The organism is Sphaerotilus montanus, assembly GCF_013410775.1.
GTDB lineage: Bacteria > Pseudomonadota > Gammaproteobacteria > Burkholderiales > Burkholderiaceae_C > Sphaerotilus > Sphaerotilus montanus.
This window is the reverse complement of sequence record NZ_JACCFH010000001.1, coordinates 3432879-3490549: the sequence shown is the minus strand read 5'-3', so window position 1 is coordinate 3490549 and position 57671 is coordinate 3432879. Positions and strand designations below refer to the sequence as shown.

The following is a 57671-nucleotide window of genomic DNA, read 5'->3' as shown; positions in this document are numbered from 1 at the left end:
CATCGGCGCGCACCACGACGACGCCGACGCCAGATCGCCGGGCGGCCACGCCATGTCGGTGATCACGGCGTCCAGCGCCTGCACCTCCGCCGGCACCAGTGCCCGCACGCTGCGCCGCACCTTGCGCGGAAAGGCCTCGTCGTTCCATTGCAGATGCAGGCGCGGCACCCGCTCGGACTCGACCCGCGCCAGCCCCATCACCGCCGCACCCAGCCCCGGCAGCGCCTGCACCAGCACGCGCCGGAACACCTCGTCGACATCGCGGTGGCCCACGATGTCCCGGTCGATCGAGGCCAGCAGCTCCAGCGAGCGGAACTGGCCGTCGATGGCCGCGGCCATCTGGTTGAAGTCCTGGGCCAGATCGCCGAATTCGTCGCCCCTGGCCACGTCCACCCGCACACCCGGCGCACGCTGCTCGATCCGGCGGGCACCCTCGCGCAGGCGCCGCAGCGGATCCAGCGTGCGCGTGATCAGCAGGCCGCTGACCAGCACCACCCCGAACAGCGCACAAAGTGCACCGCCCACCAGGGGTCCGGTCAGCGACAGGGTCGAAGCCGCTGCAGCCGTGCGCACCTGGACCATGTCGAACTGCCAGTGGCCTGCGCCGAAATCGGCATCGAGCGGCAAGGTCCAGCCGGTGTGGACCCGGTCGGCAATCGACGCATCGACGAGTGCCGGCGGATCGCTGCCCACGGCCTTGCGCGGCGTCGGGCAGTGCAGGCGCAGTCCTTGCGCGTTCTGCACGCACCAGTAGATCGATGCATCCGCTGCCGCCAGCGGCTGCCACAGCGCGTCGGGCGCGAGTTCGGCCAGCCAGCGGCTGCCATCGGACCGGGGCGCCTGGGCGAGCAGGAGCTGGAGCTGGCCGTTGCGCTCCTGCGCGAGCAGCTGGCTGCGGGTCGCCGGCGGCGGCAGCGCCATGGCGGCATCGGCGAGCGGGCCGGGCCAGCCGCCAGAGGACCAGCGCAGCTGCCCGCGGGCATCGACCAGTGCCGCCTGGCGAAAGCGCAGCCCCAGCCCGGGCAGCCGGGCGCGCAGGCTGGCGTCGGCCGGATCGACGCCGGGCTCCCCGGAGGGCGCAGCACCCGGCCAGGTCGCCATGAGGACGGCGGCATCTCCGAGATGGGCGCCCACCTGCCAGGCCACCCCGCGCACGAGCAGCATCCGTTCGCGCGCTTCATGGCGCTGCGCCAGCGATTCCAGCACCTGCCCGCCCAGCAGCGCCAGCACCACCAGCGGCAGCATCACGGCCAGCAGCACGGACACGCCGATGCGCCAGGCCAGCGGGCTGCGCAGCCACCGACGGGCCTTCGGAGCAGGCATGGGAGGCGAATCCACGGGGTGGGCAGACACTAGGAGGCGGCGCATTGGAACCAGTTGTTTTCAAATATCGGCGGCCGGACATCAGCCTTGAGTAATTGCCAAGTCACGGAGCCTGAGACAGACTGCAGCCGGGGGGCATGCGGCCCTGCCCGCCAGCGTTGCATGAGGCATTGCCCGGAGTCGTACTTGACCTTGACGTTTCCCGCTTCCCCTGCCGAGTCGACACCGGCACGGCCACACCACCCGGCCGACCCCTCCGAGCTGAAGGTTCTGACTGTCGATGACGACCCGGTCTTCCGCCGGTCGATGGCCTTCGCGCTGGAAGGCTACCGCTTCCAGGACCGCGACATCACCCTGCTCCAGGCTGGTAGCGCCGCCCAGGCCCGGGCGCTGCTGGTCGCCCACCCCGACATCGCCCTGCTGCTGCTCGACGTGGTGATGGAGGACAACGACGACGGCCTCCTGCTGGTGCGCCACGTGCGCGAGGTCATGGGCCGGCGCGACATCCGCATCGTGCTGCTGACCGGCCAGCCCGGCATGGCCCCGATGCGCGACGTGATGCGCAACCTCGACGTCAACGAGTACTGGCACAAGACCGAGCTGGGCAGCGACCGGCTGGAGGCCATCCTCAACGCCAACCTGCGCAGCCACCAGTTCATCCGCGAGGCCCTGCACACCCGGCGCCAGCTAGAACAGCTGCTGGCCGCGGTCGACGGTGCCAGCCACGTGCCCGACCTGACGAGCCTGAGCCAGCGGCTGCTGGTGGACGTGGCCCGGCTGCTGGGCATGCCCAGCGAGGGTCTGGTGGTGATGTGGCCCGCCCACACCACTGCAGCGCTGGTCATCGGCGCGACCGGCCGGTTCGCGGAACTGCAGGGCCGGCCGCTCGACGAACTGAACGACCCGGCCCAGGTCCTGCGCATCGAGCAGACCCTCACCAGCCACACCGAACCGGCGGCCGATCCCGAGGACGCCGCGGCCCATGCGCTGGACCTGCTGATCCCGCTGCACCCGTCATCGGCGCTGTCCACCGGCGCCGGCCGGCAGATCGATCTGGCCACGCTGTTCGCGCTGTGGATGCCACGCCAGCAGCCGCCCGGCACCAACGAGACCGAGATGGTGCAGCTGCTGGTGGCCAATGTCGGCGCCCAGATGCACCGGCTGGAGCTGATCGCCAAGCTCGACCGGCTGGCCTACCACGACCCGCTGACCGAACTGCCCAACCGCAACGGCCTGCTGCGCAGGATGCATGCGGCGGGCGAGCGCCTGTCGACCATGGTGCTGCAGTTCGAGGACGTGGACCAGTTCTCCGACCTGAACCTGATGCTCGGTTTCGAGACCACCAACCGGCTGCTGCAGGCGCTCGCCCAGCGGCTGCGCGACGAGGCTGGCCCGGAAGTGCTGGTCGCACGGGTGGACAACGACACCTTCGCCCTGCTCGGCCCGCGCGACCGGCTCGACACGCCGCTGCACCGCCACCGCAGCGAGGGCATCACGGTGAGCGACGGTCACTTCTCGGCCGTGCTGCACCTGACCGGCGCGCGGGTCGATCTGGCGCTGTTCAACGGCCCGCCCGAGGAGACCCTGTCCACCGCCCGCTACCTGCTCAACGACGCCAAGCGGCGCGGCTCCGGCCAGGAAGTGGCCTACCGCCCCGGCATGGAAGCCGCCGCGCGCGACAACTACCGGCTGGGACAGGCCCTGCACGAGGCCCTGCGTGCGGGCGAGATCCACATCGCGCTGCAGCCGCAGGTCTGGCTGAACGACGGCACCCTGAAGGGGTTCGAAGCCCTCGCACGCTGGACCGACCGGCGCGGACAGGAGGTGTCCCCGGTCACCTTCATCGCCCTGGCCGAGGCCTCCGGCCACATCACCGCCCTGTTCACGCAGGTGCTGCAGCAGTCCTGCCACGCCTGGCGGGTGCTGGAGGCGCTGGGGCTGGGCCACCTGCGCATCGCGGTCAACCTCTCGGCGCTGCAGCTCTCCGCGCCCACGCTGGCGCAGGACATCGCCAAACAGTGTGCCGATGCGGGCGTGCCGCCCGACGCGATCGAGCTGGAGGTGACGGAAAGCGCCGTGATGCTCGACCCGGACGGTGCCACGCTGCAGCTCACCCGCCTGCGCCAGATCGGCTTCGAGGTGGCGCTGGACGACTTCGGCACCGGGTTCTCGTCGCTGGCCCGCCTGCGCAGCTTCGATCTGGACTGGATCAAGATCGACCGGGCCTTCCTCGGCGAGATCGGCCAGCGGCCCGACCACGAAACCCTGCCGGGCATGATCGTCACGCTGTCGCGCCAGCTCGGCCTGAAGTCGCTGGCCGAAGGCGTCGAGACCGAAGCCCAGCGCCTGTGGTTGATGCGCAGCGGCTGTCTGGCCGCGCAGGGCCTGCTGATCGGCGCACCGATGCCGGTCTCGGCCCTGCCCGCCTGGCTGCACGCGCACGGCCACCTTCCGGTCCAGCCAGCCACGGCCGATTGAAACCCGACACGCCGCCCCCACCGCCCCGGGCCGCATGGAAACGCGAGTTCAGGGTGCTCGTCCTGCGGTTGCTGCCCTGGGTGGTGGTCGTGTGCGTGGCCGGGGCGCTGAGCTATCTGCGCCTGCTGGACCTGCGGCTGACCCCCTTGCGCAACGGCGCACGCCTGCTGATCGAGCAGAGCGTGGCACTCACCACCAGCGAGCTGTCCAACCTGTCCCGGGATGCGCTGGTGCTCGGCCAGAATCCGGCACTGACCACCGCCGTCAGCACCGACAACCTGCCCGCCACCGGCACGGCGCTGCTGACGTTCGCCCGCGCCTCTCGCCCGTATGCCCGCATCGCCTGGATCGACGAGACCGGCCGTGAACGCAGCCGCATCGACAACAGCGACGGCATGGCCACCCTGGTCGACCCCGCCCGGCTGCGGCGCATGGCACCAGGCCCCTGGCTCCAGTCGCTCTCCGACCTGCTGCCCACCGAGGCCCGCTTCACGCCGCTCGACGACCGTGACGGCGGGATCCGGTTGCATGCGGCCTCGCCGGTCTACGACGGGCGCGGCCGGCAGCGCGGCATGGTGGTGCTGACGCTGGATCTGCGCCGCCTGCTGACCCAGTTGCAGGCGCTCGACAGCGCAGGGGTCCAGCCCATCCAGCTCATCGGCCCCGATGGCCGCCTGGTCGCGGCGGGGACCCCCACCCCCGGGCTGCCGTTCACCGACCCCGGGCTGTGGCAGCTGATGCAGGAACAGGGACGCGGGCGCCGCGAAGGCGCCGAGGGCATGTGGCACTTCCAGGACTTCCTGCCCACCGAGCCCGGGCCGGGCCGGCTGGCATCGACGCCCTGGCATTTCATCGCCCACGTGCCGGCCGAGACGGTCGGACAGTTGCGCAGCACGAGCGCCTGGCAGAGCGGTGGCGCCAGTGCGGTGGTGCTGGTGCTGGCGGTCTGGGCCATTGGCCGGCGGCGCCAGATCGAGCGCGAACGCGAACGGCTGCTGGCCGACCTGCAGAGCAACCACCGCGCACTGGCGGCCGCCAAGGCCGAGGCCGAGGCCTCGCTGCAGCGGCTCCAGCAGTTGCAGACCGAGCTGGTGCAGGCCGAGAAGCTGGCCTCGCTGGGCCTGCTGGTGGCCGGCGTCGCCCACGAACTGAACACGCCGCTGGGCAGCGCCAAGGTCACTGCATCCACCATGTCGCGCCGGCTGGATGACGCCCTGCGCAGCGCAGCGACCGACACGCTGACACCGCAGCAGATGCGCACCGTGCTGAACAACCAGCGCGCCGGGCTCGACATCGTCGACCACAGCCTGGGCCGCGCCGGCCAGGTCATCCGCCTGTTCAAGCAGCTGGCGGTGGACCGGGGCGCCGTCGAGCGCCGGGTGTTCGCGCTCGACGACCTGCTGAGCGACGTGCAGCGGCTGCTCGCCGCGCGCCAGATGGCACCAGACGTCGCGCTGCACATCGAACCCGCCCCCGGTCTCGTGCTCGACAGCTATCCCGGCCCGCTCGGACAGGTGGTCGAGAACCTGGTCGGCAACGCCCAGCTGCACGCCTTCGAATCGGATCTCGGTTCGCCACCACCGCGCGCCTGTCCTGCGGAAATCCGCGTGCGCAGCCAGATCGATCCACACAGCGGTTGCCTGGAGATCGCGGTGATCGACAACGGGCGCGGCATCGACGCCAACGTGCTGCCACGCATCTTCGACCCGTTTTTCACCACCCGGCGCGGCCGCGGCGGCACCGGCATCGGCCTGCACCTGTGCCACCACTTCTGCACCCAGGTGCTGGGCGGACGGGTGACGGTGACCACCAGCCCGGGTCAGGGCAGCCGGTTCACGGTGCAGATTCCGCTGAAGGCGCCTTGAACGCGTTCACCGGGGGCTGGGCCGGCAGGTGCACGACCCGCTGCGGATACGGGATGCCGATCCCCTCGCGCCGCAGCAGGTCGAGGATGGCCAGATTGACTTCGGAGCGCACATTGCCCTGGCCGTTCTCGGGATCCGAGATCCAGAAATACAGTGACAACTCCAGCGCATCGGCGCCGAAACCCGTCAGCTGCGCCGCCGGACCGGGCTCCTGCAGAACACGTGGCACGGCGGCAATCGCCTCGATCAGCCGCTGCCGCAGCGCCGCGACATCGGTCGCATAGTCCACCCCGACCACCGTGCTGAGGAGCACGTTCCGATCGGCCAGCGACATCGTCTGCACGGCCGTGGTGACGAGGATCTCGTTGGGCACGATGGCCTCGCGCCCGGACGGGGCGCGGATCACCGTGTAGCGCGTGGTGATGTCGGTGATCACGCCCTCGAAATCGGCGACCTTCACCATGTCGCCGATGCGCAGCGCCCGCTCGGCCAGGATCACGAAGCCGCTGACGTAGTTGGCCGCGAGCTTCTGCAGGCCCAGGCCGATGCCCACGCCGAGCGCACCGCCCAGCACCGAGAGCGCCGTCAGATCGATGCCCACGCCCGACAGCGCCATCAGCAGCCCGATGGACAACAGCGCGGCGCGCAGCACATTGGCCGCCACCTTGCGCAGCGACAGCTGGGCCCCGACCGCCCCCGCCAGCAGCCGCGCCTCCAGCGCCGCCGAGATCCACAGCGCCACCACCAGCACGAAGCCCGCCGACAGCGTGCCCTCGATCACGTTGCGCAAGGTGATCGGGTGTGCACCGATCTTCCACTGGATGTCATCCATCTCGTCGAGCACGGCAGGCAGCAGCCCGGTCACCCAGAGCACCATGCCCAGCCAGGCGAACCACGAGATCGTGCGCTCCACCGCGCGCACCAGCGCCGACGCCGGGAACGCCAGCCGCAGCACCCGCACGCTCAGCCGGATCGCCACCAGCGACAGCAGCACCGGAATGGCGAGCCGGAACACGGCCAGCGGCTGCCCGAGATCCAGCAGCACACGGCGCGCCACATACGCCAGCGCCAGCGCCAGCACTGGAAACAGCACTCCATCGACCAGATGGGCACCGAACCAGATCGAGCGGTGGTCCGGCGGATCCTGCAGGCTGCGGCGCAGTCCCCACACCAGCAGCCAGCTCGCCAGCAGCACGCCCGCCAGGACGGCCAGCTCGATCAGTGACGAAGGCCGCGCCAGGGACGCCAGCAAGGTGGACAGATCGACAGCGGGAGGAATCGTCATGGCAGAGGCGAGGTCGGCAGTTCAGAGGGGCCTGATTCTGCCGGCCGGCCGGGTCTGCCCGGGTTTCGGGGTGTATGTGCAGGAACACGGGCACACAAGCCGCGACAATCCGGCCATGACCACGCCTGTCCGCGCCGACCCCTCCGACATCGACCTCCTTCACCTTGACGACGGCCTGGTGGTCGTGCGCAAGCCGGCCGGCCTGCTGTCCGTGCCCGGTCGGGGACCGGAGCGCGCCGATTGCGTGGCGGCACGCGTGCAACGGCGCGTGCCGGACGCGCTGGTCGTGCACCGGCTCGACATGGCCACGTCCGGACTGCTGCTGATGGCCCGCGGTCCGCAGGCACAGCGACTCCTGAGCGTGGCATTCGCCGAGCGGCGTGTGGCCAAGCGCTATGTCGCGGTCGTCGCCGGCATGCCGGACGGCGACTGCGGCGAGATCTCGCTGCCGCTGCGCTGCGACTGGCCGAACCGACCCCGCCAGATGGTCGACCACGCGCTCGGCAAGCCTGCGCTCACCCGCTGGCGGGTCCTGTCACGCCAGCCATCGGACGGCACGGCGCGGCTCGAACTCGAACCCGTCACCGGACGCTCGCACCAGCTGCGGGTCCACCTGCAGTCGATCGGGCATCCGATCGTCGGCGATGAACTGTACGCACCGGCCCACTGGCAACGCGCATCCCCACGGCTGCTGCTGCATGCCTGCCACCTTGCGTTCGTGCACCCTCTCGACGGATCCGCACTGGCCTTCAGCGACCCGGCCGACTTCTGATGCACAAGCGCATGCGTTCAGGCTGCACGGCCCTGGTGTGCCGCACGCTCGGCGGCCTCGCTGTCCTCGCGGATGTGCCGCAGGAAGTAACGCAGGAAAAATACGCCCATGCCAAGCATGAAGGCCAGACCCGCCGCACTCATCAGCCCGTAGTCGGTCGACAGGAAATCTTGTAAGGCGTGCATGGAAGGCTCCTTGTTGAATCAGGCCTCCATCACACTCCCGACCGGGACAGCACCGATTGCGGTGCATCAACCCCCACCCCTTCACCTTCTGGGCCAGATCAAACCGGACAAAAAAATGCCCCCAGGTTGCGGTAACCGGGGGGCAAATGCTCTGATGCGCCGACCACGAAGGCCGTGAAACCATCGATCGACAGGTCCTAGACTACCGCGACACCAGCGGCGGCGCACTAGGGAATGCGTTGATGCAGCCCGGGGAACTCTGGTCCGGGCGTGCAGCCTGAACGGTTTCAGCCATTCGAGGACACCGGGGACGGCGGGCGGTTGCGGGCCGGGATGCCCAGCGCGGTGTGGCCAGGCGGCACATCGTGCAGGACCACGGCATTGGCCCCGACCCGCGCCCCGTCGCCCACCTGCACGCCACCGATGATCTTCGCGCCCGAGCCGACGAAGATGTCGTCGCCCAGCCGGGGAAAGGCACCGCGGTTCTCGCCGATGACGACCCCGCTCTCCAGCCACACGTTGCGCCCGCCGCGCACGCTGGAGTTGATCACCACGCCCACCGGATGGATCAGCACGAACCCGGGCCCGAACTGCGCCTTCACCCCGATCACGCAGCCGTTGAGCCACTTGTTCAGGATGTGCGGCAGCAGCGCCAGCGGTGCCAGCCCGCAGCGGGCCAGCCAGGCCTGCAGCCGGTAGAGCGCATTGGCCAGCGTGCCGTCAGCCAGCAGGACCTTGAGCAGCGAGACGGGCGGGCCGCCATCGCCATAGAGCACCTGCTTGGCACGCAGGTCGGACAGCAGCAGTTTCATCGCCGGTGCGCCTCAGTTGTCCTTGACCTGGGTGCGGAAGTCGACCAGCGCCAGGATGTTGTTGCGCCACTGGCGCTCGCGGGCGATGTAGGCGCGCGCGGCCTGGCCGATCTTCTGCAGCGCGGGCAGGTCACGGCTGCGCTGCAGGACCATGCCGACCGCGCTCTCCAGGTCACCGGCCTTGAACAGCCAGCCCGTCTCGTTTTCCTTGACCACTTCCTTGATCGGGATGAAGTCCGGCGCGATCGGCGCGATGCCGCAGGCCATGAACTCGAACAGCTTGACCGGCGAGGTGTAGTCACCCGCACTCGGCAGCACCGCCATGTCCATCGCCGCCAGCAGGCCCGGCACCTCGTCGTGCGAGACGCGGCCGGTCAGGATCACCTGCTGCTCCAGGCCGTTCTTCGTCACGAACTCCTGCACGGTCGGGAAGGTCGCGCCGTCCCCGACCAGCAACAGCTTCAGGTGCGGGTTGGCCTTCAGGCGGTCGGCGATCTTGTAGACGAACTGGTCGATCGCGTGCCACGGCACGAAGGCGCCCAGGTAGCCGCACACCACTTCGCCGTCCTTCAGCCCCCACTTGACGCGGGTCTGGGCGCGCTGCTCGGGCGTGAAGCTGAACTTGTCGATGTTGGCCGCGTTGTGCGAGACCAGCGACGGCGCGATGTGGCCGTGCGCCTTGGTCACGCGGTCCCGGAAGGCTCCGGAGACGAACACCAGTCCGTTGGCACGCCGGAACACCCAGCGCTCGATCATCGTCGCCAGCTTCAGGAAGAACAGCGGGCGCACGCGGTAGACAGTGGCCGAGTCGTTGACCTCCAGGATCACCGGGATCTTGCGCGCCCGGCCGATCACCACGGCAACGAACATGTACAGGGAGTAGCGCTCGTAGATCAGGTCCACGTCCTTGTGGGCGCTCAGGTACTCGCGGATGCGCCAGCCGGACACCGCGTTGTAGGCCAGCTCGACCAGCTCGAACAGCGGCTCCGGCAGGCTGGTGACCCATTTCATCCACGGACGCGCCTGCTTGGTCGGGCTCAGCGCCTTGGGGCTCGCATACGGGTCGGCACCCGGCAGCGAGATGATGTCGACCGTCACCCCTTCGGCGCGCAACGCGTCGGTGATGCCGCGGATGTGGACGCCTTCGACGGCCTTGCCCTGGGTACGGTGGTGGTACAGCACACGGCGCAAGGGAGGGAGGACAGCAGGCTTGTTCATGGAGGGGGGTTGGTTTTCCGTATTCACGCGGCCGTGATGGTACGCGGGCCACACCCCGGCACGCAGTGCCGAACGACACGGCGTCGATGTTTGTGCAACAGCCCGCGGTACCAAGTAATTCCAGATTAAGGCGACTCCCCTGTCTGCCGGGGTGTTCGTCACGCGGATTGCATGCAGAAGCCGGTACGATCGAGCCTTTGCGCCAGAACATCGGTCATCGACAATGAGCTTCGCGGTATTCCTGCTGTATGTGTTCCTGAGCTTTTTCCGGCCGATCGAATTGTTCGTGCCCGAAATTGCGGAATTCCGGCCGATGCTGGTGCTCTGGACGCTCGGTTTTGTGCTGGCGGCCAGCCGCGCGATGGTGCGCAAGCAGGTGGCCGCCCGGGCCATCGACTTCAAGCTGCTGTTCGCCTTCATGGCCACGCTGGGCTTGTCGCTGCTGTTCAACGGCTGGGCGGGTGGCGCGGTCACCGCGATGAACGATTTCAGCACCTCGTCGATGCTGTTCGTGCTGGTGGCGCTGAACGTGACCACGCTGGAACGCCTGAAGAAGACCTGTGCTGCGGTGGTGCTGTCCATGCTGTTCGCGGCCGGCTTCGGCATCCAGGCCTTCCACACCGGCCAGTACGCCTCGCAACTGGTGCTGCGCCAGACCGCACCGAGCCACGAGGACGATGACCCGAGCCGTGCGCCGCCCTCCGCCGCATCGGAAATTCCTGCCCAGGACACCACGGGCTGGTACCTCTGGCGGGTGCGCGGGCAGGGTTTCCTGAGCGACCCGAACGACTTCTCGCAGGTGCTGGTGATGTGCCTGCCATTGCTGTGGGCCGCCTGGCAGGCCGGCAAGCACCTGCGCAATCTGCTCTTCGTGCTCGCGCCGGGCGCTGTCATGGGCTACGCCATCTTCCTCAGCCAGTCGCGCGGTGCGTTGCTGGGAGCCGCCTCGCTGCTGTTCTTCGTCGTGCGGGACTGGCTGGGCACGACCCGCACCACGGTGCTGATGGCGCTCGGCGGCACCGGTTTCATCGCGCTCAGCGCAGTCGGCGGGCGCGGCTTCTCGTCCAAGGAGCAGTCGGCGGGCGAGCGCATCGAGGCCTGGTCCGTGGGACTCGAACTGCTGAAATGGCGCCCCATATTCGGCGCCGGATACGGCAATTTCACCGACCACCACCATCTGACAGCCCACAATTCCTTCGTTCTCTGTTTTGCAGAATTGGGACTCGTGGGTTATTTCCTGTGGATCGCCATGATCGTGCTGACCTACAAGAGCTTGTCCACCGTCATCGACTGCATGCCAAGCCGCAATCCGAGCCGCCAGATGGTGGCATTGCTGCGCAATTCACTGGTCGGATTTCTGGTCTGCGCATGGTTCCTGTCACGCACCTACCAGCCGGTGCTGTACTTTCTGCTGGCACTGTGCGTTTCTGCCTGGTATTGCGCCTCGCAATCACCTGGCATGACCGACCGGGATTCACCCGCTTATCAGCGCGTGCACAACATCAAGTGGGTAAAAAGTACATTCCTGATGATGGCTTTCACACTTTTTGCAGTTAAAGCCTTTGTAGTTTCCCACTACCTCGGCAACGGCGGATGAGCTTGAGCCCGTGAGGATCTTTACGGGCCCGCAGGCGATGCTAGAGTTCGGCCGGTCCGTTTTTTTCGGGCAGTCCGGTTCCGGTTCTGGCACTGGGCGCCCGGGTTGCAACCCACGGACTGGCCAGAGTGCTGGCTGACTTCCACAATACCAAAAGGCTCCGATGAGTGTCGTGCTTGTCCTTCTCGTGCTGCTTGCGGCCACCGCTGGCGTCGTGGCGCTGTTCATCCGCCAGCGCAATATCCAGACCTGGCTGGCCAGTTACCTGAAGCAGGACTGGCGCGCCCCCGCCCCGGCCGGGGTGACGAAGCACGTGATGTTCTGCTTCGTCGACCATTACGAGCCGATGTGGAAGCAGCCGGACTACGCCACCGAATGCAAGCGCGTGGCCCGCTGGCGCCAGGAGTACCCCGCCCTGTGCGCCCCGTTCAAGGACGCGGACGGCCGCGGACCGATCCACAGCTTCTTCTACCCTGAAGAAGAGTACCGCCCCGAGCACCTCGACCCGCTGGTCGAGATCTGCCGCATGGGGCTGGGCGAGATCGAGATCCACCTGCACCACGACAAGGACACCGAGGCGGGCCTGCGCGAGAAGCTGCGCCGCTTCACACAACTGCTGGTCGATCGCCACGACGCGCTGCCGGTCGACCCGGTCACGAAGCAGCCACGCTGGGCCTTCATCCACGGCAACTGGGCGCTCGACAACTCGCACCCGGATGGCTATGGCTGCGGCGTCAACAACGAGCTGATCGTGCTGCGCGAAGAAGGCTGCTACGTCGACTACACCTTCCCGGCCTCGCCGGACCCGTGCCAGACCTCGACCATCAACAAGATCTACTACGCCAAGGACGACCCGCACGCCTGCAAGTCGCACGACACCGGCGTGCGCGTGAAGGTCGGCGGCCAGGCGTCGGGCGACCTGATGCTGATCCAGGGCCCGCTCGGCTTCAAGTGGACCGACCGCAAGTTCGGCATCATCCCGCGCATCGAGAACTCGGACATCCGCACCAGTTGCCCGCCGACACCGGACCGGGTGGACACCTGGATCGAGACCGGCATCCACGTCGAAGGCAAGCCGGAATGGATCTTCGTCAAGATCCACACCCACGGCACGCAAGAGCGCGACATGGACACGCTGCTGGGCGAGCCGATGCGCCAGTGCTACGAGCACCTGCACGCCAGGTACAACGACGGCAAGGACTGGAAGCTGCACTACGTCAGCGCCCGCGAGATGTATAACATCGTCAAGGCCGCCGAGCAGAACCTGCCGGGCGAGCCGGGACAGTACCGCGATCTGGTGATCCCGCGTCCGGGCTACCGGGACACCACGAACGCAGCGGCGAAGGGCTGAGCCGGTGCTGCACACGCTGCTGGCCGTCGTCGCCATCGGGGGTGTCGTCGCGGTCCTCTACTCCTACGCGCTCTACCCGGTGGTGCTGTTCGTCGTCGGATCGGTGGCCCAGGGGCTGCGCGATGTCGGCTTCGTCTTTCGCAAGCGCGACCGCCGCATCGACGCCGGCCACACCGAGGCCGAACCCGACTGGCCGCCGGTGGCCGTGGTGATCTCGGCGTACAACGAAGAGACGCACATCGTCTCGCGCATCGAGAACCTGCTGGCACTCGACTACCCGGCCGACAAGTTGCGCGCCTACATCGGCTCCGACGGCAGCCGCGACCGCACGGCCGAACTGATGGCGCAGTTCAAGGACGAGCCGCGCGTCGTCGCCCTGCCCTTCGAGGTCAACCGCGGCAAGGCCAGCGTGCTCAACGACCTGGTGTCGCGCACGGTCGAGCCGATCGTCGTGTTCTCGGACGCCAACACCTACTTCGAACGCAGCGCGCTGAAGCGGCTGGTGGCGCGTTTCCAGGACCCGAAGGTCGGTGGCGTCACCGGGGAGCTGCGCCTGCTGGGCAACGCCAGCGGCGACAACCAGGACAGCCTGTACTGGCGCATCGAGCAGTTCCTGAAGTTCTTCGAGGCCCGCATCGGCGCGCTGCTGGGCGCGAACGGTGCGATCTACGCCATCCGCCGCACCTTGTGGCAGCCGCTGCGCCCGGACACGATCTGCGACGACTTCTGCGTCGCGATGAACGTGTCGGCCGCCGGGCACCGCCTCGTCTACGAACCCAAAGCCTGGGCCGAGGAAGACACCCCCGAGCAGATCGGCGAAGAGGTCAAGCGCCGCATCCGGATCGGCATCGGCAACTTCCAGGCGCTCGCCCGCCACCCGCAGTACCTGACACGCACCTCGCTGGCCACCGCCTTCGCCTATGTCTCGCACAAGGTGCTGCGCTGGACCGCGCCGCACCTGCTGCTGCTGGCCCTGGCCGCCTCGGTCGTGCTGGCGGTGCAGCAGCAGTCGGCGGGCTGGGCGGTCTACGCGCTGGCGCAGGCAACGAGCTACGTGCTGGCCTGGGCGGGCTGGCGACTGACGAGCCGCGGCGTGAAGCTGCCGACGCTGGTCAAGCTGGCGGCCTTCCTGTTTGCGCTGAACTGGGCGTTCCTGGTGGCGTCCTGGCGCTTTTCGACCGGGCGGGCCAGCGGCAGCTGGGGCCGCACGAGCCGCTGAATCTGACGAATTGCGACAAATTGAAGAACCACCGGGAGTGCATGCCGTGTTGAGGGTAGGAATCATAGGCTGCGGCAAGATTGCCGACGGCCACGTCGAACAGATCCGCGCCATCGGGCGCGGCGAGGTGGTCGCCGTGTGCGACCGCGAACCGCTGATGGCCGAACAGCTGGCCGTGCGGCTGAAGATCCCCGGCCGTTACGACGACGCGGCGGAGATGTTCGCCAAGGAGCGGCTGGACGTCGTCCACATCGCCACGCCGCCGGACTCGCACCTGTTCCTGGCAAAGATGGCGTTTGCCGCCGGCTGCCACGTGTTCATGGAAAAACCGTTCGCGCTGACCGCGGCGCAGACGCGCGAGATCCTGGCGCTGGCGCAGCAGGCCGGACGCAAGGCGGGGGTCAACTACCTCTACAACTACGAGACGCCGGGGCTGGAGCTGGAGGAACTGGTGAAGAAGGGGACGCTCGGCGAGATCGTCCACCTCGACACCAACTACGGCTACAACCTCGCCGGCGACTACGGCCTGGCGGTGATGACCGACCCGGGCCACTGGGTGCACCGCCTGCCGGGCAAGCTGTTCCACAACGTGCTCGACCACGTGCTGGCCAAGGTCATCCCCTTCCTCGGCGACGAGATCGACACCCGCGTGCTGGCCTTCCGCCGCCGCGGCCCGACCGGCTCGGCCATCGTGGACGCGATGCCGGACGAGCTGCGCTTCATCCTGCGCAGCGGCGGCGTCACCGTCAGCGGCAACGTCAGCGCCCACGGCCGCCCTGTGCCACACACGCTGAAGGTGGTCGGCACGAACGATTCGGTCGAACTCGACTACACCGCGCGCACGCTGATCCAGGCCTCGCGCTGGTCGGCGCCGAGCGCGCTGGGCCGCCAGTTCATGGCGTGGACCCAGGCCAGGCAGCTCGCGGGCAATGGGCGCCGCAACATCACGCGCTTCCGCAAGTACGAATTTCACTACTTCCAGTGCATGCGCGTGCTGCTGGACCGCTTCTACGACGCCGTCGAAGGCAAGGGACCGGACCCGATCCCGCCCGAGCAGATCCTGCGCGTGTGCCGCGTGATCGACCAGATCGTCGAGGGCGTGGACGCCTGCATGGCACAACAGAACGGCAACGGCACCGCCAAGGAGGTCGCAGCATGAAGATCCTCGTCACCGGCGCCGGCGGTTTCCTCGGCAAGCAGATCGCGCGCAGCCTCCTGATGCAGGGTCAGTTCGACCTGCGGCTGCACTTCCGCAACAAGGCTCCGGCCGGCTTCATCGAGTCGCTGGTCAAGGAGTTCCCGCAGGCGCAGATCGAGACCGCCGCGGCCAACCTGCTCGCACGCGGCTCCTTCGACGCGATGCTGCAGGGCGTGGACTGCGTGATCCATGCGGCGGCCGGAATGAAGGGCGCGGCGGCCGACATGTTCGCCAACACCGTCATGGGCAGCCGCAACGTCTTCGAGGCGTGTGGCAAGACCGGCATCCAGCGCATCACGCTGATCAGCTCGTTCGCCGTCTACAAGACCGACGGGATGAAGCCAGGCGACACGCTGGGCGAGGACACCCCGATCGAGCCGGTCGGCGTGGACAAGGGCCCCTACGGCTACGCCAAGACACGCCAGGAACACATGTTCATGGAGTTCGCGGCGCAGTACGGCTTCGAGACCGTGATCCTGCGCCCCGGCGTGATCTACGGACCGGGCGGTGGCGCGCTGTCGCCGCGGGTCGGGCTGAAGGCGATGGGGCTGTTCGCGAGCCTGGGCAACGGCGCGCTGCTGCCGCTGACCTATGTCGAGAACTGCGCCGATGCGGTGGCGCGGGCGGCGGTCCATGCGCCGAGCGGCAGTGCGTTTGCCGTCACCGACGACAACATCCCGACTTGCCGCCAGTACCTTGATGGCTACCTGAAGAACGTGCAGAAGATGCGCGTCATCCCGCTGTCGTTCGGGCTGTTCCTGTGGCTGTCGAAGAAGCTGGTGGCGTACAACAAGGCGTCCAAGGGCCAGATGCCCGCGGTCTTCACGCCTTACGTCGTCCAGTCGATGTACACGCCGATCCGCTACAGCAACGAGGGCCTCAAGCGCATCGGCTGGACCCAGCGCGTGCCGACCCCCGAAGGCCTCAGCCGGACTTACGCCTGGTTGAAGGCGCAGCCACCACGCTGATCCGCTCCGGTTGGCTGGCACCGCTTCCGCAAGCGTTGCCAGCCCCGGATGAAGCGCTGCATCCCCCGCAGCCGCTCCCGCACCCACCCGCAGACGAAGACGCGGACGCCCCCGCGCGGCGCCCGAGCTTCAGCTTGAGCACGCGCGTGGCGGTGTGCCACAGCGCCCAGCCGCAGGCCGCGGCGATCACGGTGGCTTCGAAGGCGGCGTAGAGCGTCGTCGTCATGTCAGTGCCTTGGCGATGTGGAAGGTCAGGAAGGCCGCGCCGTAGGCCAGCGTGGTCAGGTAGGCCGCCGACAGCCACATCGTGCGCGCCGAGTTGGTCTCGCGGCGGATGACGGCCAGCGTCGAGATGCACTGTGGCGCGAACACGAACCAGGCCAGCAGCGACAGCGCCGTCGGCAGTCCCCACTGCGCGCCGATCAGGCCGGCGAGCTGCTGGGTGGCGGCGTCGCTGGTGTCGGACAGCGCGTACACCGTGGCCAGCGCCCCGACGACCACCTCGCGCGCCGCCATGCCCGGCACCAGCGCGATGCAGATCTGCCAGTTGAACCCGATCGGCGCGAACACGAACTCCAGCGCATGACCGATCGTGCCGGCCAGGCTGTAGGAGATTGCAGCGCCAGTGGCGCCTTCCGGGGGTGCGGGAAAGCTGCCCAGCCCCCACAGCAGCACGGTCAGCGACAGGATGATCGTGCCGACGCGGCGCACGAAGATGCGCGCCCGCTCCAGCAGGCCGATCGCCAGGTCGCGCGGATTCGGCAGCCGATACGCCGGCAGCTCCAGCAGCAGTGGCTGTTCGGTGTCGCCTTGACCAGAGACCGAGAACCAGCGCTTGAGCACCATCGACACGGCGACCGCGCTGACGATGCCCGCGACGTACAGCGTGAACAGCACCAGCCCCTGCAGGTTGAACACCCCGCCCACGGTCGTGTCCGGGATGAAGGCACCGATCAGCAGCGCATAGACCGGCAGCCGCGCCGAGCAGGTCATCAGCGGCGCGACCAGGATGGTGACCAGGCGGTCGCGCGGGTGCTGGATGCTGCGCGTGGCCATGATGCCCGGCACCGCACAGGCGAAGCTCGACAGCAGCGGGATGAACGAACGCCCCGACAGCCCCGCGCCGACCATCACCCGGTCGAGCAGGAAGGCCGCCCGCGGCAGGTAGCCCGATTCTTCGAGCGCCAGGATGAAGAGGAACAGGATCAGGATCTGCGGCAGGAACACCAGCACGCCCCCCGCCCCGGCGATCACGCCATCGGTCAGCAGACCGCGCAACGGGCCTTCGGGCATCACGCCGTTGACCAGCCCGGTCAGCCACTCCATGCCGGCCTTGATGCCCTCCATCAGCGGCCCCGCCCACGAGAACACCGCCTGGAACATCAGGAACAGCACCGCCGTCAGCACCAGCGGCCCCCAGACCGGGTGCAGCAGCACGGCGTCCAGCCGCTCGTCGCGCAGGCTCACCGTGTCGCTGAAGGTGACAGTCCGGGCGAGCAGGCGCGCGGTTTCGGCGTGCAGATCGACAGGGGTGGCCACGGTCGGGGCTGGCGGCACGCCCCGGTCCAGCAGCTCGACCAGCGCCTGCGCGCCATCGTGCTGGACGGCGATGGCCTCGACCACGGGCACGCCCAGCTCCCGCGCCAGGGCCTCGCGGTCGATCTGCATGCCGAGGCGGCGGGCCTCGTCCATCATGTTGAGCACCAGCACCATCGGCCGCCCGAGCGCGCGCACCTCCAGCGCGAAACGCAGGTGCAGCCGCAGGTTGGTGGCCGAGACGACGGCGATCAGCACGTCCGGCAGCGGCTCGCTGGCCAGTTCGCCCAGACACACGGCGCGCGTCACGGCCTCGTCCGGGCTCTTGGGCTGCAGGCTGTAGGCGCCGGGCAGGTCGAGGATGCGGAAATGCTGGCCGGACGGTCCGGTGAAGCGGCCCTCCTTGCGCTCGACGGTGACGCCGGTGTAGTTGGCGACCTTCTGCCGGCTGCCGGTCAGGCGGTTGAACAGCGCCGTCTTGCCGCAGTTGGGATTGCCGACCAGCGCCAGGTGGGCGGTGGGATGGCCTGCAGCGGCTGCGGCGCTCATGAATGGTCCGGAGCGGTGGCGGGCGGCTCGATCGACGCGGCACTGAGCATCACCCGCTCGGCCTCGGCCCGCCGCAGCGCGAACCGGGTGAAGCCGAGCTGCACCGCGATCGGCTCCGCCCCCAGCGGCCCGTGGGCGATGACGCGCACCCGCTCGCCCGGCACGAAGCCCAGCTCTTCCAGGCGCTGGGCGATGCGGTCATCGGCCGAACGCGGCACCACGGCCGCGATGCAGGCGCTGACCCGCAGAGGCAGATCGCGCAGGGACAGGAGGATGGGGGCGTGTGTCATGCACAAATTCTAAACAAGAATCGTTTTCAATACGCTTGCAACCACCCCCACACTGGCCCCGACTTGCACGGGAGATTGCCCCGATTTGATCCAGATCATCCAGGTCAGCGCCGCTGCGCCGTTTCGTAGAACGTCCGGAACGACGTGTACAGGGTGTCGAGCGAGCCATGCTGCCGCACCCAGTCGCAGGCGTTCTGGCCCAGCCGCTCGCGCATCGGCGCATCGGCCAGCAGCCGGTCGAGCGCCTGCAGCAGCGGCGGGCCTTCGCCGGGCGGCACGAGCAGGCCGCTCTCGCCGTCGCGCACCAGCTCCGGATTGCCGCCCACCGCCGTCGCGACGATGGCCAGCCGCGTCGCGCAGGCCTCCAGCAGCGCGATCGACAGGCCTTCCGTCAGCGAGGGCATCGCGAAGATGTCGAAGCCGGGGGTCAGGTCGGCGACGTCGCGGCGCTGGCCGGTCAGGATCACGCGGTCGCCGACGCCAGCCGCTTCGGCCTGTGCACGCAGATCGGCTTCGAGCGGCCCGCTGCCGACCAGTGCCAGCCGCAGCGAAGGATGCCGCGCCAGCAACGCCGGCATCAGCGCGATCAGCAGCGCGTGGTTCTTCAGCGCCACCTGCCGCCCGACCGCGCCGATCAGCAGCGCGTCCTGCGGCACGCCCAGGCGTTCGCGCGCGATCCGGCGGCGCTCGGACGTCCAGCGGAAGCGGTCGACCGGGATGCCGTTGAGCACGGTCGTCGCCCGCTCGGCGGCCACCATGCCGCTGCCGACGTAGCGGCCGTGGACCTGCGAGCCGACCATCGCATAGCCCTGCGTGCGGCCGATCGCCCAGGTGAAGAAGCGCTTGAGCCGCGGCTCGCGGTCGAGCCGGAAGCCCATGTCGTGCAGGCTGCAGACCAGCGTCGGGCGGCGCCAGCGGCCCCAGAGCGCGGCGGCGGCGTGGTAGTTCGGCACGAAGTTGTGGGCATGGACCACCTCGATGCCGCGCTCGGCAATCGCGCGGCGCAGGCGGCCGATCAGTGGCAGGTCCAGCCCGTCGCGCTTGCCGCCGACGATCACCTCGATGCCGGCGGCCTCGAGTTCGGGCTTCAGGCCCTCGGTGTGCAGCAGGCTGAACACGCAGACCGTGTCGCCTCGGCGTTTCTGCTCGATCGCCAGGTCGGTGGTCACCCGTTCGAGGCCTCCGAATTCAAGCGAATCAACAATGTGCATCAGTCTCATGGCGAGAATCGGGCTGTCTGGAATGGCGCGCATGCTAGCGCAGCCACCTTCCGTTTGAGAGACTGCCACCGTTCGGCAGCGCCGCCTGCCCAGGAGTCCACACCCATGTCCCCAAGCCGTCCGACCTCTTTCCGCCCGAACGCCCTGCCCCGGGTGCTTGCACTGGGCTTGTCCGCCAGCCTGTCGCTGCTGACACTGCCGGGCCACGCCCAGCGCGTGATCGTTCCCTCGTCGAACAGCGGCGTGCAGACCACCGGTGGCCCGAGCAGCGAATCCGGCCAGTTCCTCGGGGATCTGGCGGCCCCGGCGCCCGACACCGCGGCCAGCCCCGGCAAGCCTGGCGACGCCCCGCCGCCCGCTGCCGACACCGCCTGGCCCCCCGCACCGCGCGAGCCGGTCAGCGCCGATGGCTGCTCGAAGCCGCTGACCGGCTCCGGGACCACCTACCACGTCGGGCCGGGCCAGACCCTCACCGAACTGACCGACGTGCCGTGGCTGTCGCTGCGTGCCGGGGACGTGGTCAACATCTACCACCGCACCGAGCCCTACCGCACCAAGATCGGCCTCCGCGCCCAGGGCACGGCCGACGCGCCCGTGGTGATTCACGGCGTGACCGACGCGAAGTGCAACCGCCCGGTCCTCAGCGGCCAGAACGCCGTCACCGCCCGCGACGCCGCCGCCGCGGGCTTCTTCAGCAAGCAGTACAGCGAATCCCTCGGCCTGATCTTCATCTACAAGTCGCGCGACCAGGCCTGGGGCAGCCGGCCGAAACACATCCGCATCGAGAATCTCAAGATCACCGGCGCCCACAAGGACCACCGCTACACCGCGCAGGACGGCAGCACCGGCACCTTCTCCGGCGGCGCGGCGGGCATCTACGCCATCGTCGTGGAAGACCTGGCGGTCGAGAACTGCGAGATCACCCGCAACGGCAACGGCATCTTCGTCAACAGCAAGTCCGAGGACGAGGCCAGCCGCAACGTCTTCATCCGCCACAACCGCATCTGGGACAACGGCAACGTCGGCAGCTGGTTCGAGCACAACCTCTATGTGCAGACCGCCCGCGCGCTCTACGAGGGCAACTACATCGGCCAGCTCGTCCCCGGCGCCAAGGGCTCGTCGATGAAGGACCGCTCCAGCGCCACCGTCGTGCGCTTCAACCACATCGTCGCGGCGGCCCGTGCCATCGACCTGGTGGAGATCGAAGGCGGGGTGAAACAGATCCTGAAGGACCCGCTCTACCCGCAGGCCTGGGTCTACGGCAACCTGATCGTCAACGACTTCCGCAACCCCGGCCACGCCTCGGTCAAGCTGATCCACTGGGGCGGCGACAACGACGAACGCTACTTCCGCCAGGGCACGCTCCACTTCTACAACAACACCGTGCTGCACAACAGCACCCAGGCGCAGGCCTGGTACATGGCGCTGTTCGACATGCCGACCGCGCAGCAGAAGGTCGATGCCCGGTCCAACCTGTTCATCAACCAGGGCACGACGCAGATGCGCATCGGCCACGAAGCCGGCACCATCGAGTTCAACGGCAGCAACTGGATCAGCCGCGACTGGGCCGAAGCGGCGCCGACCTCCTCGGTCAAGGTCGCCGTCAAGGGCAAGCTGCCGAGCCAGCCCGCCGCGGGACTCGGCCCGGACCTGCGCCCCCGCCCGGGAGCCGCCGGCACGGACCTGGCGGACAGCCCCGCTGACCTGCCGCCCGTGGGCTACCAGTTCGCCGAGCCGGCCGGCATCGTGAAACGGCCGGTCGCCGGGCGTGGACCGGACCTCGGCGCCTTCGAGCTGAAATGAGCGGTTCGCACCGACTTGTTCGGGCTTTAGCAAATTGGCAAATCGAATCCACTGGTCGTCGATCCAGCGACCCGTGAATTCAGGCCAGAAACACCCCCCGCAAACAAGGGGACCAACGCTTGCCAACACCTCACGGGCCGTGATCCGGGCCAGTGCGTCGCTGTCTGACGCACGTCCGGATCGGGTGGATCACACCCGGCTCAGGAGGTTGTCCCATGCGTTTTATCCCCACCAACCGGACTTCGGTCCGCTTGCAGTGCAGTCTCGCCAGTGCAGGCGCCTTGATGCTGGCGGCCACCGCCAGTCCGGCACAGGGCATGCGCGGCACGGCCACGGTCACGCGACCTCCCATCACCCAGCGACCCGCCCCGGTCATCGTGCTGCGGACGGCAACGGCCCCCGCCGCGGCACTCGGCCTGACCGCCTGCGTGCCCTCCGGTCGCGGCACCGACTACCGCGTCGGCACCGGCCAGCCCTACACCAGCCTCGACGCCGTGCCGTGGGAGTCGCTGCGGGCCGGTGACACCGTGCGCGTCTTCCACCGCGACACGCCCTACCGCAGCAAGTTCCTGATCGCCGGCCAGGGCACCGCCGACGCACCGATCCGGGTCTGCGGCGTGCGCGGACCGAACGGCGAGCGTCCGGTGATCGACGGCAGCGGCGCCACCACCCGCGCCGCCCTCGGCCCGCTCTACAGCAACACCCTTGTCTACAGCCACGTCCACCAGGACCGCTCCGTCATCGTCCTCAAGTCGCTGGCCACCGAAGCCTGGACCGCCTACCCGCGCCACATCCAGATCGACGGGCTGAAGATCACCCGCGGCCACCCCGACTACCGCTACCGCACGGCGGCCGGCGTGGAGCGCCCGTACGCGCCGTTCGGCGCCTGCATCTGGATCGACCGCGGCCAGCACATCACCATCGCCGACAACGAGATCACCGACTGCCAGATGGGCGTCTTCAGCAAGTCCACCGACGACGGCGACTTCGCGGTGACGCGCAACCTGCGCATCGCCGGCAACCGCTTCGCCGGCCATGGCATCGTCGGCGACTGGCACGAGCACAGCACCTACCTGCAGAGCGTGGGCACGGTGGTCGAGTTCAACGACTACGGCCCGCTGCGCAGCGGCTCGCCCGGCAACGCGATCAAGGACCGCTCGGTCGGCACGGTCATCCGCTACAACCGGATCGAGGAAGGCGCCCACGCGATCGATCTGGTCGAGGCCGAGGACTTCCCCGGAACCGCCCTGGCACTGCCCGCCTACCGCACGACCCATGTCTACGGCAACCAGATCGTCAAGACCGGCGACACCGGCAGCGTCATCCACTACGGTGGCGACCACTTCGGCAGCGCACCAGGGGCCGGCTGGGGCGAGCCGCTGTTCCGCAAGGGCACGCTGCATTTCTGGAACAACACCCTGCTGCTCAAGGGCACGCAGGCCTGGGTGTTCCAGATCTCGACCACGCAGGAGACGGTCGAAGCCTGGAACAACGCCATCCACTTCGCCCCGACCGTGGTGCAGCGCAATCTGCGCATGAACCAGGAAGTGGCGGCGCCCTGGGTGGGCGGTGGCGTGCTGAACCTGGGCGTGAACTGGATCAGCACGGGCTGGCAGGACAGCGACCCGTGGCACACCGTGGGCGGTTCGGTCAGCGGCACGCAATGGCTGGTCACGGGCACCAGCCTGCCGTTCGACGCGGCGTCGATGCAGCCCGTGAGCGGCTCGGCACTGACCGATCGTGCCGCGGCGCAGCCCGCAGTGGTCTACGCACATCCGCTGGCCTACCAGCTGGACGCCCTGCGCCGTCCGGTCGCGCGCCGCGTCAACGGCACCGCCAGCGATCTGGGCGCGGTCGAACGCTGAGCGGGTCTGCAGCGCCTCGCGCGAGGCGCTGCAGACGATGCAAACACCCTTCGTCTGCAACGGGAGGTGTGGAGATGCGGCGATCCGGAGCGGATGCCCCACCGGATCACCGGCTACGCCTTGTGACCGGCGCTTGCAGCCTGCGCCACACCGGCCCCGGTCTGCGTGAAACAACACACGATCCAGACCGGAAAGCCGATTTTTTCTGTCCCGCGAATAAGTGGAAAAATTACAAAAACAGATCAAAAAGCGAATCTTTGTTGCGTCACTCTGGCCGTTACAGTAAAGAAAATTGCTTACTGGTGCCGCCGAGCCGCCCGCCTATCTTCGCTGCCATCCCTGCAGCAACCCAGAAGAAGGACCCGATGGACCAGATCAGAACAGCGCACGTACGCACCTTGTGGATGGCAACCTGCCTGACGCTGGCCGGTGGACTCACGGCCTGCGGCGGGGGGGAGTCAGGCACCGTGCTCAGTGTGAGCGGAGCACCCACCCCCGCTCCGACCCCCTCCCCTGTGGCATCGCCCAGCCCAGCGCCGGTGGCGTCGCCCACTCCGGTGGCATCGCCCAGCCCCACCCCGGTGGCATCGCCCGCACCCGCCCCCAGCCCTGTTGCAGCGCCCAGCCCAGCGCCCGTGGCCGCCCCGACACCGGCCCCGCCGGTCGAGGGTCTGGCGCTGACGGCCTGTGTCGCCTCAGGCAAGGGCGTCGACTACCAGGTCGGCCCCGGCAAGGCCTACACCTCGCTCGACACGGTGCCGTGGGAAGCGCTGAAGGCCGGTGACACGGTGCGCATCTTCTACACGGCCACCCCGTACAAGGGCAAGTTCATGGTGGCCGCCTCCGGCACGGAAGCGGCGCCGGTGCGGATCTGTGGCGTGCGCGGCCCGAACAACGAACGTCCGATCATCGAAGGCAACGGCGCCACCACCCGCGCCGCGCTGGGTACCGCCTATGGCAACACGACCGAAACGCGCGACATCCACCAGGGCCGCACCATCATCGCCATCAAGGCGAACGCGAGCGGCACCTACACGGATTACCCGAGCTGGATCTCGATCGACGGGCTGAACATCCGCGCCGGCCATCCCAGCTACACCTTCAAGAATGCAGCCGGCGCCACCAAGACCTACGACCCCTTCGGCGCCTGCATCTGGGTGGACCGCGGCCACAACATCCTGATCGCCGACAACGAGATCAGCGACTGCCAGATGGGGATCTTCACCAAGTCCAACGACGAGGGCCTCTTCGCGCAGACCCGCGACATCCGCATCGCCGGCAACTACATGTGGGGCCACGGCATCGTCGGCGATGACCACATGCACACCACCTACACGCAGAGCGTCGGCATGGTGATCGAGTTCAACCGCTACGGTCCGCTGCGTGCCGGCTCGCTGGGCAACTCGGCCAAGGACCGCTCGGCAGGCATGGTCGTGCGCTACAACCGCATCGAAGGCGGCGCCCGTGCCATCGACATGGTCGAAGCCGAGGACTTCCCCGTCACCGCGCTGGCCACCCCGGCCTACCGCACCAGCTTCGTCTACGGCAACCAGATCAAGAAGAACGGCGACGACGGCAGCTTCTTCCACTACGGCGGGGACCACTTCGGCGCGCCGGCGGGGGCCAACTGGGGCGAGTCGCTGTTCCGCAAGGGCACGCTGTACTTCTTCAACAACACGGTCCACGGCACCGGCAGCGGCGCGCGCATCTTCCAGATCTCGACCACCGCGGAGACGGTGGAGGCCTGGAACAACGTGTTCTGGTTCGACAGCACGGTGACGGAGCTGAACATGCGCCAGGCCGAGAACGACTCGCTGTCGCCGAGCTACACCCCGGACGGCATCCTGAACCTCGGCGTCAACTGGATCCGCACCGGCTGGACCGACACCACGCAGTGGAAGACGCTCAAGGGCCAGGTCAAGGGTGCTGCCAACCTGCTCACCGGCAGCGCCATGCCCTTCGACGCCGCGACGTTCTCGCCGCTGGCGGGCAGCGCCATCGTCGATGCCGGTCAGGCCGCTCCAGCCGCAGCCGCTGCGTACGGGGTGAACCACCAGCTCGGATCGAGCCTCACCCCGGTGGCCCGCACGGTCAAGGGCACCAAGATCGACCTGGGCGCCGTGGAGCGCTGAGCAGCCGGTCGGCCATCTGGGGCGCACTTCGTGGCTAGAATCCGCCCCCGATGCGCCTCGGTATCCGGATCCTCCTGCTGGTGTGCCTGCTATGGCAACAGTTGCTCGTCCCGCTGCTGCCTTCCGATCCTGGAAGGCCGTCCGGGGCCATCGAGCACGTCTGGGTGCATGCCGAAGCGGTGGGTCACCACCACCACACCGATGGTGACCTGCACATGGAGGACGGGCTGGACGCACCGACCTCGCATGGGCACCTCGACACCAGCAGCCTGTCGCAATGGGCGGTGCTGATCCCGCACCAGACGCCCCTCTGCCTGCCAGGCGCCGCCGTCCTGGTCCCCGGGACCGGCCTGTTCTGTCCCGGCCCCGTACTGGACAGCCCGCTGCGCCCTCCCCGACCCCTCGTCTGATCTCCGGTTCGGTTTCCCTGCCCCAGCGCCTGCACCACCGCAGGCCCAAGGCATCCGATTCGATCCCCATCTGACGAGGACTCTCCTTGAATTCCCTGCCTGCCTTCTGGCGGCGTCTGGCCGCCCATGCCCTTCCTGGGCTGGCGTTGTGCCTGACGCTGCTGACACCCCTCCTCGCCGACGCCCACGGCATCTCCGCCGAAGACCGCGAGCGCATGCTCAGCGGGGGCTACGTGCAATACATCGGGCTCGGTGCCACGCACATGCTCACCGGCCACGACCACCTGCTGTTCCTGTTCGGCGTGGTGTTCTTCCTCACCACGTTCAAGGACGTGGCGAAGTTCGTCACCGTGTTCACGCTCGGGCACTGCCTCACGCTGGTCTTCGCCACCTTCTACGGCATCACCTGGAACTACTACCTGATCGACGCCGTGATCGCGCTGAGCGTGATGTACAAGGCCTTCGACAACAACGGCGGCTTCCAGAAACACCTCGGCATGGCGTCGCCGAACCTGCTCGCGGCCGTCTTCGGCTTCGGGCTGCTGCACGGGTTCGGGCTGTCCACGCGCCTGCAGCAATTGCCGTTGGGGGATGACAGCACCGCGATGCTGCTGCGCATCCTGAGCTTCAACCTCGGGGTGGAGATCGGCCAGATCGCGGCGCTGACCGTGATGGTGGCGCTGCTGGCGGTCTGGCGGCAGCGGCCGTCGTTCGCACGGTTCAGCTTCGCGGCGAACCAGCTGCTGATGTATCTGGGCGCGCTGCTGCTCTTGATGCAATTGCACGGTTACTCGCACGACAGCGACCCGGACAGCTTCCGTTTCCCCGAGCAGGAACACCGCCATCTGCACGAGGACATGGACGTCGAGAAGACCGTGGACCCGGACCGCAACACCCTTTGAACCCGACCTTCCGCCGACACTTCACTCCATTCACCCAGGAACCTCACCATGAACCCCATCGCCATCGCACGCACTGCCACCCTTTCCGCCGCCGCCTTGTTGGCCATGCCGGCCGCATACGCTGGCGCTGACGCAAGCTGCCATTTCCACGGCAGCAAGCCGGCCACCGAAGCCACCGTCGTCGGCTGCGCCACGCAGTACAAGAACCAGCTCGTCAGCGGCAACAAGGTCGAGAAGTCCTGGCAGGCCATCACCAAGCCCGAGAAGATCGAGCAGATCGACGGCAAGAAGGGCAAGGAATGGCGCCTGACCTTCCGCAACCCGGCCGCCACCGACAAGGCCAAGGAGGCGCTCTACCTGTTCTACACGCCGATCGGCAACTTCATCGCGGCCAACCACACCGGGCAGTGAGGTGCGCGCAGCCCCCGACCGTCTTCGCCACGATCCGGTGTGGCGCGGGGCCGCGCTGGCGCTGCTGGCCTCGGCGCTGTTCGGACTGAGCACGCCGCTGGTGCAGCACTTCGGCCGCGGCCTCGGCCCCTTCGTCACGGCGGGTCTGCTGTACGCGGGAGCGGCGCTGCTCGGGGCGGTGCTGCGCCAGCCGGTCGAGCGCGAGGCCCAACTGCAGCGCGGCGATGCGCCACGCCTGCTGCTGATGGCGGCGTTCGGCGCGGTGCTCGGGCCGGTGGCGCTGGCCTGGGGCCTGCAGCGCACCAGCGGGGCGAGCGCCTCGCTGATGCTGACGCTGGAGGCGCTGTTCACGGCGCTGCTGGCGCGGCTGCTGTACCGGGAATCGCTGGACGGACGGGTGCTGGCCGCGATGGGCTTGATCCTGTGCGGCGGCGTGCTGCTGGTGTTCGACCAGGGGCTGGACGGGCGCGCTGGCCTGGCCGGGTTGCTGGCCGTGCTGGTGGCGACGGTCGCCTGGGGGGCGGACAACACCGTCTCGCGGGCACTGGCCGAGCGCGATCCGGGACAGGTCGTGATGGTCAAGGCGGCGCTCGGGGCGTCGGCGTCGGGGCTGCTCGCGGTGCTGGCGGGGGAGGCGGTGCCCGCGTGGACTGCGGTGGCGGCGCTGCTGGCGGTCGGCGCGTCCGGCTATGGGCTGAGCCTGCGCTTCTACCTGCTGGCGCAGCGCAGTTTCGGCGCCGCCCGCACCGGCTCGGTGTTCGCGCTGGCGCCGTTCCTCGGGGCGCTGACGGCTGTGGCGCTGGGCGATCGGGGCTGGGGGATCGCGATGCTGGTGGGCTGCGCGGCGATGCTGGGCGGCGTGCTGCTGCATCTGGCCGAGTCGCATGCCCATGAACATGCGCACGAGGCGCTGGAGCACGAACACGCCCACCGCCACGACGACGGCCACCACGACCACACCCACGACCCGGTACCGTCAGGCGAACACAGTCACCGGCACATCCACACGCCGATGCGCCACGCCCATGCGCACGCGCCCGACGCGCACCACACCCACGCCCACTGAGTCAGCCCATCAGGCTCCGCAGCAACCCCATCCCGGCGCAGACCGCGAGCACTTTCATGATGTCCTGCTTGTGGTGCCACAGCGCGACAAAGGCCACCACCGCCACGGCCGCCGAGAACACCTCGACCCCGCCGGAAAACGGCGCCGCGGCGGTCGCCCTCGGCCAGACGACATGCCAGCCGAAGAACACCGCGAGGTTCAGGATCACGCCGACCACCGCCGCCGTGATGCCGGTCAGCGGTGCGGTGAACTTCAGGTTGCCCCGGGTGGACTCGACCAGCGGTGCGCCCGCCAGGATGAAGACGAAGCTCGGCAGGAAGGTGAAGAACGTCGCCACCGCCGCCCCCGCCATGCCCGCCGCGGCCAGCGCGTCCGGCCCGAAAATCTCCTTGGTCCAGGCGCCGACAAAGCCGACGAAGGCCACCACCATGATCAGCGGTCCCGGCGTCGTCTCGCCCAGCGCCAGCCCGTCCATCATCTGCGGGCCGGTCAGCCAGCCGTGGGTCTCGACGCCGCCCTGGTAGACATAGGGCAGCACCGCGTAGGCACCGCCGAAGGTCAGCAGCGCCGCCTTGGTGAAGAAGACCCCCATGTCGTGCAGCACCGGCTGGCCGAGCAGCAGCGCCACCATGCCGACCCACAGCCCGAATGCCACGCCCACCAGCGCCAGCAGGTAGCCCCAGCGGAAGCGCGCATGGGGTGGTGCAGGGGTGTCGTCGTCGATCAGCGCGGGGGCGTGGCGGGCCTGCGCAGCGCCATGTCCGCCGCCACCCGTCTGGAAATGCTGCGGCGCAACCCGGCCCCCGACCAGCCCGATCAACCCCGCCGCCAGCACGATGGCGGGAAACGGCACGCCGAACCCGAACAGCGCGACGAAGGACAGCGCCGCCATCGCCTGCAGCACCCGGTTCTTCAAGGCCCGCGCGCCGATCCGCCAGGCCGCGAAGACGACGATGGCGACCACGGCAGGCTTGATGCCGTCGAAGATCCCCTTCACGGCCGGGACATCGCCGAACGCCAGGTAGACCCAGGTCAGCCCCGCCAGGATGAACAGCGAAGGGAGCACGAACAGCACCCCGGCCACGATCCCGCCCCAGGTGCGGTGCAGCAGCCAGCCGAGGTAGATGGCGAGTTGCTGCGCCTCGGGACCGGGCAGCACCATGCAGTAGTTCAGCGCGTGCAGGAAGCGCTGTTCGCTGATCCAGCGGCGTTTGTCCACCAGCTCGGCATGCATCACCGCGATCTGCCCAGCCGGACCGCCGAAGCTGATGAAACCGAGCCGCAGCCAGTAGAGGAAGGCTTCGCGGAAGGTCGGGTGGGCGGGGCGGTCGTGCGCAGGGACGGTACTCATGGCGGGCTGGAGAGGACAGGCGTGGCCGATGCGCCGGATGCACGGCAGTCTCGCTGCAGATGGGTCAGCAAGGCCCGGAACTGGATCGCATCTGGCCAGCTCCCCTGGTCATGCAGCAGGGTGAGCGCGTCCTGGGACTGCGCCTGCCCAGCCGCATCGCGCACGCCGATCACGCGGTACAGCTCTGGCTCCGTTTCCAGCGCCTCGATGCGGATCTCGGTCCCGAAGAGCGGAACACTCGCCACCTGGCTGCGGGCAAACAGCCGCCGCTCCTGGTGTTCAACCTGCAGCCGGCATCCCGTCGCCAGGGTGTAATTCCAACGCAGATGCGGGCTGGTGTCCGCGCCCATCTCGTTGAGACGCTGCAGGCGCTGCACCTGCGTCAGGTCGACGGAACTTGCGGGAAAGTCAGCGTCCTCGGGGTGGCTGGTCGGATACCCGTCAGGACAGCCGGCCAGGAAACACACCAATCCGAGCAGCACGGGGCTTCGCCAGCGGATCCAGTTCATGGCGCGGCTCTCCCGCTGGCGGCATCCAGCCCAGGGGCCTCGGGCACCAGCCGGCTCGCCAGCACCTTGTCGATGGCCTTGCCGTCCATGTCCACCACCTCGAAGCGCCAGCCCTCCCAGGTCACGACATCCGCCTCCGCCGGCAGGCGGCCGATCAGCAGCATGAACATGCCACCGAGCGTGTGGAAGCGGCCCTTGTGCTCCTCCGGCACGGCGCTCAGCTCCAGCCGATCCTTGAGTTCCTGCACGGGAATGTGCCCGTCCAGAAGCCACGAACCATCTTCGCGCTGCAAGGCCCAGGACGTCTCCGGGTCACGCGGACGGAATTCGCCCGTGATGGCCTCGATCAGATCCTGCAGCGTCACGATGCCCTGGATCTCGCCGTACTCGTCGATGACAAACGCCATCTGCATGTCGGACGAGCGGAAGTTGTCGAGCAACTCCATCCCCGTGATGGTTTCCGGGATGTACAGCGGGGTCTGGAACGGCTGTTCGGCCAGGACACCCGGGCCATCCACCAGCAGGGTGGACAGCCACTGGCGCGCGTTGACGACACCCAGCACCTGATCGAGCCCGCCCTTGACCACCGGGAACCGCGCGTGGTTGCTCTCGCGGATGCGCGTCAGGTTCTCCTGCACGTCCAGATCGGTGTCCAGCGTGATGATGTCGCTGCGCGGCACCATCAGCGAGCGGATCTGGCGGTCGTCCAGCCGGAAGACATTGCGCACCATCGTGTGCTCGTGCGATTCGATGACGCCGGCCGTGGTCCCTTCGGCCAGCATGGCATGGATCTCCTCCTCGGTCACGGCGCTCTGGCCGTTGTCGCGGACACCCAGCAGCCGCAGAAGCCCGTGGGTCGAGGCCGACAGCAGCAGCACGAAGGGCTTGGTCAGGATGGCCAGGCCATCGATCGGCCGCGCCACCAGCCGCGCGAACAACTCCGGCTGAGACTGCCCGATGCGCTTGGGCACGAGTTCGCCTACGACGATGGAGCAGTAGGTGATCAGCACCACGACGAGACCTGTCGCGCCGTAGGTGCTGTAAGGATCGGGCACCCCGGTCTGGCTGAGCCAGAGGGCCAGCGGAGCGGCCAGCGCAGCTTCGCCCACGATGCCGTTGAGCACACCGATCGAGGTGATGCCGATCTGGATGGTGGAAAGGAAACGGGTCGGGTCTTCACCCAGCTTGATGGCGGCAGCCGCAGCGGCGTCGCCACTGTCCAGCAGTTTCTGTAACCGAGCCTTGCGGGCGGTCACCAGGGCGATCTCCGACATCGCGAACAAGCCGTTGAGCAGGATCAGCCCAAAAAGTAATGCAATTTCCATGACAAGAGGTGGTTGGCACCAGACTTCCTCGCCGCAGGCAAGGAAACGGCGCGGCACTGGCCCGATCAGCCAGTGCACATCGACGTGGGAGGCATCTGCTGTACGGCTGTGCAGCGTCAGCAGATCGAGGAGAGACAGCGACGGCGCAAGCAAAGCGCTGCTGACCGCAGGGGGTGCGGTTCAGGCGTGTGCTGTCAGCCCCTTGGGAGGACGGCGCAGCGTCCCCAGAAATGGCGGCGGGCGTGGGTTCTCGGCCAGCGCCTGCGGGTGGCGCACCGGAATCGACACCTGGCGCAATGGCGTCAAGCAGAACGGCGGCGCGTGGTCTTGCAAGGCCGCTCCGGATGACAGGTGTTCCGGCGAGAGCGACCCTGGGCGCAGATCATCAAGGACACTTTCCTCGAACGACACGCCATCTTCGGTATTGATGGGGGTATGCAGACTGTCATGCGTGACCATGGCGGCGCTGCTGATCCAACTGCCGCACAGCAGGACAAAAATCCCCAGGATCACGATCAATTTCTGCCGCATGGTGGGGCGGAGTGTAAAGGCAGCGCGTGACTGGCCTCACAACCCCTCCGCCGCCAGCATTTCGCGCACCGCGACGAGCTGCCGCCGGGACACCGCCAGCCACTCGTCCGTCGGTGCGATCCGCACGGCCCAGCCCTCGGCCCCGTCGCTGTCGTCGCGACGCTCCAGCGCCACCACCGCATGCCGCGCCACCAGCGCATTGCGGTGGATGCGCAGGAAGCGGTCGCCCATGCGCTCCTCCAGCTCTGCCAGCGACTCGTCCAGCAGCAAGGCCTGCCGCGCGGTGCGCAGCGTCACGTACTTCTGCTCGGCCTTGAGATAGAGCACCTCGGCCAGCGGCACCCGCAGCAGTTCGCCGCGCTCGTGCACCACGATCACGGGGGTGGCCGGCAGTGCGTCCAGCGGCGCAGGGGCCGTGGCCACCGGTCCGGGCAGCCGCTGGGCCACCCGCAGCAGCGCCGCCTGCAGCCGCAGCCGCCGCACCGGCTTGGTCAGGTAGTCGACCGCCTCGACCTCGAACGCCGCCAGCGCGTGCTCGGCATGTGCCGTGACGAAAATGACCGCCGGCGCCCGCGGCAGGCCGCGCAGGCGCTCGGCGAGCTGCAGCCCGTCCATGCCGGGCATGTGGATGTCGAGCAGCACGACGTCCGCCTGGTGCAGCGTCAGCCAGTGCAAGGCCGCAGGTGCCGTGGCGGCCTCGCCGACCACGCTACAGACCGGATCGACGCAGTCGCCCAGCAGCGTGCGCAGGCGCAGGCGCGACAGCGCCTCGTCATCGACCAGCAGGACACGCAAGGTGCTCATGGTTGCTTCTCCTTGTCCTTCTGCCGCTGTGCCGATCCCCGGGCGGTTTCGGTGCCCTTCACCAGCGGCACCAGCAGCCGCACCCGGAACCGCCCGCCCTCGATCGGACCGGCTTCGAAACGCATGTCCAGATCGTGCAGCAGCTGCAGCCGGTCGCGCACGTTGTGCAGGGCCATGCCGTGTCCCTTGCGGGGCCGGCCTTCGGGCACCGTGTTGGTGATGGTGACCAGGGCGTGGCCGTGGCGGGCCTGCGCCCGGATGCGGATGGCGCCTCCCGTGGGCGAAGGCTCCACCCCGTGCTTGACGGCGTTCTCGACGAGCGGCTGCAGCAGCAGCGAAGGCACCCAGGCGTTCTCCACCAGCGGGTCGATCTTCCAGCGCACGTTCAGCCGGTCGCCGAAGCGCACCTGCTCGATCGCCAGGTAGCGCTGCGCCAGTTCCACCTCCTCGCCCAGCGTGACCCGCTCGCCCGAGCCGACCAGCGCGGCGCGGAACAGCTCCGACAGGTCTTCCAGCACGGCCTCGGCCTGGGCCGGATCGACCCGCACCAGCGCGATCGCGCTGTTGAGCGCGTTGAAGAGGAAATGCGGCCGGATGCGCGACTGCAGCTCCGCCAGCCGCGCCTGGGTGCCGGCCGGCAGGCGCATCCGGGTGCGCTGGCGCAGCCAGTGGAACACCGCGCCGGACAGCGCCGCCCCGCTGCCGACGGTGGCCAGGCCGGTCGGCCAGCCCTCGTCGATCTGGCCGAGCCAGACGAGCAGCGTCCACGCCATCGCCCCGCAGGCCGCGCCCAGGCCGCACAGCACCAGCCACGCCACCGCCGGCTGGGCACGCTGGGGCACCCGCAGCCGCGCCCGCCCCAGCGCACACGCCGCCAGCAGCCACACCAGCGTGGCCGGCAGCACGGCGGCCACCACCACCGACACGTCGACCAGCCACTGGCGGACCGACAGCGCCCGGAAACCCAGCCCCAGCGCCACCACCCCGTGCACGAACAGCACGGTGCGCAGCACGACGCCGCCCTGGCAAAGGTCGTCCGGCAGGTCGTTCGGATCGGATTCGGGGGGCATGAACATGGCGAACGCCGGGCGGGGTCAAGGCAGTGGACAGGCGCGCTCTCTACAATCCGCGCAGATTCTCCGATTGTCCCCTTCCCTGAGCCGCCCGCCGATGAGCACCCATCAACTCGACAAGAAGTCGCAAGCCTGGTCCGCCCTGTTCTCCGAACCGATGAGCGAGCTGGTCAAGCGCTACACCTCCAGCGTCACCTTCGACAAGCGCCTCTGGCGCGCCGACATCGAGGGCAGCCTGGCCCACGCCGAGATGCTGGCCGCCCAGGGCATCATCAGCGCGCAGGACCTGGAAGACATCCAGCGCGGCATGGCGCAGATCCATGCCGAGATCAAGGCCGGCACCTTCGAGTGGAAGCTCGACCTCGAAGACGTCCACCTCAACATCGAGGCCCGCCTGACCACGCTGGTGGGCGACGCCGGCAAGCGCCTGCACACCGGCCGCAGCCGCAATGACCAGGTGGCCACCGACGTGCGCCTGTGGCTGCGCGACGAGATCGACGCGACGGCCGCGCTGCTCGACGACATGCAGCGCGCGCTGGTCCACGTCGCGGCGCAGAACGTCGAGGTCATCCTGCCCGGCTTCACGCACCTGCAGGTTGCCCAGCCCGTGAGCTTCGCGCACCACCTGCTGGCCTACGTCGAGATGTTCTCGCGCGACGCTGAGCGGCTCGCCGACCTGAGGAAGCGCGTCAACCGCCTGCCGCTGGGCGCGGCAGCGCTGGCCGGCACCAGCTACCCGCTCGACCGCGAGCGCGTGGCGCGCACGCTGGGCTTCGAGGGCGTCTGCCAGAACAGCCTGGACGCCGTGAGCGACCGCGACTTCGCCATCGAGTTCACGTCCTTCGCCACGCTGGTGATGGTGCATGTGTCGCGGCTGGCCGAGGAGATCGTGGTCTGGATGAGCCAGAACTTCGGCTTCATCAACCTGTCGGACCGCTACTGCACCGGCTCGTCGATCATGCCGCAGAAGCGCAATCCGGACGTCGCCGAACTCGCGCGCGGCAAGTCCGGCCGCGTCGTCGGCCACCTGATGGGCCTGATCACGCTGATGAAGGGCCAGCCGCTGGCCTACAACAAGGACAACCAGGAAGACAAGGAGCCGCTGTTCGACACCGTCGACACGGTCAAGGACACGCTGCGCATCATGGCCGAGATGATCGGCGGCGAAGTGGCGGCCGATGGGTCGCGCGCCGGCGGCCTGTCGGTGAAGCAGGACGCGATGGAGCGTGCCGCCCGCCGCGGCTACGCCACCGCCACCGACCTGGCCGACTACCTGGTCAAGAAGGGCCTGCCCTTCCGCGACGCGCACGAAGTGGTGGCCCACGCGGTGAAGACCTCGATCGCGCTGGGCCAGGACCTGTCGGAGCTGCCGCTGGCCACGCTGCAGGGCTTCGATGCGCGGATCGCGTCCGACGTCTTCGAGGTACTGAGCCTCACCGGGTCGCTCAACGCCCGCAATGTGCTGGGCGGCACCGCCCCGGTGCAGGTGCGCGCGCAGATCGCGCGGCACCGCGCACGCCTGGGCTGACCCTCACTGCCCCCTGACGACGCGGCCCCTTGTGGCCGCGTTTTGCATCGCTTTTTCGAGTCTGGAGCTGGTACCGACACAGGCAGCATCGCCCCATCCTTTCTGATGGAGTGAATCCGCGTGTTCTCCTGGCTGCGACAACCTCGGCTGGATGGCTGGGTGGTGGTGGTGCCCCAGGGTGCCACCGCCCAGGCACTCTACCTGCGCTGGCCGGCCGATGGCCGGCCGCAGGTACGCTGGGCCTGCCCGCTCGACTGGTCCGCGCCGATGACCAGCCTGCGCGATCTGCGTCGCCAGCGCGCCCTGCAGCGCCACCACCGGCTGCTGGTGCTGCAGCGCCACCAGTACCTGCTGCTGCCCGCCGAAGCGCCGGAAGTGCCCCGCGAACAATGGGCGGACGCGGTGCGCTGGCAACTGCGCGACCTCGTGAGCTTCCCGGTCGCGGACGCGCAGATCGACCTGCTCGAAATCCCCGCAGAAACCAACCAGCGCGGGCGCCCGTCGGTGCTCGCGGCCATTGCCCCGCGACAGGAACTGGCCTCCGTCGCCGAAGACGCGCTGCGCGCCCGGGCACCGTGGAAGGTGATGGACCTGCCGGAAACCGCACTGCGCAATCTGGCCACGCTGCTCGAAGAACCCGGACGCGGCATCGCGCTGCTGCTCATCGACGAGACCCACAGCACGCTGGTGATCACCGCTGGCGGCGAGTTGCTGCAAGCCCGCCACATCGACGTGAGTGCCGCCCAGATCGCGGAGCCGGACGAGGCGCTGCGCCAGCAGGCCTTCGACCGCGCCGGGCTGGAGCTGCAGCGCACGCTCGACAGCTTCGAACGACTCTTCAGCCGGGTGACGCTGTCGCGGCTGGTGGTGTCCACGACCACGTCGGACGCCTTCACCGACTACGTGCGCGAGCTGCTCTACGTGCCGGTGGTGCGGCTGCGCATCGAGGACTGCATCGACTTCGACGGGGCCGATCTGGCCGGCACGCTGACAGCGGCGACCGTGTCCCCCATCGCGATCGGCGCCGCGCTGCGCCGCGCCTGACCCCATGCCACAGCAGCTCAACCTCTACGCCCGCAGCCTGTGCCAGAGCCGGCAGGCCAATGCACTCGGCCACATGCTGATGCTGCAGGGGGCGCTGGCGGCCCTGGCGGTGGTCGTCGGGGTCGGGCTGCAGTGGCACACCCGGCAGATCCACAGGGACACCCTGCAGCTCGCGGCCCAGGCCGAGATCCGCCGCAGCGCACTGCTGCCGTCCGCCACCAGCCGCACCGAACAGGCCGAACGCGACCAGGTGAAGCGCCTGCGCGACCACGAGGCCGCTGTCCAGCGCCTGCAAGGCCTGCTGGACAACGGCAGCGCCGGCCGCCGCGAAGGCTATGCCGCGCATCTGGAGGCCCTGGCCCGCCAGACCCACCCCGCCGTCTGGATCACCGGTCTGACCCTGCAGGGCAGCGACGATGCCATCGAGATCCGGGGCCGCATGACCGACCCGGCCGTGCTGCCCGACTACCTGCGCAGCCTGCAGTCCGAACCCCGCTTCAAGGGACGCGCCTTCGCCACGCTGCAGATCCGCCCCGGTGGCTCCGGCAGTCCGGCCACCGACGGACTGGAGCTGGAGCCGGCAAGCCAGCCGAACTACAGCGAGTTCACGCTGTCCAGCCAGGCCCCGCGCACGGAGCCCGCGAAGCCATGACACCGACCCCGTCTTCTCCCGGCCTGGCCGCACGGTGGCAAACGCTGAGTCGCCGCTATCAGGTGCTGAGCCCGCGCGAGCGCTTGCTGGTGACGATGTGCTGCACCGCCGTGGTGTTCATGGCCGTCGATCAGCTCTGGGTCACACCGTCGTGGAAGGCCTGGAACCAGGCCCGTCAGGCCCGTCAGACCTCGGCCCAGGTGCTGCAGACGCTGGACACGAGCATCACCGCCCTCCACCAGCGCAAGGACCTGGATCTGCGCCAGTTGCAGACCGAGCTGGCGGCGCTGCAAGCCCGCGTGGCCCAGGCCGATGCCCAGGGCCGCACGAGCGACCTTGTCAGCCCGGCCGACATGCTGCCGCTGCTGGAGCAGCTGCTCGCGCGCCACAGCGGGCTGAAGCTGCGCAGCCTGCAGTCGCTCGGCCGCACGGCACTCGACCAGGGCACCCCGACGCTGTACCGCCATGGCGTGGAGCTGAGCGTCGAGGGCCGCTACACCGACCTGCTGGACTACCTGAAGACGCTGGAAGCCTCGCCGCAGCGCCTGCTGTGGGGCAGCCTGCAGCTCCAGGTGCTCCAGCATCCCCAGGTGCGGCTCACGCTGCGCCTGCACACGCTGAGCACGGACGCCCGCTGGGTGGAAATCTGACCATGACTGTCCAGGCACGCCTGTTGATGATCGCCCCGCTGCTGTCGGCCTTGCTGTCGGCCGCACTGTGGGTGCTGCTGTCGGGCAGTGCCGCCCGCGCAGCCCTGCCGGATCCGACACGTCCGCCACCAGGCGTGGGCACCACACCGGCGACGGCCACGCTGTCCATGCAGCGTGCCGGACCGCTGGCAGCCGAGCCCGTGGCCCACGTGCGTTCGCTGCGCCCCGCCGCACCCGTGGTACCGCCCCGTGTGCAGGGGCTGCAACTGCATGCCGATGCGACCCCTGGCCGTGCCACGGCCCTGATCGACGGACAGCTGGTACGGGTTGGCGACCGGCTGGGCGATGCGACCGTGCAGGACATCCGCGCCGACGGTGTGTGGCTGCGTCTGCCCCGCGGCGGCACGCAGTGGCTGGGGCTCTACGCGCCGGTCGAGGCGCCCGCACCCGACCCCCTGACCGCCCCCACGCCCGGGCAGACCACCGCGCGCAAGGAACCCTGATGGCCCAGACCCTCTCTTTCCGCTCCGGCCTGACGCCCCTCGCCCGCGCCATGGTGTGCGGACTGCTGTTCGCACGGGCCGGCCTGGGTCTGGCCGCCAGCCTTCCGCTGGCGCCGCCCCTGCCCGCCACGGTGCCTGCGCCAGCCTCGGCCGAAGGCCGCTTCGATCTTTCGGTGAACCAGGCACCCGCGTCGCAGGTCTTCCTGCAGATCGCGGCCGGCTCCCCCTGGCAGGTGCTGCTGTCGCCCGAGGTGACGGGCACGGTGTCGCTGAGCCTGCGCGACACCACGGTGCTGGACGCGATGGACGCCATGCGCGAACTGTACGGCTACCACTACCGCATCAGTGGCCGGCGCATCTACGTGCAGCCCAACACGGTACAGACGCGGGTCTTCCGCATCAACTACCTGCCCGGCCGCCGCCAGGGCACCAGCGACATCCGCGTCACGTCCAGCTCGATCAGCCAGGTCGGGGGTGGCGGCAACGGCACGGTGGCCGGTGCGGGTGGGAACGGCGCCATGGGCAGCAATACCGGCAACGGCAACGGCTCGACGGTGCCCGGCAGCCGCCAGGACGACACCGCCCATGTCCGCACCACCTCGGACGCCGACTTCTGGCGCGACGTGCAGGGCTCGCTGTCGGCGATGCTGACCAGCGACACCCAGGGCAGCCAGCGCCGCAGCGTGATCGTCAACGCGTCGGCCGGCGTCATCGTCGTGCGGGCGACGCCGCTGGAGCTGCGCCAGATCGCGCAGTACCTCGAAGCGGTGCAGGTCAGCATCGAGCGCCAGGTGATGCTCGAAGCCAAGATCCTCGAAGTCGAGCTGAGCAAGGATGCGCAGACCGGCGTGAACTGGAGCGCCTTCGGCCGCTTCCTCGATGGCGCGCTCAGCATCGCGGCCCTCGCGCCAGGCATCACGCTGTCGGGCACCGGCCAGGTCGACATGGCCGCAGCCACGACCACCGCGGCCGCCTCGGGCAAGGCGTTCTATGGCGTGTCGTTCCAGAACGCCAATTTCTCGACGCTGCTGACCTTCCTCGAAACCCAGGGCCGGGTGCAGGTGCTGTCCAGCCCGCGCATCGCCACCATCAACAACCAGAAGGCCGTGCTCAAGGTCGGCTCGGACGAGCTGTACGTGACCGGCGTGTCCTCGACGATCAGCTCCACAGGCTCCTCCACCACCTCGGTGCCCTCGGTGACGCTGCAGCCCTTCTTCTCGGGCATCGCGCTCGACGTGACGCCGCAGATCGACAAGGACGGCATGGTGATGCTGCATGTCCACCCCTCGATCAGCACCGTCACCGAGAAGCAGAAGTCGATCAACCTCGGCTCGCTGGGCTCCTACAAGCTGCCGCTGGCGGCCAGCACGATCAGCGAGACGGACTCCATCGTGCGGGTCCGGGACGGCCAGATCGTCGCCATCGGCGGCCTGATGCAGCAGGAGCAGCGCGAGGAGAACAGCCAGGTGCCCGGTCTGGGCGATGCGCCCGTCGTCGGGGGCCTGTTCCGCCAGAAAGCCACCGTGATGCGCAAGCGCGAGCTGGTCATCCTGATGAAGACGACGGTGATCCACGAGGACAGCGCCTGGCCGGAAGCGGATGCCCGCATCCCGGACGCCAGCATCGCCCCATTCCCGGACGCCAAACGCGGACAGTGACAGGAGCCCCCCCGCATGGCCCGCCCAGAACGCATCCGACTCGGTGACCTGCTGGTCCAGCAGGGCCTGATCACCGCCGAACAGCTCGCCGAGGCGCTGCTCTCCCAGCGCACCACCGGGCGCAAGCTCGGCCGCGTCTTCATCGACAGCGGCTGGGTCAACGAGGTGCAGATCGCGCAGGCGCTGGCGCGGCAGTTGCGCGCGCCCTACCTCGATCTGGCCAAGCGCTCGGTGCGCCCGGAAGTTGCCCGGCTGCTGCCCGAAGTGCAGGCCCGCCGGCTGCGCGCCATGGTGCTGGACGAGACCACCACGGGTGTGCGCGTCGGCATGGCCGATCCGACCGACCTGAGCGCCTATGACGAGATCAGCCGCATCGTCAAGCGCGACATCGAGCTGATCGTCGTCGCCGAAAGCCAGCTGCTGGGGGCCATCGACCGCTCCTACCGCAACACCGAGGCCATCGCGGGTCTGGCGCAGGAGCTGACCAGCGAGCTGCGCAACGTCGAGGACAGCCTGGGCGACCTGCTCGGCCTGAACACCGCCAGCGCCGAGGACGCGCCAGTCGTGCGGCTGCTGTACTCGGTGTTCGAGGAAGCGCTGCGCGTGCGGGCCTCGGACATCCACATCGAGCCGCAGCAGAGTTCGCTGCGCATCCGCTTCCGCATCGACGGCGTGCTGCACGTGCAGACCGAGGCCGACGCCAAGATCGCCGCCGCGGTGGCGCTGCGGCTGAAGCTGATGTCGGGTCTGGACATTTCCGAGCGGCGCCTGCCGCAGGACGGCCGTTTCGCGGTCACGCTGCGCAGCGGCGCGATCGACGTGCGCATCTCGACGATGCCGACGCAGCACGGTGAGTCGATCGTGATGCGGCTGCTCAACCAGAGCTCGGGCCTGCTGTCGATCGACCACCTGAACCTGCCGCCGCGCGTGGCCGAGGCCCTGCGCCGCGCCATCGCCAAGCCCAACGGCATGGTGCTCGTCACCGGCCCGACCGGCAGCGGCAAGACCACCACACTCTACGCCGCGCTGAATGCCTTGAACAACAGCGAGCGCAAGATCATCACCGTCGAGGACCCGGTCGAATACCGGCTGCCGGGCCTGAACCAGGTGCAGGTCCACGACAAGATCGACCTCGACTTCGCCCGCGTGCTGCGCGCCGCGCTGCGGCAGGATCCGGACGTGATCCTCGTCGGCGAAATGCGCGACCAGGCCACCGCTGAGATCGGCCTGCGCGCCGCGCTGACCGGCCACCTCGTGCTGTCGACACTGCACACCAACGACGCCATGTCCACGCCAGCGCGGCTGATCGACATGGGCGTGCCGCGCTACATGGTGGCGATGTCGCTGCAGATGGTGCTGGCGCAGCGGCTGGTGCGGGTGATCTGTCCGCACTGCGCCGAGGTCCACCGGCCCGACGCCCACGAGCTGGCGTGGCTGGAGACGCAGTGCGGCCGCACGGTCGATGCCGCGCCGCTGCGCCGTGGCGCCGGTTGCAACGAATGCAGCCACACCGGTTTCAGTGGACGCACGGGCGTCTACGAGATCCTGGAAATGACACGCGAGCTGGTCGAGGCGATGAACCACGGCGATCCGCTCACCTTCGCGCAGGCAGCACGGCGGCAGATGGCCGGCCACCACCTCGGCCAGGACGCGGCGCGGCTCGTGCTGACCGGACGCACCACCGTGGCCGAGGCCATGCGCGTGAGCCACCAGATGGCCGAAGGGCCGGCGGGGTGAGGCGATGATGCAGCGCTACGCCTGGACCGGGCACTCTGCACAGGCAGGGGCCACCAGCGGCGTGATCGAGGCGGCCCACGCCTCGGCCGCCGCAGACGCCCTGATCGGCCGCGGCATCATCCCGCTGACCATCCGGGAATCCAGCGGGCCCGGCGCCGGCAGCGATGCGGGCGCCATGCTGCGCAGCCTGCTGCCCGAACACCTGTTCGAGCCCAAGGTGGCCCCCGTCGACCTGCTGATCTTCAGCCGGCAGCTGAACACGCTGCTGCGCGCGGGCGTGCCGATCCTGCGGGCGCTGATGGGGCTGCAGGAGACCGCCACCAGCGACAAGATGAAGACGACGCTGGCGGAGGTGCGCCGCAGCCTGGAGTCCGGCATCGCGCTGTCGATGTCGCTGGCGCAGCACCCGCGGGTGTTCGACAACTTCTACATTGCGCTGGTCCGCGTCGGCGAGATGACGGGCCGGCTCGACGAGATCTTCCTGCGCCTGTTCCACCACCAGGAGTTCGAGCTGTTCATGCGCCAGCAGGTCAAGTCGGCGCTGCGCTACCCGGGCTTCGTGGTCAGCGCCATGGTCGCGGCCATCGGCGTGATCAACGTGATGGTGATCCCGGCCTTCGCCACCGTGTTCCAGCAGGCCGGCGCCACGCTGCCGCTGGCCACGCGCATCCTGCTGGCCACCTCGCGCTTCACGATCGACTACGGCGGACTGCTCGTGCTGGCGGTCCTGGTCGGCGGGATGGTGCTGCGGGCCTGGATCGCGACACCAGGCGGGCGCCTGCGCTGGGATGGCTGGATGCTGCAGGTGCCGGTGGCCGGCAAGATCGTGCGCAAGGCGATGCTGGCGCGGTTCGCGCGCAGCTTCTCGCTGTCGCTGAAGAGTGGCGTGCCGATCTCGCAGGCGCTGTCGGTCGTCGCCCAGACGGTGGACAACCAGCACATCGCCCGCCGCATCGACGGCATGCGCGACAGCGTGGAACGCGGCGAGTCCGTGCTGCGGGCCGCCGCCGTGACGGGCATCTTCACGCCGGTCGTGCTGCAGATGCTGGCCGTGGGCGAGGAAACCGGCGCCATTGATGAACTGCTCGAAGAGGTCAGCGACCTCTACAACAACGAAGTCCAGTACGAGCTGAAGACCCTCAGCGCGCAGCTGGAGCCGATCCTGATCATCTTCCTCGGGGTGCTGGTGCTGATCCTGGCCCTCGGGGTGTTCCTGCCGGTCTGGGATCTGGGCCGCACGGCATTTGCCAAATGAGGACGCATCAAGCATGAAAAGCCCCTCAAGTCAAGGCCCTCCGAGGTCGACATCCCCGGTACAAGCGACCTCACCGCCCGCGCTGCCCGACATCCAACAGACCTGGAGCATTCCATGAAATCACGACAAGCCGGCTTCACGATGATCGAACTGATCGTCGTCATCGTCATCCTGGGCGTTCTCGCAGCCACTGCCCTGCCGAAGTTCATCGACATGAAGAGCGACGCGCAAGCGGCGAGCGTCGCGGGCGTGGCAGGTGCAGCGGCATCGGCCATGAACCTGAACTACGCCGGCTGCGCGCTGACCGGCAATGTCGTCACGGCCAACAAGTGCGTCAAGGTCAGCGCCTGCGCCGATGCGTCGGGCCTGCTGCAGGGTGGCCTGCCGACCGGCTACACGCTGGGCGGCACCGACCCGGGCACCACCAACGGCAGCACCTCGACCTGCACGGTGACCGGCGGCGGCCAGACCTCCAACTTCACCGCGATCGCCGCGGGCAACTGAGCCTGAAGGGCCGAGCGGGCGGCACACCGTGGCCGGACTACTGAATCGCCTGGTGAGGGCAGTGCTGTGGCTTGGCCTGCTGCCGGGCCTGGCACAGGCCGGCACCTATGCGCCGCGCAGCGACCTCTACGCCTGGGAGTCCGCCGCCAATACCGTGACCTGGGAACGCCTGTGCACGACCAACACGGTCACCCAGGTCGACGACGACCAGGCCACCATCAACTTCACCGGTGGCTTCAAGTTCAAGCTCGCGGGGACCAGCTACTCCAGCGTGCGGATCATGTCGAACGGCCTGCTGCAGTTCGGCACCGACAACGGTCTGTTCCGCGTCTATCCCAACACCAACATGCCCGTGGGCAATGTGCCAGCGATCTCCGGGTGCACCTCCTCGGGGGCGACGACCAACACCCTGATGCCCTACTGGACCGACCTGAATCCCGCCAAAGGCGGCACGGTCACCTGGGAACAGAAGGGCTCCGCACCTAACCGCTACTTCGTCGCATCCTGGACCAATGTTCCGCAATTCGGATTAACGACGCCGTACACCTTTCAGATCATCCTGTACGAGAACGGCGAGTTCAAGTACCAGTATGGCAACGCGAACGCCAGCGGATCCAACGCCACAATCGGCGTGCAGATCAACAGCACCAACTACACGCTCTACGCCTACAAGACCGGCTACAACGCCAGCGGCAGCGCCATCCGCTGGTACATCCCCAATGCCCTGCCCAACCGGGTCGCCGACTTCCGGTTCGACGAAATGAGCTGGAATGGCACGGTGGGCGAAGTGCTCGACAGTTCCGGCAACAACAACCACGGCGTGCGCGCCGGCTCCGCCGTCAATACCGCCAGCGGTCGCATCTGCCGGGCGCTGTCCGTGCCGTCGAACACCAACGCGACCATCTCCGGTGTCGAATCGTCCGTGCAGGTCAGCTCGGTGCTCGGATCCAAGGGCACGCTGTCGTTCTGGTACGCAGGCAACGCGACATGGGCCGGCACCACCGGCGTGCTGATGGACGCCACCACCACCGCTACGCGCCCCTTCCATCTTTCGGTACAGGCGGGGGTCTTGCGGCTGGTCGTGTCCGACAGCGCCGGCAACGCCCTCACCGTCAGCAGCCCCGTACAGAGCATCGCCGCGAACACCTGGGGTCACATCGCGGCCACCTGGTCACTCACCGGCATCGCGACACAGAGTGCGCTGAAGCTTTACATCAACGGAGCCCAAGTCGCCACGGCGTCGGGCACGACCAACGGTCTGATCGACTACTCGATTGGCTCGCTGATGATCGGCGACAACCACGGTTCAGTCACATCCACCGGTGGCACCCTGAACTCCGCGAACGGACGCCTCGACGAAGTGCGCCTCTACAACTACGACCTCACGCTGGCGCAGGTCGCGCTCGATTTCACCCAGACGCATGGCTGCACACCGACGCTGGACCACCTGGAAATCCGCCACGCCAGCGGCACCGGCCTGACCTGCACACCCTCGACCCTCACCATCGCCGCATGTGCGGATGCCAGCTGCAGCACGCCCTACACCCTGGGCGTCACCGCCACGCTGTCCTCCAGCGCCAGCGTCGTCTGGGCCGACACCGCGACGGTGACCATCCCGAGCGGCAGCAGCACGGTCGACCGCCGGGTGCAGCGCACCACCGCTGGCACGACCCTGCTCGGCGCCACCGCCAGCGCGCCGACCGCCAGCAACGCGACCACCTGCAACTTCGGCAGCCCCGCCTGCACCTACACCGCCAGCGCCAGCGGCCTGCTGCTCACCGCGTCGAACCAGCTGGCCGAGAGCAGCGGCAACACGCTGACCGTGCGCGCCGTGCGTTCCTCGGACAACAGCAGCCAGTGCGTGCCGGCCATCACCGGGGCGAAGTCGATCACGCTGAAGTGCGCTTACCTGAACCCGTCCAGCGGGACGCTGCCCATGCGCATCGACGGCACCGCGGTCAACGCCACCAGCAACGCGGCGGCCGCCTGCGACGCCACGGGCCGCGCCACCCCGCTGACCTTCGACGCCACCGGCACCGCCAGCGCCACCCTCGCCTACGCGGACGTCGGCCAGGTGCAGGTCACGGGCACCTACACCGGCAGCGCCGCCAGCAACGACACCGGCCTGACGATGACGGGCAGCACCAGCTTCATCGCCTCGCCTGCCTCGTTCGAGTTCACCGCGTACCCGACCGGCACGACCAAGGCCGGCAACGCCTTCTCCGCCACGCTGCGCGCCCGCAACAGCCTCGGCAACACGGCGCCCAACTTCGGCCGCGAGTCCCCCACCGCACAGATCCCGACGCTCAGCCACGTCAAGGCCTCGCCCACCGGCACGGGCAGCAGCAGCGGCACCTTCTCCGGCAGCCTCGGCGCCTTCGCCAGCGGCAGCGCCACCGCCAGCAACCTGGTCTGGAGCGAAGTCGGCCGCATCGACCTGAAGGCGGATCTGGCCAGCTACCTGGGCACCGGCACTGCCGTCACTGGCGGCACCGGCTCGGCCGGCACCACGCTCGGCCGCTTCATCCCGCACCACTTCGACGTGGTCGCCACACCCGCCTGTGGCAGCTTCAGCTACGCAGGCCAGCCGTTCACCGTGAGCCTCATGGCGATGAACGGCCTGGGCACACCGACCCGCACAGTCAACTACGACGGCAGCGGCGCCCTCAGCCCAGCCTTCGCGCAGACGGTGACGCTGTCGGACGCTGCCGCACTCGGCCTGGGCAGCTTCGGCAGTACCCCCACAGTCGCCGCCAGCCGGTTCACCACCGGCGTAGCCTCAGCCACCGGCGTGACCTACAGCTACACCAGCAAGACCAGCGCCCCCGGCAGCCTGACCCTGCGCGCCACCGACGCCGACGGCGTCAGCTCCAGCGGCGCGCTGGAGCCGGCCATGCCGCTGCGCAGCGGGCGGCTGTGGCTGTCGAACGTCTTCGGCTCGGAAAAGACCGCGCTGCAGCTGCCCGTGCAGGCCCAGTACTGGACCGGCAAGACCTGGGCGCTCAACAGCGCCGACAACTGCACCACGGTGCCGGCCGCCTCGGTCGTGCGCGCCGGCTACCTGAGCCACCAGGGCAGCGCCACCACGGCCTGGACCACCACGCCGGGGGCCCTGACCATCCTCGGCGGCAACGGCACGATCAGCCTGTCGGCACCGACGCCGACGGGCAGTACCGGCAGTGTCGACCTCGCGCTGAACCTGGGCAGCACGACCACCGACGCGAGCTGCCTGTCCAGCCACCCGGCCAGCACCGGCGCTGGCCTGCCCTGGCTGCGCGGCCGCAACGGCAGCTGCGCCAGCACCTGGGACCGCGACCCGGCCGCCCGCGCCAGCTTCGGCGTCGCCAGCCCCGAGACCCGCAAGACCGTGCATGTGCGCGAGCTGTACTGAATCCCGGATGTCCCTGCTCCGCCCTGCCCTCCTCCACCCCGGCGCCGGTCTGCGCGCCCGCGGCTTCACGCTGCCGGAGCTGCTCGGCGTGATCGTGCTGACCTCCGTGCTGGCCGTGTTCGCGATGCCGAGCCTGGACGGCGTCTTCGGCTTCCGCGACGAAGCCTGGCGTGGCGAGCTGATCGCCGCGCTGCGCAATGCCCGCCAGACCGCCGTCGCCCACCGCCGGCTGGTCTGCGTGAACATCGCCACCGGCGGCGTCAGCCTGCGCATCGCCGCGGCCAACCCGGCCAGCGCCTGCTCCGATCCGCTCGTCGGCCCCGATGGCCAGAGCGTCTACGCCACCGGCAGCGGCACGGCCACCGCGCTGAGTCCGGCCGGTACGATCTACTTCCAGCCCAGCGGCCGTGCCACCACCGACGCGGCCGGCGCCACCAGCGCCAGCTGGCAGATCACCATCACCGGCCAGACCGCCATCACCGTCCTCGGGGAAACCGGCCATGTCGAGTAGGCGGCGCGCACGCGGCATGACGCTGATCGAGCTGGTCATCGCGATCCTGATCCTCGGGGTCGGGCTGGCGGGCGTGCTGCTGGCCTATTCGACCGTCACCCGCGGCTCCTCCGACCCGGTGGTGCGCAAGCAGCTGCTGTCGATCGCCGAGGAAATGCTCGAAGAGATCCAGCTCAAGCCCTATGCCGCGGCCGCCAATGCCGCCGCCGGCGGCTGCGCCCGCACGACGTGGAACGACCTGATGGACTACCACGGCTACACCACGACCAACCAGGTCTGCACCATCGACGGCACGCCGGTCGCCACCCTCGCCGGCTACTCACTGCGGGTGACGGTGCAGGCCGCGACCTTCGGCGGCCTGTCGGCGGCCCGGCGCATCGACGTCACCGTCAGCCGCGGCAGCGACCAGCTCACCCTGACCGGCTGGCGGCTGGACTATGCGAGCTGACCGCATCCGCACCGCCCGGGGATTCACGCTGCTGGAGCTGGTGCTGGTGATCGTCATCGGCGGCGTGATGGCGGCGTCGCTCACGGTGTTCTTCCGCCCGGCCTTCGACAGCTACCTGGCGACCCGCAACCGCGCCGATCTCTCCGCACAGGCCGATGCCGCGCTGCGCCGGCTGGTGGGCGAGGTGCGGCTGGCGGTGCCGAATTCCGTGCGCAGCCCGGGCAGCCAGTGTGTCGAGCTGGTGCCGACGATGGCCGGCGGGCGGCTGCGCATGGCGGCGGACACGGTCAACGACAGCGGCGCGGGCTGCACGCCGTCCGCCACCTGCGCCGCGCCGCTGGACACCACCGCGCTGACCAGCACGCTCGACGTGCTCACCCCGCTGTCCACGGTCCCGGCGGTCGGCGACTGGCTGGTCGTCGGCAACCAGTCGCCCAACGACGTCTACAGCGGCAGCACCCGCGCCGCCATCACCTCGGTCACCACCCCGACCGCCGCCTTCGGCCAGCACCGTCTGGGCATCACCCCCACCCAGTTTCCGCTCGGCTACGACGGCGGCCGCTTCAGCGTGGTCAGCGCCAGCCAGCAGGCGGTGTTCTACGTCTGCAGCGGCGCGGACGGCACCCTCGACGCCAGCGGCACCGCCCGCGGCACGCTGGTGCGCCTGTCGGGCTACGGCTTCAACGCCAGCTACCCGAGCGCCTGCCCGTCGGTCGCAGGGGGCCAGACCGTGCTCACCGGCCTGAGCCGCTGCACCCTCACTTACGACCCCAACCAGGGCGCGACGCAGCAGAACGGCTTTGTCTACCTGCAACTCGAACTGACCCGCCGCAACGAAAGCGTGTCGCTGGTCGTCGGGGCCCATGTGTCGAACGTGCCATGAGACGCACCGATTCCCGTGCCTCTGCAGGCTTCGGCGCCATTGCGGCGATCTTCGTGCTGGTGGTGCTGGCGAGCCTGGCGGCGGCCATCGTGCGCCTGGGGCAATCGACCCAGACCGGCTCGGCCCAGGACATCCTCGGCGCGCGGGCCTGGGCGGCTGCGCGCGCCGGCACCGAGTGGGGTCTCTACCAGGCGCTCAAGGGCAGCTGGACCACGTGCAGCGGCGCCAGCCAGACGCTCGACCTGAGCGCCGACATCGGCATGCGGGTCACCGTGCGCTGCTCGTCGAACCTCTACAACGAGGGCGAGAACACCAGCGGAGCCGCCCAGACGCTGCGTGTCTACACGGTCAACGCCGTCGCCTGCAACAGCACCAGCGCCTGCCCGGACAACGCCCGCGCGGTGCAACCCGGCTACATCGAACGCCGGCGCCAGGTGCAGGCAACGCAGTGAGTGCGGCGCAGCGGCTGCCGGCCGGACGGCCGGCTGCGCTATCGTCACGCCCACCATGAGCGATGCCCCCAATCCCTGCCTGAGCTGCGGCGCCTGCTGCGCGAGTTTCCGTGTGGACTTTTCGACCCAGGAGCTGCAGTCCTGCGGCGGCTGCGTGCCCGACGGCCTCACCGTCGAGGTCAACGACGGCACGGCCCGCATGCGTGGCACCGACCACGCCCGCCCGCGCTGCGCCGCGCTGGTCGGCACGGTCGGCGTGCAAGCCGGCTGCGGGATCTACGAGTGGCGGCCGGGGCCGTGCCGCGAGTTCGGGATGCTGGCGCCACTCGGGCGCGGGGACGACGCCTGCGGACGGGCGCGGCGGCGGCACGGCATGGCGCCGCTGGATTGACCCCCGGCTCGGCCTGCCTGACATGCGCCTGCGCCTCGTCCACACCCTGTCCCTGACCCTGCTGGCGTTTGCCGGCGTGGCCGTGCTGGCCCTGGGTGGACTGACGGCCTGGCACCTGCGCAACGGCTTTGGCGAGTACCTGGCCTCGCGGGATGTCCTGCATTTCGAGCGCTTCGTGGGCATCCTCGAATCTCGCCTGGCCCGCGACGACGGTCTGTCGGCCCTGCGAGACGGGCGTCTGGGGTTGACCAGCCTGCTGGACGAGTTGAACCCGAGGCCGCGACCAGGGGAGCGAGGATCGCCGAGCATGCCGCCTCCGCCCCCTTCCGGCCGGTCGGACGGTTTTCCTCAGCGCATTCAGGTGGTCGCGCCGGACGGCACCGTGCTGCTCGGAGAACCCGGCTTCGCCCCGCCGAACGCAGTACCCCTGGTCGAGCGGTCAGTGCGGGTGAACGGCGAGGTGGTGGCCGTGGCGCGCATGCGGCCCGCGCCGATGGTGCGCACCGGGGCCGAAGCGCGCTTTCTGCGGGACCAGTACGCCCTGATCGCGGCCGGCGGGCTGGGGCTGATCGTGCTGGCCGTGCTCACGGCCACCTGGCTCGCGCGCCGCTGGACCCGCCCGCTGGCCGCCGTGCAGGAGGCGACGCAGCGGCTGGCCCAGGGCGAGCTGACGGTGCGCCTGCCGGACGGTGCGGACCTGGCCGGGCGCAGCGACGAGATCGGTGACGTGATGCGCAACGTCAACCGCATGGCCGAAGGCCTGCAGCAACTGGAAGGCATCCGGCGCCGCTGGCTGGCCGACATCTCGCACGAGTTGCGCACGCCGCTGACGGTGCTGCGCGGCGACATCGAGGCGCTGCAAGACGGGGTGCGGCCGCTGCGGCCCGAAGCGATCGCGGTGCTGCACGAGGAAGTGCTGCGGCTGAACAAGCTGGTGGACGACCTGCACCTGCTGGCCATCGCCGACCTGCAGACGCTGCCCTGCCACCTGGCCGAGGACGATGCGCTGGCCCTGGTGCGGCGCCTGCACCGCCGCTACGAGGCCCGCGCCTGCGCTGCCGGGCTGGACCTGCGTCTGGAGGTGCCGGACGAGCTGTCAGCGCTGAACGAGCTGACCGTGGAATGGGACGCCGGCCGCATCGAGCAGTTGCTGGACAACCTGATGGAAAACAGCCTGCGCTACACCGAGTCGCCCGGACAGGTGCGGGTGCGACTGAGCTGTGTCGATGACGGGGTGCGGGTGGTGGTGGACGACAGCGCGCCCGGGGTGCCGGCCGAGCAACGCGCACAGCTTTTCGAGCCGCTGTACCGCGGTGACGCCGCCCGCCGCAGTGGCACGGGCGGCAGCGGGCTGGGCCTGGCCATCTGCCAGACGATCGCCAAGGCGCATGGCGGCCGGCTGACGGCGTCGGCCTCGGCACTGGGCGGCCTGTGCCTCACGCTGGACCTGCCCCGGTCGACAGGCGGTGCCGCATGACCTCAGAACGCCGCGTGCTGGTGGTGGAGGACGACCCGCGCATCGCCTTGCTGCTGCTCGACTACCTGCGCAGCGAAGGGTTCGACGCCCGGACGCTGGCCGATGGGCACCTGGCGCTGGCCGAGGTCCGGCACGCCCCGCCGAGCCTGCTGATCCTGGACCTGAACCTGCCGGGGCTGGACGGGGTGAGCCTGTGCCGCGCCGTGCGCCAGTTCAGCGACGTGCCCATCCTGATGGTGACCGCCCGCATCGACGAGCTGGACCGGCTGCTGGGCCTGAACAGCGGCGCCGACGACTACGTCTGCAAGCCGTTCAGCCCGCGCGAGGTGATGGCCCGCGTGCAGGCGCTGCTGCGCCGCGCCGAGGGCCGGGTGACCCGATCGGCCAGCCTGTGGACCCTCGACGATGCGGGGCTGCGCATCGCGTGGCGCGGGCAGTGGCTGTCGCTGACGCCGCTGGAGTTCCGGATGCTGCGCCAGCTGCTCAGCCAGCCCGGCCGGGTGTTCTCGCGGTCGCAGCTGCTGGAGAGCGCGCACGGCGACCTGCGCGACGTGAGCGACCGCGCCATCGACACCCACGTGAAGAACCTCCGGCGCAAGCTGCAGGCGGTCTGCGCGGAGGACGACTGCATCGCCTCGGTCTACGGCGTGGGCTATCGTTTCGATGCCCCGGCCGAGCCAGTCAGCACCCGGCGCGCTTGACCTTCCAGCCCTTGGCGGCCAGCCAGGCGATGACCTTGTCGCAGTGGTCGCCCTGCACCTCGACCACGCCGTCCTTGACCGTGCCGCCGCTGCCGCAGGTGGCCTTGAGCGCCTTGGCCAGCGTGGTCAGCGCGTCGCCTTCCAGCCCCAGCCCCTTGACCAGCGTCACGCCCTTGCCGGCGCGCCCCTTGGTCTCGCGCGACACCCGCACGATGCCATCGGCCGAGACCGACACGACGGCCGCCGTGTTGCAGGCGCACTGCGCCATCGGCTGGCGGCACTGCGGGCACATGCGCCCGCTGTCGGTCGAATAGACCAGGCTGGAAGCGGGCGAAGGGGATGGGGATCGGGGCGGATGCATGGACGACGGACCGGCTCGGGTGGCAACAAGGTCGCCAGCATACGGGCAGCGGAAAAGTGCCCGGATCACACCGCGCAGCGGGTGCAACACTTTGCTCCGAAACTGAGGGGGGGCAAGCGGTCCGCTCCGGTCCACCCCGCTCCGCGCCAGGCCGATCCGGGTCGGTTCGGGCTGGCTGGACGGCCCTCGCAGGCTCGGTAGTTTCCCTGCTCCAGCGGTCTCCCTGACCCGCCGCAACCCCCATCCCTGGCACCCCGGAATGCCCGGTTCAGGGTTTCCACGCACGCTTTCGACCCATTCCGCCCACAGGCGCCGCACGCAGGCACCGCGCCTGTGCGAACGCGCTGCGACACGCCTCGAAATGGGCACGGTAGTTGCGAAAAAGAGGGTGTGTGACAGGTCGCGTCAGGTTCCGGTGGTTGCCGGCGACTCCATGTCCCCCCGTCAGAAGACCACCCGTGATCGTGAGCAAGGAGACATTCCATGAACGCATCCGTCGAACGGAGCAACTGGCTGGTACGTGGTGCCTGCGTGGCACTGATGAGTCTGCCCACCCTCGCCTTGGCCAACGCCGACGTCGAGAAAAACATCGCCAACTCCAAGAACTGGGCGATGCAGGCGGGCGACATGTTCAACCAGCGCTACAGCAAGCTCAACCAGATCCACAAGGGCAACGTCGGGAAGATGCAGGTCGCCTGGACCTTCTCGACCGGTGTGCTGCGCGGCCATGAAGGCTCGCCGCTGGTCATCGACGGCACGATGTACCTGCACTCGCCGTTCCCGAACAAGGTGTTCGCGATCGACCTCGAAACCCAGAAGATCCTCTGGAAGCACGAGCCCAAGCAGGATCCGGCCGTGATCCCGCAGATGTGCTGCGACACCGTCAACCGCGGGCTGGCCTACGCCGAAGGCAAGGTCTTCCTGCAGCAGGCCGACTCCAACCTCGTCGCCCTGGACGCCAAGTCCGGCAAGGTGCTCTGGACGGTCAAGAACGGCGACCCCAAGCTCGGCGCCGTCAACACCAACGCCCCCCACGTCTTCAAGGACAAGGTCATCACCGGCATCTCCGGCGGCGAATGGGGCGTGCGCGGCTTCCTGGCCGCCTACGACATCAACACCGGCAAGCAGGTCTGGAAGGGCTACTCGGTCGGCCCCGACAGCGAGATGCTGATGGACCCGGTCAAGTCCACCACCTGGGCAGACGGCAAGGTCACGCCGGTCGGCGCGAACTCCTCGCTCAAGACTTGGAAGGACGACCAGTGGAAGATCGGTGGCGGCACGACCTGGGGCTGGTACAGCTACGACAAGGCGACCAACGCCGTCTACTACGGCACCGGCAACCCGTCGACCTGGAACCCCTCGCAGCGCCCGGGCGACAACAAGTGGTCGATGTCGATCTGGTCGCGTGACGTGGACACGGGCAAGGTCAACTGGGTCTACCAGATGACGCCGTTCGACGAGTGGGACTTCGACGGCATCAACGAGATGATCCTGGCCGACATCCCGGTCAAGGGCAAGCCGACCAAGGCACTGGTCCACTTCGACCGCAACGGCTTCGGCTACACGCTCGACCGCGTGACCGGCGCGCTGCTGGTGGCCGAGAAGTACGACCCGAAGGTCAACTGGGCCACCCATGTGGACATGAAGACCGGCCGGCCGCAGGTGGTGTCCAAGTACTCGACGGCGCAGAACGGGCCGGACGTCAACACCAAGGGCATCTGCCCGGCGGCCCTCGGCTCGAAGGACCAGCAACCCGCCTCGTTCGACCCGAACACCGGCCTGTTCTACGTGCCGACGAACCACGTCTGCATGGACTACGAGCCGTTCAAGGTCGAGTACACCGCGGGCCAGCCGTATGTGGGCGCCACGCTGTCGATGTACCCCACGCCGGGCAGCCATGGCGGCATGGGCAACTACATCACCTGGGACGCCGGCACCGGCAAGATCGTGCAGAGCAAGGCCGAGAAGTTCTCGGTGTGGAGCGGCTCGCTCAACACCGCGGGCGGCCTGAGCTGCTACGGCACGCTGGAGGGCTACCTGAAGTGCGTCGATGCCAAGGACATCAACAAGGAGCTGTTCAAGTTCAAGACCCCGTCCGGGATCATCGGCAACGTGTTCACCTATGAGCACAAGGGCAAGCAGTACATGGGCGTGTTCTCCGGCATCGGCGGCTGGGCCGGCATCGGCATGGCCGCCGGTCTGGAGAAGGACACCGACGGCCTGGGCGCCGTGGGCGGCTACAAGGAGCTGAACCAGTACACCGAACTCGGTGGTTCGCTGACCATCTTCGCGCTGCCCAACTGAGCAAGGGAAATCACCAGTACCAGCGAGCGGTGAACGGCGTTGAAGGGTGGGAGAACCATGCGCCGTTCACCTTGTCCAAGGCCGGAGCGATCCTGGAACAGTCGCCCCGGCCCTTTTTGCACCACCGCATCCCACCCCTGGCCTTTGGAGACCATTCCCGTGAGAAGACCCGCCCTGATCCCGGCCCTCTGCGCCGCCCTCGTGCTGACCTGCACCGCCGTCTCGGCCCAGGACAAGCCCGCTGCCCCGCTCTACACCGTGCAGGAGGGCTACAAGGTCGATGCCGAAACCATGAAAGGCTTCCGTGCCTGGCGGGCCGCCGCCTGCGACCGCTGCCACGGTGCCAACCAGGAAGGCATGGTCGGCCCGTCGCTGGTCAACAGCCTCAAGACGCTGACCAAGGCGGAATTCATCACCACCGTCACCAGCGGCCGCCTCGACAAAGGCATGCAGAGCTTCGGCAACAGTCCCGTGGTGATGGACAACATCAACCAGCTCTACGCCTACCTGAAGGGCCGCTCCGACGGTGCCATCACGCGGGCCAAGGTCGAGGAGATCAAGTAGCCATGTCCGCCAAGACCGCCACCGCATCCGCCGCGGCCCTCTTGCTGGCCGCCTTGGCGGTGGCCCCCCTGAGCGCCAGCGCCCAGGACAGCGAGCGCAAGGCCCTGCGGGTCTGCCAGGACCCGAACAACCTGCCGTTCTCGAACGTGGCGGGCGAAGGCATCGAGAACAAGCTGGCCGAGCTGTTCGGCCGCGCGCTCGGCCTGCCGGTCACCTACTACGCCTTCCCCGCCCGGATGGCCTTCATCCGCAACACGCTGCGCTACAAGCTGCCGGGCGAGGACTTCCGCTGCGACATCGTGATGGGCGTGCCGGTCGGCTTCGACCAGGTCTCCGTCACCAAGCCCTACTACCGCTCGACCTACGCGCTGGTCTACCCGAAGGGCAAGGGGCTCGACGAGGTGCATTCGACGCTCGACTTCCTCGGCCTCGGCCCCGAACGGCTGAAGCAGTTGCGCATCGGCATCTACGACCGCTCGCCCGCCTCCGAGTGGCTGAACAAGCACCAGCTCGTCGAGCAGGGCGTGCCCTACCAGATGCTCAACGCCGATCCGGCCCAGTACCCCGGCGAGCTGCTGGAGAAGGAACTCGCCAGCGGCAAGATCGACGTGGCCATCGTCTGGGGCCCGATCGCCGGCTTCTTTGCCAAGCGCGTCAGCGCGCCGCAGCTCGTGGTGGTGCCGATGAAGTCCGAACCCGGCGTGCGCTTCGACTACGAGATGGCCATGGGCGTGCGCTACGGCGAGCGCGAATGGAAGCAGCAGATCGAGCAGGTGATCGACACGCACCGGCCCGAGATCCGGGCGATCCTGAACGACTTCGGGGTGCCGCTGGTCGACGAAGGCGGCGCCAGCACTGCCCAGCGCTGAGCCCGCCCAGTGCCTCCCCCGTGTTCCCCGGAGAAGCCCGCATGAACCGTCCGACCCTCCTGCACCGGCTGCTGGCGCCCCTCGGCCTGGTGGCCGCGCTCTCGACCCTGCCCGTGCTGGCCCAGACCGCGCCGCCACCGCCCGACTACTCGGCCGCCGAGCGCCTGCTGCTGATGGGGAACCAGCTGCAGCAGGTCCGCCCCCCGACCACCCTCACCTACCGCTTCCAGCGCAGCGGCACGCTCGAACCGCCGTTCGAGGACCAGGTCGGCATCCAGCTGACCCGGCAAGCCGACGGCCAGTGCTGCGCCGCCACCGGAGCGTTCCTCACCGGCGAGCGGCGCGTCACGCTGCCCGATCTCGAACAGGCCCAGGGCAACCCGGTCACGCTGTACTTCCTGGAGCACGACATCCGCGAGATGCAGCGCCTCACCAAGGGCCAGGCCCACTACTTCCGCAAGCGCATCCGCATGGCGCTCTACCAGGGCGCACAGGTCCGCGACGTCCGGTTCAGCTACCGCGGCCAGACCCTCGCCGGCCAGGAAATCGTGATCCAGCCCTACCTCGACGACCCGAACCGGGCGCGCTTCGAGCAGCTGGCGCGCAAGCAGTACGTGTTCCTGCTGTCGACCGCGGTCCCCGGCACCGTGGTCTCGATCCGCACCACGGCCGGCCCCGAAGGCGGCAGCAGCCCGCTGATCGAGGAGGCGCTCTGGATCGATGGCGCCACGCGACCCGCCTACACACCCGCGGCCTCGGCCGCGTTGACGCGGACCCCGCCTGTGCGTCCGTGAACGGGAGTTTCCATGCACCGTCCCCCTGCCAGTCTTGTCCTGTTCACGGCGGTCTTCGCCGGCCTGCTGGCCGGCGCGGCGCCCGCCACCGCCCGTGACAACGACTTCCCCACCGTCGACCGGGTGCTCTACGTCCAGGAGTGCATGCGCAGCCACCCGGGCGGCGGGCACTACGAGATGGTCAACAAGTGCGCCTGTGCCCAGGAGCACCTGGCCGCCGAGATCAGCTTCGACGACTACGTGAACATGTCCACTGCCGCCAACGCCACCACCATCAGCGGTGAGCGCGGCGGCTACATCCGCGACAACGAACCGCTCCAGGACCTGATCAAGCGCTACCGCGCGCTGCAGACCCGGGTGAAGAAAGCCTGCTTCGTGATCCCATGAACACCCCTGCCGACCGACTGCAGCTGACGCGCCGGGCGTTCCCGGCCGGGCTGCTGGGCCTGACCGCTGCGGCGCGGGCGCAGTTGCCGGCCGGGGACGATCCGGACGCGAGCCCGCGCTGGCAGACCGTCCGTGCGGCGCTGTTCGGCCACCGGCCGATCGACAGCGCGCCCGCCGCCGGGCAGATCGCACTCGCCGCGCCCCGCCGGGCGGACGATCCGGCCTTCGTGCCGATGGCGCTGCGCAGCACGCTGGCGCCAGACACGACACAGTCTGTGCAGCGCCTGACACTGGTGATCGACAACAACCCGTCGCCAGTGGCCGCCGTGGTCGAGCTGCCACCCGACGGCGCGCTGCCCGACATCGAGACCCGCACGCGGGTGGACGAGTACACCTTCGTCCGTGCCATCGCCGAAACCCGCGACGGCCGGCTGCTGATGGCCACCCGCTTCGTCAAGGCCTCCGGCGGCTGCTCGGCCCCGCCGGGCGGCGACGAGGCGGCGGTGCAGGCCGCCATGGGCCGCATGCTGTGGCGCGCCGATTCCGCCGAGGTCAGCGC

53 protein-coding genes (2 of these 53 cut by a window edge) are annotated in these 57671 nt (G+C 69.0%); 38 read left to right on the top strand and 15 right to left on the bottom strand.

The features are described 5' to 3' along the window. Positions 1-1323 carry the beginning of a putative bifunctional diguanylate cyclase/phosphodiesterase gene (locus BDD16_RS15895; protein WP_179634846.1) on the bottom strand. Its footprint begins 1509 nt before the window's first position, so the window shows 1323 of its 2832 coding nt (coding positions 1-1323); it begins with the start codon at positions 1321-1323; its stop codon lies beyond the left edge, outside the window. 186 nt (positions 1324-1509) lie between these two features. Here BDD16_RS15895 and BDD16_RS15890 point away from each other — a divergent pair, with 186 nt between their 5' ends. Together BDD16_RS15890 and BDD16_RS15885 are read left to right on the top strand one after the other, a co-directional pair. After that, positions 1510-3801 carry a two-component system response regulator gene (locus BDD16_RS15890; protein ID WP_179634845.1) on the top strand — a complete coding sequence of 764 codons (2292 nt, stop codon included), beginning with the start codon at positions 1510-1512 and terminating at the stop codon, positions 3799-3801. Between the two features lie 53 nt (positions 3802-3854). Then, complete coding sequence (locus tag BDD16_RS15885; protein ID WP_179634844.1) at positions 3855-5666, top strand: sensor histidine kinase; 1812 nt, start codon at positions 3855-3857, stop codon at positions 5664-5666. Here BDD16_RS15885 and BDD16_RS15880 read toward each other — a convergent pair. Continuing rightward, a complete protein-coding gene (locus tag BDD16_RS15880) occupies positions 5635-6951 on the bottom strand; it encodes a mechanosensitive ion channel family protein (RefSeq protein WP_179634843.1) in 1317 nt (438 codons plus the stop codon). The genes BDD16_RS15885 and BDD16_RS15880 overlap by 32 nt on opposite strands. Before the next feature lie 115 nt (positions 6952-7066). On the opposite strand from BDD16_RS15880, the gene BDD16_RS15875 reads away from it, so the two are divergent. Further along, a complete protein-coding gene (locus BDD16_RS15875) occupies positions 7067-7723 on the top strand; it encodes an RluA family pseudouridine synthase (RefSeq protein ID WP_179634842.1) in 657 nt (218 codons plus the stop codon). Between the two features lie 17 nt (positions 7724-7740). Here the strand turns inward: BDD16_RS15875 and BDD16_RS15870 are convergent, their stop codons facing one another. The 3 genes from BDD16_RS15870 to BDD16_RS15860 all read right to left on the bottom strand — a co-directional run bounded on the left by BDD16_RS15870 (position 7741) and on the right by BDD16_RS15860 (position 9938). Next, positions 7741-7908: a DUF3149 domain-containing protein gene (locus BDD16_RS15870; RefSeq protein ID WP_179634841.1), complete on the bottom strand. Its 168-nt coding sequence runs from the start codon at positions 7906-7908 to the stop codon at positions 7741-7743. 287 nt (positions 7909-8195) lie between these two features. Then, positions 8196-8720 carry a serine O-acetyltransferase gene (locus tag BDD16_RS15865; RefSeq protein WP_179634840.1) on the bottom strand — a complete coding sequence of 175 codons (525 nt, stop codon included), beginning with the start codon at positions 8718-8720 and terminating at the stop codon, positions 8196-8198. 12 nt (positions 8721-8732) lie between these two features. Next, complete coding sequence (locus BDD16_RS15860) at positions 8733-9938, bottom strand: glycosyltransferase (protein ID WP_179634839.1); 1206 nt, start codon at positions 9936-9938, stop codon at positions 8733-8735. Between the two features lie 151 nt (positions 9939-10089). Between BDD16_RS15860 and BDD16_RS23335 the strand changes: the two genes are divergently transcribed. The 5 genes from BDD16_RS23335 to BDD16_RS15835 all read left to right on the top strand — a co-directional run bounded on the left by BDD16_RS23335 (position 10090) and on the right by BDD16_RS15835 (position 16271). Next, the gene (locus tag BDD16_RS23335) at positions 10090-11535 is read left to right on the top strand and encodes an O-antigen ligase family protein (RefSeq protein WP_179634838.1); all 1446 of its coding nucleotides are present in this window, start codon (positions 10090-10092) and stop codon (positions 11533-11535) included. A gap of 163 nt (positions 11536-11698) precedes the next feature. Further along, positions 11699-12886 carry a hypothetical protein gene (locus BDD16_RS15850; protein WP_218897844.1) on the top strand — a complete coding sequence of 396 codons (1188 nt, stop codon included), beginning with the start codon at positions 11699-11701 and terminating at the stop codon, positions 12884-12886. Positions 12887-12890: 4 nt separating this feature from the next. Continuing rightward, positions 12891-14105 (top strand): glycosyltransferase family 2 protein, encoded by a 1215-nt coding sequence (locus tag BDD16_RS15845; RefSeq protein ID WP_179634837.1) that lies wholly within the window; start codon positions 12891-12893, stop codon positions 14103-14105. Between the two features lie 46 nt (positions 14106-14151). Beyond that, complete coding sequence (locus BDD16_RS15840; RefSeq protein ID WP_179634836.1) at positions 14152-15264, top strand: Gfo/Idh/MocA family protein; 1113 nt, start codon at positions 14152-14154, stop codon at positions 15262-15264. Then, positions 15261-16271 (top strand): NAD-dependent epimerase/dehydratase family protein, encoded by a 1011-nt coding sequence (locus BDD16_RS15835; RefSeq protein ID WP_179634835.1) that lies wholly within the window; start codon positions 15261-15263, stop codon positions 16269-16271. Before BDD16_RS15840 ends, BDD16_RS15835 begins: the two co-directional genes overlap by 4 nt. 222 nt (positions 16272-16493) lie before the next feature. Here the strand turns inward: BDD16_RS15835 and feoB are convergent, their stop codons facing one another. The 3 genes from feoB to BDD16_RS15820 all read right to left on the bottom strand — a co-directional run bounded on the left by feoB (position 16494) and on the right by BDD16_RS15820 (position 19857). Continuing rightward, positions 16494-18356 carry a ferrous iron transporter B gene (gene feoB, locus BDD16_RS15830; protein ID WP_179634834.1) on the bottom strand — a complete coding sequence of 621 codons (1863 nt, stop codon included), beginning with the start codon at positions 18354-18356 and terminating at the stop codon, positions 16494-16496. Beyond that, positions 18353-18646, bottom strand: coding sequence for a FeoA family protein (locus BDD16_RS15825; RefSeq protein WP_218897841.1), 294 nt, complete (start codon positions 18644-18646; stop codon positions 18353-18355). Before BDD16_RS15825 ends, feoB begins: the two co-directional genes overlap by 4 nt. A 104-nt stretch (positions 18647-18750) precedes the next feature. Continuing rightward, positions 18751-19857 carry a glycosyltransferase gene (locus BDD16_RS15820; protein WP_218897839.1) on the bottom strand — a complete coding sequence of 369 codons (1107 nt, stop codon included), beginning with the start codon at positions 19855-19857 and terminating at the stop codon, positions 18751-18753. 114 nt (positions 19858-19971) lie between these two features. On the opposite strand from BDD16_RS15820, the gene BDD16_RS15815 reads away from it, so the two are divergent. The 7 genes from BDD16_RS15815 (at position 19972) to BDD16_RS15785 (ending at position 28455) form a co-directional block, all read left to right on the top strand. Next, complete coding sequence (locus BDD16_RS15815; RefSeq protein ID WP_179634832.1) at positions 19972-21669, top strand: right-handed parallel beta-helix repeat-containing protein; 1698 nt, start codon at positions 19972-19974, stop codon at positions 21667-21669. A 215-nt stretch (positions 21670-21884) separates the two neighbouring features. Further along, the gene (locus BDD16_RS15810; RefSeq protein ID WP_179634831.1) at positions 21885-23534 is read left to right on the top strand and encodes a right-handed parallel beta-helix repeat-containing protein; all 1650 of its coding nucleotides are present in this window, start codon (positions 21885-21887) and stop codon (positions 23532-23534) included. A 635-nt stretch (positions 23535-24169) separates the two neighbouring features. Beyond that, positions 24170-25666, top strand: coding sequence for a right-handed parallel beta-helix repeat-containing protein (locus BDD16_RS15805; RefSeq protein WP_179634830.1), 1497 nt, complete (start codon positions 24170-24172; stop codon positions 25664-25666). 50 nt (positions 25667-25716) lie between these two features. After that, complete coding sequence (locus BDD16_RS15800) at positions 25717-26076, top strand: hypothetical protein (RefSeq protein ID WP_179634829.1); 360 nt, start codon at positions 25717-25719, stop codon at positions 26074-26076. 86 nt (positions 26077-26162) lie between these two features. After that, positions 26163-26978, top strand: a complete 816-nt coding sequence (locus tag BDD16_RS15795) for a HupE/UreJ family protein (protein WP_246332573.1) — start codon at positions 26163-26165, stop codon at positions 26976-26978. 48 nt (positions 26979-27026) lie between these two features. Beyond that, a complete protein-coding gene (locus BDD16_RS15790; protein WP_218897834.1) occupies positions 27027-27389 on the top strand; it encodes a DUF6488 family protein in 363 nt (120 codons plus the stop codon). Between the two features lies 1 nt (position 27390). Further along, entirely contained in the window at positions 27391-28455 is a 1065-nt protein-coding gene (locus tag BDD16_RS15785) for a DMT family transporter (RefSeq protein ID WP_310732779.1), read from the top strand. A 1-nt stretch (position 28456) separates the two neighbouring features. Here BDD16_RS15785 and chrA read toward each other — a convergent pair whose 3' ends face one another. From chrA to BDD16_RS15755, 6 genes are all read right to left on the bottom strand, one after another. Continuing rightward, positions 28457-29806: a chromate efflux transporter gene (chrA, locus tag BDD16_RS15780; RefSeq protein ID WP_179634828.1), complete on the bottom strand. Its 1350-nt coding sequence runs from the start codon at positions 29804-29806 to the stop codon at positions 28457-28459. Continuing rightward, the gene (locus tag BDD16_RS15775) at positions 29803-30315 is read right to left on the bottom strand and encodes a hypothetical protein (RefSeq protein WP_179634827.1); all 513 of its coding nucleotides are present in this window, start codon (positions 30313-30315) and stop codon (positions 29803-29805) included. The genes chrA and BDD16_RS15775 overlap by 4 nt, the downstream gene beginning before the upstream one ends. Then, complete coding sequence (locus BDD16_RS15770) at positions 30312-31640, bottom strand: hemolysin family protein (protein WP_179634826.1); 1329 nt, start codon at positions 31638-31640, stop codon at positions 30312-30314. The genes BDD16_RS15775 and BDD16_RS15770 overlap by 4 nt, the downstream gene beginning before the upstream one ends. A 180-nt stretch (positions 31641-31820) precedes the next feature. Continuing rightward, positions 31821-32171, bottom strand: a complete 351-nt coding sequence (locus BDD16_RS15765; protein WP_179634825.1) for a hypothetical protein — start codon at positions 32169-32171, stop codon at positions 31821-31823. 36 nt (positions 32172-32207) lie between these two features. Then, entirely contained in the window at positions 32208-32975 is a 768-nt protein-coding gene (locus BDD16_RS15760) for a LytR/AlgR family response regulator transcription factor (protein ID WP_179634824.1), read from the bottom strand. Further along, entirely contained in the window at positions 32972-34051 is a 1080-nt protein-coding gene (locus BDD16_RS15755; protein WP_246332572.1) for a sensor histidine kinase, read from the bottom strand. Before BDD16_RS15755 ends, BDD16_RS15760 begins: the two co-directional genes overlap by 4 nt. 94 nt (positions 34052-34145) lie before the next feature. Between BDD16_RS15755 and argH the strand changes: the two genes are divergently transcribed. The 17 genes from argH (at position 34146) to BDD16_RS15670 (ending at position 51833) form a co-directional block, all read left to right on the top strand. After that, on the top strand, positions 34146-35576 hold the full coding sequence (argH, locus tag BDD16_RS15750) for an argininosuccinate lyase (RefSeq protein ID WP_179634823.1): 1431 nt from the start codon (positions 34146-34148) through the stop codon (positions 35574-35576). A 120-nt stretch (positions 35577-35696) separates the two neighbouring features. Beyond that, positions 35697-36620, top strand: a complete 924-nt coding sequence (locus tag BDD16_RS15745; RefSeq protein WP_179634822.1) for a hypothetical protein — start codon at positions 35697-35699, stop codon at positions 36618-36620. 4 nt (positions 36621-36624) lie between these two features. Beyond that, positions 36625-37272, top strand: a complete 648-nt coding sequence (locus tag BDD16_RS15740; protein ID WP_179634821.1) for a PilN domain-containing protein — start codon at positions 36625-36627, stop codon at positions 37270-37272. Further along, positions 37269-37922, top strand: a complete 654-nt coding sequence (locus BDD16_RS15735) for a hypothetical protein (protein WP_179634820.1) — start codon at positions 37269-37271, stop codon at positions 37920-37922. The genes BDD16_RS15740 and BDD16_RS15735 overlap by 4 nt, the downstream gene beginning before the upstream one ends. A gap of 2 nt (positions 37923-37924) precedes the next feature. Further along, positions 37925-38425 carry a hypothetical protein gene (locus tag BDD16_RS15730; protein WP_179634819.1) on the top strand — a complete coding sequence of 167 codons (501 nt, stop codon included), beginning with the start codon at positions 37925-37927 and terminating at the stop codon, positions 38423-38425. Beyond that, entirely contained in the window at positions 38425-40083 is a 1659-nt protein-coding gene (mshL, locus tag BDD16_RS15725) for a pilus (MSHA type) biogenesis protein MshL (protein WP_246332571.1), read from the top strand. Before BDD16_RS15730 ends, mshL begins: the two co-directional genes overlap by 1 nt. A 15-nt stretch (positions 40084-40098) precedes the next feature. Beyond that, a complete protein-coding gene (locus BDD16_RS15720; RefSeq protein ID WP_179634818.1) occupies positions 40099-41820 on the top strand; it encodes a GspE/PulE family protein in 1722 nt (573 codons plus the stop codon). A 4-nt stretch (positions 41821-41824) separates the two neighbouring features. After that, positions 41825-43075 carry a type II secretion system F family protein gene (locus BDD16_RS15715; RefSeq protein ID WP_310733997.1) on the top strand — a complete coding sequence of 417 codons (1251 nt, stop codon included), beginning with the start codon at positions 41825-41827 and terminating at the stop codon, positions 43073-43075. 114 nt (positions 43076-43189) lie between these two features. After that, complete coding sequence (locus BDD16_RS15710; protein WP_179634816.1) at positions 43190-43579, top strand: type II secretion system protein; 390 nt, start codon at positions 43190-43192, stop codon at positions 43577-43579. A gap of 52 nt (positions 43580-43631) precedes the next feature. Beyond that, positions 43632-46970: a DUF6701 domain-containing protein gene (locus BDD16_RS15705; protein WP_310732778.1), complete on the top strand. Its 3339-nt coding sequence runs from the start codon at positions 43632-43634 to the stop codon at positions 46968-46970. A 7-nt stretch (positions 46971-46977) separates the two neighbouring features. Next, complete coding sequence (locus BDD16_RS15700) at positions 46978-47481, top strand: pilus assembly FimT family protein (RefSeq protein WP_179634814.1); 504 nt, start codon at positions 46978-46980, stop codon at positions 47479-47481. Further along, complete coding sequence (locus BDD16_RS15695) at positions 47471-47929, top strand: type IV pilus modification PilV family protein (protein ID WP_179634813.1); 459 nt, start codon at positions 47471-47473, stop codon at positions 47927-47929. Before BDD16_RS15700 ends, BDD16_RS15695 begins: the two co-directional genes overlap by 11 nt. Then, complete coding sequence (locus BDD16_RS15690) at positions 47919-48812, top strand: type II secretion system protein (protein ID WP_179634812.1); 894 nt, start codon at positions 47919-47921, stop codon at positions 48810-48812. Before BDD16_RS15695 ends, BDD16_RS15690 begins: the two co-directional genes overlap by 11 nt. After that, positions 48809-49264 carry an MSHA biogenesis protein MshP gene (locus BDD16_RS15685; protein WP_179634811.1) on the top strand — a complete coding sequence of 152 codons (456 nt, stop codon included), beginning with the start codon at positions 48809-48811 and terminating at the stop codon, positions 49262-49264. Before BDD16_RS15690 ends, BDD16_RS15685 begins: the two co-directional genes overlap by 4 nt. 55 nt (positions 49265-49319) lie before the next feature. Next, entirely contained in the window at positions 49320-49655 is a 336-nt protein-coding gene (locus BDD16_RS15680) for a YkgJ family cysteine cluster protein (RefSeq protein WP_179634810.1), read from the top strand. Between the two features lie 22 nt (positions 49656-49677). Further along, positions 49678-51132: an ATP-binding protein gene (locus tag BDD16_RS15675; RefSeq protein ID WP_179634809.1), complete on the top strand. Its 1455-nt coding sequence runs from the start codon at positions 49678-49680 to the stop codon at positions 51130-51132. Then, a complete protein-coding gene (locus BDD16_RS15670) occupies positions 51129-51833 on the top strand; it encodes a response regulator (RefSeq protein WP_179634808.1) in 705 nt (234 codons plus the stop codon). Before BDD16_RS15675 ends, BDD16_RS15670 begins: the two co-directional genes overlap by 4 nt. On the opposite strand, the gene BDD16_RS15665 is transcribed toward BDD16_RS15670, so the two are convergent. Continuing rightward, positions 51814-52194, bottom strand: a complete 381-nt coding sequence (locus tag BDD16_RS15665) for a translation initiation factor Sui1 (RefSeq protein ID WP_179634807.1) — start codon at positions 52192-52194, stop codon at positions 51814-51816. The genes BDD16_RS15670 and BDD16_RS15665 overlap by 20 nt on opposite strands. 540 nt (positions 52195-52734) lie before the next feature. On the opposite strand from BDD16_RS15665, the gene xoxF reads away from it, so the two are divergent. The 6 genes from xoxF to BDD16_RS15635 all read left to right on the top strand — a co-directional run. Beyond that, on the top strand, positions 52735-54498 hold the full coding sequence (gene xoxF, locus BDD16_RS15660; RefSeq protein ID WP_218898107.1) for a PQQ-dependent ethylene glycol dehydrogenase XoxF: 1764 nt from the start codon (positions 52735-52737) through the stop codon (positions 54496-54498). A 153-nt stretch (positions 54499-54651) separates the two neighbouring features. Next, positions 54652-55062, top strand: coding sequence for a c-type cytochrome (locus BDD16_RS15655; protein WP_375139096.1), 411 nt, complete (start codon positions 54652-54654; stop codon positions 55060-55062). Between the two features lie 2 nt (positions 55063-55064). Next, complete coding sequence (locus tag BDD16_RS15650) at positions 55065-55931, top strand: substrate-binding domain-containing protein (protein WP_179634804.1); 867 nt, start codon at positions 55065-55067, stop codon at positions 55929-55931. A gap of 41 nt (positions 55932-55972) precedes the next feature. Next, a complete protein-coding gene (locus BDD16_RS15645) occupies positions 55973-56725 on the top strand; it encodes a hypothetical protein (RefSeq protein WP_179634803.1) in 753 nt (250 codons plus the stop codon). A gap of 12 nt (positions 56726-56737) precedes the next feature. After that, positions 56738-57112 (top strand): hypothetical protein, encoded by a 375-nt coding sequence (locus BDD16_RS15640; protein WP_179634802.1) that lies wholly within the window; start codon positions 56738-56740, stop codon positions 57110-57112. Further along, positions 57109-57671: the 5' portion of a quinoprotein dehydrogenase-associated SoxYZ-like carrier gene (locus tag BDD16_RS15635; RefSeq protein WP_179634801.1), read on the top strand. The gene runs 298 nt beyond the window's last position; the window shows 563 of its 861 coding nt (coding positions 1-563); it begins with the start codon at positions 57109-57111; its stop codon lies off the right edge, out of view. Before BDD16_RS15640 ends, BDD16_RS15635 begins: the two co-directional genes overlap by 4 nt.

Excerpts from the sequence above, each read along its gene's own strand:
- BDD16_RS15710 (WP_179634816.1), top strand. The coding sequence starts at position 43,190 with ATGAAATCACGACAAGCCGGCTTCACGATGATCGAACTGATCGTCGTC.
- BDD16_RS15815 (WP_179634832.1), top strand. The coding sequence starts at position 19,972 with ATGTCCCCAAGCCGTCCGACCTCTTTCCGCCCGAACGCCCTGCCCCGG.
- BDD16_RS15760 (WP_179634824.1), bottom strand. The coding sequence starts at position 32,975 with ATGAGCACCTTGCGTGTCCTGCTGGTCGATGACGAGGCGCTGTCGCGC.
- BDD16_RS15790 (WP_218897834.1), top strand. The coding sequence starts at position 27,027 with ATGAACCCCATCGCCATCGCACGCACTGCCACCCTTTCCGCCGCCGCC.
- BDD16_RS15670 (WP_179634808.1), top strand. The coding sequence starts at position 51,129 with ATGACCTCAGAACGCCGCGTGCTGGTGGTGGAGGACGACCCGCGCATC.
- BDD16_RS15820 (WP_218897839.1), bottom strand. The coding sequence starts at position 19,857 with ATGCACATTGTTGATTCGCTTGAATTCGGAGGCCTCGAACGGGTGACC.
- BDD16_RS15645 (WP_179634803.1), top strand. The coding sequence starts at position 55,973 with ATGAACCGTCCGACCCTCCTGCACCGGCTGCTGGCGCCCCTCGGCCTG.
- BDD16_RS15875 (WP_179634842.1), top strand. The coding sequence starts at position 7,067 with ATGACCACGCCTGTCCGCGCCGACCCCTCCGACATCGACCTCCTTCAC.
- BDD16_RS15860 (WP_179634839.1), bottom strand. The coding sequence starts at position 9,938 with ATGAACAAGCCTGCTGTCCTCCCTCCCTTGCGCCGTGTGCTGTACCAC.
- BDD16_RS15850 (WP_218897844.1), top strand. The coding sequence starts at position 11,699 with ATGAGTGTCGTGCTTGTCCTTCTCGTGCTGCTTGCGGCCACCGCTGGC.
- argH (WP_179634823.1), top strand. The coding sequence starts at position 34,146 with ATGAGCACCCATCAACTCGACAAGAAGTCGCAAGCCTGGTCCGCCCTG.
- chrA (WP_179634828.1), bottom strand. The coding sequence starts at position 29,806 with ATGAGTACCGTCCCTGCGCACGACCGCCCCGCCCACCCGACCTTCCGC.
- BDD16_RS15730 (WP_179634819.1), top strand. The coding sequence starts at position 37,925 with ATGACTGTCCAGGCACGCCTGTTGATGATCGCCCCGCTGCTGTCGGCC.
- BDD16_RS15665 (WP_179634807.1), bottom strand. The coding sequence starts at position 52,194 with ATGCATCCGCCCCGATCCCCATCCCCTTCGCCCGCTTCCAGCCTGGTC.
- BDD16_RS15650 (WP_179634804.1), top strand. The coding sequence starts at position 55,065 with ATGTCCGCCAAGACCGCCACCGCATCCGCCGCGGCCCTCTTGCTGGCC.
- BDD16_RS15690 (WP_179634812.1), top strand. The coding sequence starts at position 47,919 with ATGCGAGCTGACCGCATCCGCACCGCCCGGGGATTCACGCTGCTGGAG.
- BDD16_RS15835 (WP_179634835.1), top strand. The coding sequence starts at position 15,261 with ATGAAGATCCTCGTCACCGGCGCCGGCGGTTTCCTCGGCAAGCAGATC.
- BDD16_RS15800 (WP_179634829.1), top strand. The coding sequence starts at position 25,717 with ATGCGCCTCGGTATCCGGATCCTCCTGCTGGTGTGCCTGCTATGGCAA.
- BDD16_RS15735 (WP_179634820.1), top strand. The coding sequence starts at position 37,269 with ATGACACCGACCCCGTCTTCTCCCGGCCTGGCCGCACGGTGGCAAACG.
- BDD16_RS15880 (WP_179634843.1), bottom strand. The coding sequence starts at position 6,951 with ATGACGATTCCTCCCGCTGTCGATCTGTCCACCTTGCTGGCGTCCCTG.
- BDD16_RS15640 (WP_179634802.1), top strand. The coding sequence starts at position 56,738 with ATGCACCGTCCCCCTGCCAGTCTTGTCCTGTTCACGGCGGTCTTCGCC.
- BDD16_RS15825 (WP_218897841.1), bottom strand. The coding sequence starts at position 18,646 with ATGACACACGCCCCCATCCTCCTGTCCCTGCGCGATCTGCCTCTGCGG.
- mshL (WP_246332571.1), top strand. The coding sequence starts at position 38,425 with ATGGCCCAGACCCTCTCTTTCCGCTCCGGCCTGACGCCCCTCGCCCGC.
- BDD16_RS15865 (WP_179634840.1), bottom strand. The coding sequence starts at position 8,720 with ATGAAACTGCTGCTGTCCGACCTGCGTGCCAAGCAGGTGCTCTATGGC.
- BDD16_RS15740 (WP_179634821.1), top strand. The coding sequence starts at position 36,625 with ATGCCACAGCAGCTCAACCTCTACGCCCGCAGCCTGTGCCAGAGCCGG.
- BDD16_RS15870 (WP_179634841.1), bottom strand. The coding sequence starts at position 7,908 with ATGCACGCCTTACAAGATTTCCTGTCGACCGACTACGGGCTGATGAGT.
- BDD16_RS15695 (WP_179634813.1), top strand. The coding sequence starts at position 47,471 with ATGTCGAGTAGGCGGCGCGCACGCGGCATGACGCTGATCGAGCTGGTC.
- feoB (WP_179634834.1), bottom strand. The coding sequence starts at position 18,356 with ATGAGCGCCGCAGCCGCTGCAGGCCATCCCACCGCCCACCTGGCGCTG.
- BDD16_RS15770 (WP_179634826.1), bottom strand. The coding sequence starts at position 31,640 with ATGGAAATTGCATTACTTTTTGGGCTGATCCTGCTCAACGGCTTGTTC.
- BDD16_RS15720 (WP_179634818.1), top strand. The coding sequence starts at position 40,099 with ATGGCCCGCCCAGAACGCATCCGACTCGGTGACCTGCTGGTCCAGCAG.
- BDD16_RS15675 (WP_179634809.1), top strand. The coding sequence starts at position 49,678 with ATGCGCCTGCGCCTCGTCCACACCCTGTCCCTGACCCTGCTGGCGTTT.
- BDD16_RS15755 (WP_246332572.1), bottom strand. The coding sequence starts at position 34,051 with ATGTTCATGCCCCCCGAATCCGATCCGAACGACCTGCCGGACGACCTT.
- xoxF (WP_218898107.1), top strand. The coding sequence starts at position 52,735 with ATGAGTCTGCCCACCCTCGCCTTGGCCAACGCCGACGTCGAGAAAAAC.
- BDD16_RS15810 (WP_179634831.1), top strand. The coding sequence starts at position 21,885 with ATGCGTTTTATCCCCACCAACCGGACTTCGGTCCGCTTGCAGTGCAGT.
- BDD16_RS15685 (WP_179634811.1), top strand. The coding sequence starts at position 48,809 with ATGAGACGCACCGATTCCCGTGCCTCTGCAGGCTTCGGCGCCATTGCG.
- BDD16_RS15715 (WP_310733997.1), top strand. The coding sequence starts at position 41,825 with ATGATGCAGCGCTACGCCTGGACCGGGCACTCTGCACAGGCAGGGGCC.
- BDD16_RS15700 (WP_179634814.1), top strand. The coding sequence starts at position 46,978 with ATGTCCCTGCTCCGCCCTGCCCTCCTCCACCCCGGCGCCGGTCTGCGC.
- BDD16_RS15765 (WP_179634825.1), bottom strand. The coding sequence starts at position 32,171 with ATGCGGCAGAAATTGATCGTGATCCTGGGGATTTTTGTCCTGCTGTGC.
- BDD16_RS15775 (WP_179634827.1), bottom strand. The coding sequence starts at position 30,315 with ATGAACTGGATCCGCTGGCGAAGCCCCGTGCTGCTCGGATTGGTGTGT.
- BDD16_RS15680 (WP_179634810.1), top strand. The coding sequence starts at position 49,320 with ATGAGCGATGCCCCCAATCCCTGCCTGAGCTGCGGCGCCTGCTGCGCG.